Origin of the sequence: Bacillus pacificus (assembly GCF_020861345.1) — a bacterium.
In the GTDB taxonomy this organism is placed as follows: Bacteria; Bacillota; Bacilli; order Bacillales; family Bacillaceae_G; genus Bacillus_A; species Bacillus_A pacificus.
Genome location: NZ_CP086328.1, coordinates 5,202,844 through 5,252,926 on the forward strand (window position 1 = coordinate 5,202,844; position 50,083 = coordinate 5,252,926).

The 50,083-nt window shown below is 36.7% G+C and carries 51 protein-coding genes, 1 pseudogene and 1 riboswitch; of the genes and pseudogenes, 35 read left to right on the top strand and 17 right to left on the bottom strand.

Translation table 11 applies throughout. The features are described 5' to 3' along the window. Positions 1 to 181 precede the first annotated feature (181 nt). The 4 genes from LMD38_RS26770 to LMD38_RS26785 all read left to right on the top strand — a co-directional run bounded on the left by LMD38_RS26770 (position 182) and on the right by LMD38_RS26785 (position 4,495). Positions 182 to 898, top strand: coding sequence for a LytR/AlgR family response regulator transcription factor (locus LMD38_RS26770; protein WP_227585499.1), 717 nt, complete (start codon positions 182 to 184; stop codon positions 896 to 898). 121 nt (positions 899 to 1,019) lie between these two features. Beyond that, on the top strand, positions 1,020 to 3,095 hold the full coding sequence (cstA, locus tag LMD38_RS26775) for a carbon starvation protein CstA (protein WP_001261205.1): 2,076 nt from the start codon (positions 1,020 to 1,022) through the stop codon (positions 3,093 to 3,095). Then, complete coding sequence (locus LMD38_RS26780; protein WP_000919824.1) at positions 3,088 to 3,291, top strand: YbdD/YjiX family protein; 204 nt, start codon at positions 3,088 to 3,090, stop codon at positions 3,289 to 3,291. Before cstA ends, LMD38_RS26780 begins: the two co-directional genes overlap by 8 nt. A 145-nt stretch (positions 3,292 to 3,436) precedes the next feature. Continuing rightward, positions 3,437 to 4,495, top strand: a complete 1,059-nt coding sequence (locus tag LMD38_RS26785) for a GGDEF domain-containing protein (protein WP_016719040.1) — start codon at positions 3,437 to 3,439, stop codon at positions 4,493 to 4,495. An 83-nt stretch (positions 4,496 to 4,578) separates the two neighbouring features. On the opposite strand, the gene pdxK is transcribed toward LMD38_RS26785, so the two are convergent. Beyond that, complete coding sequence (gene pdxK, locus LMD38_RS26790; protein WP_000174249.1) at positions 4,579 to 5,403, bottom strand: pyridoxine/pyridoxal/pyridoxamine kinase; 825 nt, start codon at positions 5,401 to 5,403, stop codon at positions 4,579 to 4,581. A 135-nt stretch (positions 5,404 to 5,538) separates the two neighbouring features. Here pdxK and LMD38_RS26795 point away from each other — a divergent pair, with 135 nt between their 5' ends. The 3 genes from LMD38_RS26795 to LMD38_RS26805 all read left to right on the top strand — a co-directional run bounded on the left by LMD38_RS26795 (position 5,539) and on the right by LMD38_RS26805 (position 8,594). Continuing rightward, positions 5,539 to 7,110: a GAF domain-containing sensor histidine kinase gene (locus tag LMD38_RS26795; RefSeq protein ID WP_000485089.1), complete on the top strand. Its 1,572-nt coding sequence runs from the start codon at positions 5,539 to 5,541 to the stop codon at positions 7,108 to 7,110. 20 nt (positions 7,111 to 7,130) lie between these two features. Next, positions 7,131 to 7,778 carry a response regulator gene (locus tag LMD38_RS26800; protein WP_000695782.1) on the top strand — a complete coding sequence of 216 codons (648 nt, stop codon included), beginning with the start codon at positions 7,131 to 7,133 and terminating at the stop codon, positions 7,776 to 7,778. Positions 7,779 to 7,967: 189 nt separating this feature from the next. Beyond that, the gene (locus LMD38_RS26805; RefSeq protein WP_000246724.1) at positions 7,968 to 8,594 is read left to right on the top strand and encodes an FMN-dependent NADH-azoreductase; all 627 of its coding nucleotides are present in this window, start codon (positions 7,968 to 7,970) and stop codon (positions 8,592 to 8,594) included. Between the two features lie 61 nt (positions 8,595 to 8,655). Here the strand turns inward: LMD38_RS26805 and LMD38_RS26810 are convergent, their stop codons facing one another. Then, positions 8,656 to 9,327, bottom strand: a complete 672-nt coding sequence (locus tag LMD38_RS26810; RefSeq protein WP_000868835.1) for a transcriptional regulator YeiL — start codon at positions 9,325 to 9,327, stop codon at positions 8,656 to 8,658. Positions 9,328 to 9,433: 106 nt separating this feature from the next. Here LMD38_RS26810 and LMD38_RS26815 point away from each other — a divergent pair, with 106 nt between their 5' ends. From LMD38_RS26815 to LMD38_RS26830, 4 genes are all read left to right on the top strand, one after another. Then, on the top strand, positions 9,434 to 10,129 hold the full coding sequence (locus tag LMD38_RS26815; RefSeq protein WP_000760168.1) for a YjjG family noncanonical pyrimidine nucleotidase: 696 nt from the start codon (positions 9,434 to 9,436) through the stop codon (positions 10,127 to 10,129). Positions 10,130 to 10,400: 271 nt separating this feature from the next. Then, positions 10,401 to 10,506, top strand: a riboswitch (SAM riboswitch). Between the two features lie 92 nt (positions 10,507 to 10,598). After that, positions 10,599 to 11,897 carry a bifunctional O-acetylhomoserine aminocarboxypropyltransferase/cysteine synthase gene (locus LMD38_RS26820; RefSeq protein ID WP_016719039.1) on the top strand — a complete coding sequence of 433 codons (1,299 nt, stop codon included), beginning with the start codon at positions 10,599 to 10,601 and terminating at the stop codon, positions 11,895 to 11,897. Next, positions 11,881 to 12,786, top strand: coding sequence for a homoserine O-acetyltransferase MetA (metA, locus tag LMD38_RS26825; RefSeq protein WP_001121522.1), 906 nt, complete (start codon positions 11,881 to 11,883; stop codon positions 12,784 to 12,786). Before LMD38_RS26820 ends, metA begins: the two co-directional genes overlap by 17 nt. Before the next feature lie 141 nt (positions 12,787 to 12,927). Beyond that, complete coding sequence (locus LMD38_RS26830; RefSeq protein ID WP_016719037.1) at positions 12,928 to 14,223, top strand: homoserine dehydrogenase; 1,296 nt, start codon at positions 12,928 to 12,930, stop codon at positions 14,221 to 14,223. A gap of 23 nt (positions 14,224 to 14,246) precedes the next feature. Here LMD38_RS26830 and LMD38_RS26835 read toward each other — a convergent pair whose 3' ends face one another. After that, positions 14,247 to 14,873 carry a YczE/YyaS/YitT family protein gene (locus LMD38_RS26835; RefSeq protein WP_000946665.1) on the bottom strand — a complete coding sequence of 209 codons (627 nt, stop codon included), beginning with the start codon at positions 14,871 to 14,873 and terminating at the stop codon, positions 14,247 to 14,249. A gap of 98 nt (positions 14,874 to 14,971) precedes the next feature. Between LMD38_RS26835 and LMD38_RS26840 the strand changes: the two genes are divergently transcribed. The 5 genes from LMD38_RS26840 to LMD38_RS26860 are packed head-to-tail and all read left to right on the top strand — an operon-like array spanning position 14,972 to position 19,437. Then, positions 14,972 to 15,949: a LacI family DNA-binding transcriptional regulator gene (locus tag LMD38_RS26840; protein WP_000181973.1), complete on the top strand. Its 978-nt coding sequence runs from the start codon at positions 14,972 to 14,974 to the stop codon at positions 15,947 to 15,949. Positions 15,950 to 15,959: 10 nt separating this feature from the next. After that, positions 15,960 to 16,841, top strand: coding sequence for an SGNH/GDSL hydrolase family protein (locus LMD38_RS26845; RefSeq protein ID WP_141114906.1), 882 nt, complete (start codon positions 15,960 to 15,962; stop codon positions 16,839 to 16,841). Continuing rightward, positions 16,838 to 17,755, top strand: coding sequence for an ABC transporter ATP-binding protein (locus tag LMD38_RS26850; protein WP_016719035.1), 918 nt, complete (start codon positions 16,838 to 16,840; stop codon positions 17,753 to 17,755). Before LMD38_RS26845 ends, LMD38_RS26850 begins: the two co-directional genes overlap by 4 nt. Beyond that, positions 17,748 to 18,740, top strand: a complete 993-nt coding sequence (locus LMD38_RS26855) for a DUF2705 family protein (protein WP_001206473.1) — start codon at positions 17,748 to 17,750, stop codon at positions 18,738 to 18,740. The genes LMD38_RS26850 and LMD38_RS26855 overlap by 8 nt, the downstream gene beginning before the upstream one ends. Before the next feature lie 19 nt (positions 18,741 to 18,759). Beyond that, positions 18,760 to 19,437 carry a uracil-DNA glycosylase gene (locus LMD38_RS26860; RefSeq protein WP_000432538.1) on the top strand — a complete coding sequence of 226 codons (678 nt, stop codon included), beginning with the start codon at positions 18,760 to 18,762 and terminating at the stop codon, positions 19,435 to 19,437. Between the two features lie 38 nt (positions 19,438 to 19,475). Here LMD38_RS26860 and LMD38_RS26865 read toward each other — a convergent pair whose 3' ends face one another. From LMD38_RS26865 to LMD38_RS26875, 3 genes are all read right to left on the bottom strand, one after another. Beyond that, the gene (locus LMD38_RS26865) at positions 19,476 to 19,769 is read right to left on the bottom strand and encodes a DUF3817 domain-containing protein (protein WP_000953390.1); all 294 of its coding nucleotides are present in this window, start codon (positions 19,767 to 19,769) and stop codon (positions 19,476 to 19,478) included. Between the two features lie 211 nt (positions 19,770 to 19,980). Further along, positions 19,981 to 20,802, bottom strand: a complete 822-nt coding sequence (locus tag LMD38_RS26870) for a Cof-type HAD-IIB family hydrolase (RefSeq protein ID WP_016719034.1) — start codon at positions 20,800 to 20,802, stop codon at positions 19,981 to 19,983. Positions 20,803 to 21,027: 225 nt separating this feature from the next. After that, positions 21,028 to 22,311, bottom strand: a complete 1,284-nt coding sequence (locus tag LMD38_RS26875; protein WP_000847022.1) for a purine/pyrimidine permease — start codon at positions 22,309 to 22,311, stop codon at positions 21,028 to 21,030. 139 nt (positions 22,312 to 22,450) lie between these two features. Here LMD38_RS26875 and LMD38_RS26880 point away from each other — a divergent pair. The 3 genes and pseudogenes from LMD38_RS26880 to LMD38_RS26890 all read left to right on the top strand — a co-directional run. Next, positions 22,451 to 22,750 (top strand): annotated as a pseudogene (locus LMD38_RS26880) (cation:proton antiporter regulatory subunit); the annotation flags it as partial. Between the two features lie 6 nt (positions 22,751 to 22,756). Beyond that, positions 22,757 to 23,041 (top strand): YwdI family protein, encoded by a 285-nt coding sequence (locus LMD38_RS26885; protein ID WP_001167353.1) that lies wholly within the window; start codon positions 22,757 to 22,759, stop codon positions 23,039 to 23,041. Between the two features lie 64 nt (positions 23,042 to 23,105). Further along, on the top strand, positions 23,106 to 23,474 hold the full coding sequence (locus tag LMD38_RS26890; protein WP_000688323.1) for a DUF423 domain-containing protein: 369 nt from the start codon (positions 23,106 to 23,108) through the stop codon (positions 23,472 to 23,474). 30 nt (positions 23,475 to 23,504) lie between these two features. Here LMD38_RS26890 and gerQ read toward each other — a convergent pair whose 3' ends face one another. The 4 genes from gerQ to hemQ form a co-directional block, all read right to left on the bottom strand. After that, positions 23,505 to 23,933: a spore coat protein GerQ gene (gene gerQ / locus LMD38_RS26895; RefSeq protein WP_000068646.1), complete on the bottom strand. Its 429-nt coding sequence runs from the start codon at positions 23,931 to 23,933 to the stop codon at positions 23,505 to 23,507. A gap of 28 nt (positions 23,934 to 23,961) precedes the next feature. Continuing rightward, the gene (cwlJ, locus tag LMD38_RS26900) at positions 23,962 to 24,384 is read right to left on the bottom strand and encodes a cell wall hydrolase CwlJ (protein WP_000538151.1); all 423 of its coding nucleotides are present in this window, start codon (positions 24,382 to 24,384) and stop codon (positions 23,962 to 23,964) included. Between the two features lie 173 nt (positions 24,385 to 24,557). Next, a complete protein-coding gene (locus tag LMD38_RS26905) occupies positions 24,558 to 25,835 on the bottom strand; it encodes a serine hydrolase (protein WP_178378406.1) in 1,278 nt (425 codons plus the stop codon). Positions 25,836 to 26,031: 196 nt separating this feature from the next. Then, a complete protein-coding gene (gene hemQ, locus LMD38_RS26910) occupies positions 26,032 to 26,775 on the bottom strand; it encodes a hydrogen peroxide-dependent heme synthase (RefSeq protein WP_001287588.1) in 744 nt (247 codons plus the stop codon). Between the two features lie 255 nt (positions 26,776 to 27,030). On the opposite strand from hemQ, the gene pta reads away from it, so the two are divergent. Further along, a complete protein-coding gene (gene pta / locus LMD38_RS26915; protein WP_000067214.1) occupies positions 27,031 to 28,002 on the top strand; it encodes a phosphate acetyltransferase in 972 nt (323 codons plus the stop codon). A gap of 48 nt (positions 28,003 to 28,050) precedes the next feature. Here the strand turns inward: pta and LMD38_RS26920 are convergent, their stop codons facing one another. Together LMD38_RS26920 and LMD38_RS26925 are read right to left on the bottom strand one after the other, a co-directional pair. Continuing rightward, positions 28,051 to 28,896 carry an octanoyl-[GcvH]:protein N-octanoyltransferase gene (locus tag LMD38_RS26920; protein WP_073530949.1) on the bottom strand — a complete coding sequence of 282 codons (846 nt, stop codon included), beginning with the start codon at positions 28,894 to 28,896 and terminating at the stop codon, positions 28,051 to 28,053. Positions 28,897 to 29,024: 128 nt separating this feature from the next. Continuing rightward, positions 29,025 to 29,717, bottom strand: coding sequence for an RsfA family transcriptional regulator (locus LMD38_RS26925; protein ID WP_000868373.1), 693 nt, complete (start codon positions 29,715 to 29,717; stop codon positions 29,025 to 29,027). Positions 29,718 to 30,104: 387 nt separating this feature from the next. Here LMD38_RS26925 and LMD38_RS26930 point away from each other — a divergent pair, with 387 nt between their 5' ends. The 6 genes from LMD38_RS26930 (at position 30,105) to LMD38_RS26955 (ending at position 36,129) form a co-directional block, all read left to right on the top strand. Then, entirely contained in the window at positions 30,105 to 30,329 is a 225-nt protein-coding gene (locus LMD38_RS26930) for a YuzB family protein (RefSeq protein ID WP_000526077.1), read from the top strand. Positions 30,330 to 30,647: 318 nt separating this feature from the next. After that, positions 30,648 to 31,703, top strand: coding sequence for a FecCD family ABC transporter permease (locus tag LMD38_RS26935; protein ID WP_000388276.1), 1,056 nt, complete (start codon positions 30,648 to 30,650; stop codon positions 31,701 to 31,703). Then, positions 31,700 to 32,716 carry a FecCD family ABC transporter permease gene (locus LMD38_RS26940; protein ID WP_001260778.1) on the top strand — a complete coding sequence of 339 codons (1,017 nt, stop codon included), beginning with the start codon at positions 31,700 to 31,702 and terminating at the stop codon, positions 32,714 to 32,716. Before LMD38_RS26935 ends, LMD38_RS26940 begins: the two co-directional genes overlap by 4 nt. Positions 32,717 to 32,731: 15 nt before the next feature. Then, entirely contained in the window at positions 32,732 to 33,544 is an 813-nt protein-coding gene (locus LMD38_RS26945; RefSeq protein WP_000212064.1) for an ABC transporter ATP-binding protein, read from the top strand. 190 nt (positions 33,545 to 33,734) lie between these two features. Continuing rightward, positions 33,735 to 34,679, top strand: a complete 945-nt coding sequence (locus LMD38_RS26950) for an ABC transporter substrate-binding protein (protein ID WP_016719029.1) — start codon at positions 33,735 to 33,737, stop codon at positions 34,677 to 34,679. Positions 34,680 to 34,824: 145 nt separating this feature from the next. Further along, the gene (locus LMD38_RS26955) at positions 34,825 to 36,129 is read left to right on the top strand and encodes an HD domain-containing protein (RefSeq protein ID WP_016719028.1); all 1,305 of its coding nucleotides are present in this window, start codon (positions 34,825 to 34,827) and stop codon (positions 36,127 to 36,129) included. A 39-nt stretch (positions 36,130 to 36,168) separates the two neighbouring features. Here the strand turns inward: LMD38_RS26955 and LMD38_RS26960 are convergent, their stop codons facing one another. After that, entirely contained in the window at positions 36,169 to 36,354 is a 186-nt protein-coding gene (locus tag LMD38_RS26960; RefSeq protein ID WP_001147171.1) for a 2-hydroxymuconate tautomerase, read from the bottom strand. 112 nt (positions 36,355 to 36,466) lie between these two features. Here LMD38_RS26960 and LMD38_RS26965 point away from each other — a divergent pair, with 112 nt between their 5' ends. Together LMD38_RS26965 and LMD38_RS26970 are read left to right on the top strand one after the other, a co-directional pair. Beyond that, positions 36,467 to 37,141, top strand: a complete 675-nt coding sequence (locus tag LMD38_RS26965; RefSeq protein WP_061184162.1) for a site-2 protease family protein — start codon at positions 36,467 to 36,469, stop codon at positions 37,139 to 37,141. Positions 37,142 to 37,166: 25 nt separating this feature from the next. Beyond that, positions 37,167 to 37,676, top strand: coding sequence for a YwhD family protein (locus LMD38_RS26970; protein ID WP_000136687.1), 510 nt, complete (start codon positions 37,167 to 37,169; stop codon positions 37,674 to 37,676). 129 nt (positions 37,677 to 37,805) lie between these two features. Here LMD38_RS26970 and LMD38_RS26975 read toward each other — a convergent pair whose 3' ends face one another. Both LMD38_RS26975 and LMD38_RS26980 read right to left on the bottom strand, forming a co-directional pair. Next, positions 37,806 to 39,857, bottom strand: coding sequence for a transglycosylase domain-containing protein (locus LMD38_RS26975; protein WP_000372977.1), 2,052 nt, complete (start codon positions 39,855 to 39,857; stop codon positions 37,806 to 37,808). A gap of 99 nt (positions 39,858 to 39,956) precedes the next feature. Next, complete coding sequence (locus LMD38_RS26980) at positions 39,957 to 40,682, bottom strand: glycerophosphodiester phosphodiesterase (RefSeq protein WP_227585493.1); 726 nt, start codon at positions 40,680 to 40,682, stop codon at positions 39,957 to 39,959. Between the two features lie 152 nt (positions 40,683 to 40,834). Between LMD38_RS26980 and LMD38_RS26985 the strand changes: the two genes are divergently transcribed. The 4 genes from LMD38_RS26985 to speB all read left to right on the top strand — a co-directional run bounded on the left by LMD38_RS26985 (position 40,835) and on the right by speB (position 44,493). Then, on the top strand, positions 40,835 to 41,242 hold the full coding sequence (locus LMD38_RS26985; RefSeq protein ID WP_000276568.1) for a MerR family transcriptional regulator: 408 nt from the start codon (positions 40,835 to 40,837) through the stop codon (positions 41,240 to 41,242). Positions 41,243 to 41,247: 5 nt separating this feature from the next. Beyond that, entirely contained in the window at positions 41,248 to 42,411 is a 1,164-nt protein-coding gene (locus tag LMD38_RS26990; RefSeq protein WP_227585492.1) for an MFS transporter, read from the top strand. A gap of 164 nt (positions 42,412 to 42,575) precedes the next feature. Beyond that, positions 42,576 to 43,403 (top strand): polyamine aminopropyltransferase, encoded by an 828-nt coding sequence (gene speE, locus LMD38_RS26995; protein ID WP_000424696.1) that lies wholly within the window; start codon positions 42,576 to 42,578, stop codon positions 43,401 to 43,403. Between the two features lie 217 nt (positions 43,404 to 43,620). Further along, complete coding sequence (speB, locus tag LMD38_RS27000) at positions 43,621 to 44,493, top strand: agmatinase (protein ID WP_001209831.1); 873 nt, start codon at positions 43,621 to 43,623, stop codon at positions 44,491 to 44,493. Positions 44,494 to 44,730: 237 nt separating this feature from the next. Here the strand turns inward: speB and LMD38_RS27005 are convergent, their stop codons facing one another. After that, positions 44,731 to 45,768, bottom strand: a complete 1,038-nt coding sequence (locus LMD38_RS27005) for a PTS sugar transporter subunit IIC (RefSeq protein ID WP_016719025.1) — start codon at positions 45,766 to 45,768, stop codon at positions 44,731 to 44,733. 234 nt (positions 45,769 to 46,002) lie between these two features. Here LMD38_RS27005 and LMD38_RS27010 point away from each other — a divergent pair, with 234 nt between their 5' ends. Next, entirely contained in the window at positions 46,003 to 46,365 is a 363-nt protein-coding gene (locus LMD38_RS27010; protein WP_000779929.1) for a YxeA family protein, read from the top strand. A gap of 25 nt (positions 46,366 to 46,390) precedes the next feature. Here LMD38_RS27010 and LMD38_RS27015 read toward each other — a convergent pair whose 3' ends face one another. Then, positions 46,391 to 47,377 carry a S66 family peptidase gene (locus LMD38_RS27015; RefSeq protein WP_227585491.1) on the bottom strand — a complete coding sequence of 329 codons (987 nt, stop codon included), beginning with the start codon at positions 47,375 to 47,377 and terminating at the stop codon, positions 46,391 to 46,393. A 202-nt stretch (positions 47,378 to 47,579) separates the two neighbouring features. Here LMD38_RS27015 and LMD38_RS27020 point away from each other — a divergent pair, with 202 nt between their 5' ends. Beyond that, the gene (locus LMD38_RS27020; RefSeq protein WP_000414867.1) at positions 47,580 to 48,017 is read left to right on the top strand and encodes a YwiB family protein; all 438 of its coding nucleotides are present in this window, start codon (positions 47,580 to 47,582) and stop codon (positions 48,015 to 48,017) included. Then, entirely contained in the window at positions 48,017 to 49,687 is a 1,671-nt protein-coding gene (gene argS / locus LMD38_RS27025; RefSeq protein ID WP_227585490.1) for an arginine--tRNA ligase, read from the top strand. Before LMD38_RS27020 ends, argS begins: the two co-directional genes overlap by 1 nt. Positions 49,688 to 50,083: the final 396 nt, after the last annotated feature.

A 50,083-nucleotide genomic window follows, 5' to 3' on the forward strand; every position in this document is an offset into this window, starting at 1 on the left:
TCTCATTCAGTGGGTTTTACTGCCTACAAATAACGGAAAAAAGGGCAGGGGGAACCATGATGGTTCCCTTTTTTCTGTTTTTTTAGATAAATAATGGTATAGTAAGAAAAAGGGAATGTTCCTTATAAAAGCGAATGTATACAACAGGACATACGGACAAAAGAATTAGGTGGTTGAAGAAATGAAAATTTTACTGATCATGGAAGATGCAGAAGAGCGAAGAAGTTTAGCTGAAACATTTACTGAAAATATAAGGAATGTAGAATGTTTTGAAGCAAATACAGGAACAGAATCATTATTTATGATGAAGAAGCATACACCAGATTTTGTTTTTTTAAATTCAAAATTACTAGATGGAACGGGTTTTGAATATGCGAGTTTATTACGGGAAGTAAATTGTTATACGAAATTTATTTTTATGGGTGAAGATATAGAAGAGTCCATTACAGCATTTCGTTTTCAAGCAGTTTATTATTTACTACGCCCATTCCGCGAGGAAGATTTGCAATTCCTTTTATATAGAATGGCTAAAGAGCAAGGTGAGAAAGCAAAGAGCTATTTGCGTAAACTACCGATAGAAGGTCAAGAGGGGATTCGGTATATTTTCCCTGAAGATATTGTATATGTAAGCAAAAATAAGGAAAACAAAACAGTTTCAATTTATACAACAAATAATCAGTATATTTCAACATATACACTCCAGGAGCTAGAAAATAAGCTAAATGCATATGATTTTTTACGGGTGCATAAAAGTTATTTAATTAATATGTCATATGTACAAGAGTTAAAGCCTTACTATAATGGCACATATAATCTGTATTTAGATAAATATGATGAGCAACCGATTCCAGTAAGTCGTAATTATGTGAAACGACTTCGAAATAAAATTGAATTATAGCAGATAATGCGAATTTTTTAACATGATAAACTAAAAATCCTTCATGATAGGGAGGATTCAAATTAAATATTCAGAAAATTTAGTACAATCCCACTAAGAAATAGTATTGGGGGGATTGTATGTGAGAACAGTGAAGTCAATTTTACTTTGGGGAGTTATTGCAGCAGTAGGAGCCGGTGCTTTTGGTGTAATAGCTTTATCACAAGGTGAAACTATTAATGCTGTATGGCTCTTAGTAGCTGCGGTATGTGTGTATGCAGTTGCTTATCGCTTTTATAGTAGATTTATAGCGAGAAAGGTATTCGGTTTAGATAATAATCGGCAAACGCCAGCTCATACATTAAATGATGGAAAAGATTATGTTCCGACAAATAAATGGGTATTATTTGGGCATCATTTTGCAGCAATCGCTGGGGCTGGGCCTTTAGTAGGACCGATTTTGGCGGCACAAATGGGATATTTGCCAGGGACAATATGGATTATTGTAGGGGTAGTTGTCGCTGGAGCTGTGCAAGATTTTGTCATTTTATTTGCTTCGATGAGACGTAATGGTAAATCTCTCGGTGAAATGATTAAAGATGAGATTGGTCCTGTTACAGGACTTATTGCAATGATTGGTATTTTAGGCATTATGATTATTTTATTAGCAGTATTAGCATTAGTAGTAGTAAAGGCGCTTGTCGGAAGCCCTTGGGGAATGTTTACGATAGCAGCGACGATTCCTATTGCTATTTTAATGGGAGTATATATGCGCTACATTAGGCCTGGACGGGTTGGTGAAGGGTCAGTAATTGGAATTATCCTACTTATACTGTCTCTTATTGGAGGGCAGTATGTAGCGGAAAATCCAGCGCTTGCAAGCATGTTCACGTTTAGCGGAGAAACAATTGCTATAATGCTTATTGTATATGGGTTTATCGCATCGGCATTACCAGTTTGGATGCTTTTAGCACCACGTGATTATTTAAGTACATTTTTAAAAGTCGGAACAATTGTAGGATTAGCAATCGGTATTTTAATTGTAGCACCAGATTTACAAATGCCAGCAGTTTCGAAATTTATTGATGGAACTGGTCCTGTGTTCTCTGGAAACTTATTCCCGTTCTTATTTATTACTATTGCTTGTGGTGCAGTGTCTGGATTCCATGCTCTTGTTTCATCAGGTACGACGCCGAAGATGATTGAGCAAGAGGGACACGCACAGCCAATCGGTTATGGAGCAATGTTAATGGAGTCGTTTGTAGCGGCGATGGCGATGATTGCAGCTTGTGTATTAACACCGGGAACGTATTTTGCAATTAATAGTCCTGCAGCACTTATCGGTACAGATGTCTCGCAGGCAGCTCAAGTTATTTCCTCATGGGGATTTGCTATTACACCAAATGAACTAAAAGATCTCGCTGTAAACGTTGGAGAGCAAACGATTTTATCACGTACAGGTGGTGCGCCAACGTTAGCGATAGGTATGGCATATATTTTCTCACAAGTAATAGGTGGAACGGCCATGATGGCATTTTGGTATCATTTTGCGATTCTCTTTGAAGCGCTATTCATTTTAACAACAATTGATGCTGGAACGCGTGTCGGTCGATTTATGATTCAAGATATTTTAGGGCATGTATATAAGCCATTTGGGAAAACGGATTCTACATTCGCGAATGTAATAGCTACAACGTTATGTGTATTAGGATGGGGTTATTTCTTATATCAAGGGGTAGTTGATCCGCTTGGTGGAATTAATACATTATGGCCACTTTTCGGTATTGCAAATCAAATGTTAGCAGGTATTGCATTATTACTTGGAACGACAATTTTATTCAAAATGGGAAAAAAGGCATATGTTTGGGTGACGCTTATTCCAACTGTCGGATTGCTTATTGTAACGATGACAGCGGGTTATCAAAAGCTATTTCATGAAAACCCTAAAATAGGATTTCTATCCCACGCAAAGGTGTTTCAAGGAGCATTAGATGAAGGGAAAGTGTTAGCGCCAGCTAAAAATGTTGCCCAAATGAAGCAAATTATTTTCAATGATTATATTGATGCGGCACTTTGTGGGATTTTTATGATCGTTGTAATCGCTGTATTAATTTCTGCAATTCGAATTTGGATTCAAGTATTAAGAAATAAGCCGATGCCGCTAAAAGAGGCACCATATATCCCTAGAGATGAAAGTGAGTCGAGGAACTATGCTTAAAAGACTACGGCAAGTATGGGGACAAAGGAAACACTTTATTAGCTTACTTGTTGGGGTACCAAGCTATGAAACATATGTAGAGCATATGAAAAAGCATCATCCAGAAGAAGAAGTTGTATGTCAAAAACAATTTTTTGCAGAAGCGCAAGAAGCAAGATTTAATGCAAAGGGCGGAAAAATCTCGCGCTGTTGTTAGTGAAAAGGACGAATTTTCGTCCTTTTTATTTTTTGCTGTTTCACGTGGAACAGCAAAAAATAAATAAAAAGCTTTGGGAATTATAGGTATTTCGTATACAATAAAATAAGGAAAGGGATAGATAGAAAAGTAGGGAGATTATTTTATGTTAAGGGACTTATTTGTAAACACAACCATTATTCTTTCCTTTATTTTTATTGGAGGTCAGCTTTTAAGAGATAAACCGTTAGAAGAAGGGTTCTCTTTTTGGCAGAAATGTGTAGTAGGTATTCTTACTGGAATATTAGGTATATTACTAATGTATTTCGGTGTTCATGTTGGTACCATCCTATTGGATTTACGCTACTTAGCTGTTATTCTAGCCGTTATAATTGGTGGCCCAATAGCGAGTACTATAGCTGTTAGTATGATTTTAGTAACTAGGTTAGTATTTATGGATTATTCATTAGCTTCTCAAGTAGCTTTTTATACAATTATTGCGATAGGGATAGGTAGTATCTTTATTTCGCGTCTAAAACTTTCTCTAGGAGAAAAATGGGTATGGTTACATACATATATTTTATCTATTCTAATTCCCTCACTATATATATGGTTAATCAAAGATATTCACATAGTGGGATTATATTTGGTTTCTAGTGTTATTACAGGCTATATAACATTTATAAGCGCAAATTATGTATTACAATCCAATGAGTTATTTCAAAAGATGAAGCAATATGCAACGATAGATGCATTGACAGGTTTAGGAAATGTAAGGCAGTTTGATTTAGAAATGAATCATCATATTGGTAATAAGCGTATGAAAAATGATTCACTTTGTTTACTACTTATAGATATTGATCACTTTAAGTGTGTAAATGATACGTATGGGCATCCTGCAGGAGATGAAGTGTTAAAGCAAATAGGTAGTATTTTAAGGGAAGTTTCACCGTTCCCAAATTTGTCCTTTCGAAAAGGTGGAGAAGAGTTCGCGCTTTTGATACCAAAGAAGGGATTAGCTTACGGAATGCATACGGGGGAAAAAGTTCGCACAGCTGTTGAAAACCATTCATTCGAATTGTTAAATGGAACAAAAATAAAAATTACAGTTTCAGTAGGCGTTTCAGTATATGAAGAATCACCAGAGCAATTTATTCAAGCTGCCGATGATGCATTATATTACTCCAAAAGAAATGGTAGAAATCAGGTTAGTTCCGCATCTTAAAGATAGGATGACCAGAAGAGCTTATAAATAAAAACACCCACAGAGAGGGAAATACACACTCTGTGGGTGTTTTTATTTATAAGTTAGACAAGCTCTTTTGATACAACGAATTTACGATATGCACCGTGATGTGTTGGGCCTACGTATTCGTTGATCTTGAATGAATAACGGATAGCAGCTGTGATAAATTCTTTAGCAGTTTTTACTGCTTCTTTTACAGGTTTTCCTTTTGCAAGTTCTGCTGTAATTGCAGCAGAATATGTGCAACCTGCGCCGTGTGTATTTGTCGTATCAATTTTTTCTGATTCTAGAATGTCGAATGTCTCTCCATCATATAGAACGTCGATTGCAGTTTCGGTACCAAGCTTGCTACCGCCTTTAATTAGGACATACTTCGCACCTAAAGCATGGATTTTTTTCGCTGCTTCTTTCATGTCTTCGAGAGAATTAATCTTTACGCCACTTAATTGGTAAGCTTCAAATAAGTTTGGTGTGACAACTAATGCCTTTGGAACAAGAACGTCACGTAAGCAATCATTCGTTTCAGGATGTAATGCTTCATCAGCCCCTTTACATACCATAACAGGGTCAACTACTACATTTTTGAAATTATGTTTTTCGATTGTTTCTGCAACCATTTCAATAATTTCTACTGATCCAAGCATACCTGTTTTTAAAGCATCTACGCCAACTCCCTCAATTGTCGTTTCTAATTGTGGTTTTAATGTAGAAGCTGGGATTGGGAATACGTTATGTGCCCAACCGTTATGTGGATCCATCGTTACGATTGTCGTAAGAGATGTCATTCCGTACACACCAAGTTCTTGGAATGTTTTTAAATCTGCTTGTATACCAGCACCGCCACTTGTGTCAGAACCAGCGATAGTAAGTGCTTTATTTAATGTCATTATGAAAAGCCCCCTCAGGTGATATAATGAAAACTATGTTTTCACCATTATATCAATGTTACGAATAAGTACAAAGTGAAAAGTAGATGATTTATGTTAGGAACTATGTAAAATCTTGTATGTAGGAGACGAATTATGTTTCAAGAGAATCGTACAAATGAATTAGTTATATTAAAAGAGATTGCAGAAACATTAAATACATCAAATGATACATATCATGTATTGCAAGCAGTACTAGAAAAATTGCTGAGTGTAACAGGTTTAACGACAGGATGGATATTTCTTGCGGATGAAGATGGTAGGTATACAAAATTAATTGATTATCAATTACCAGAGGCACTTACATATGAAAACAAACGTCCGATGTGTGAAGGGGAATGTTGGTGTTTACGTGGCTTTGTTGATGGAAAATTAGAACGAGCTGTTAATATTATTGAATGTAAAAGAATTAATAATGCAATTGAATATAATTGGGGAGATACAGAAGGAATTCTTCATCATGCTACGGTTCCTTTAAAGGCTGGAGGAGAAAAATTTGGTTTGTTAAATGTGGCAAGCCCAGGTAAAACACATTTTTCAGAAGAAGAATTAGTATTGCTTCAATCAGTTGCCTTCCAAATTGGAACGGCTTTAAAACGAGCAAAGTTATATGAAAATGAAAAGCGAAGAGCACATTATTATGTGAAATTAGAACGGTTCATTCAAGTTTTAAGAACGATTCATCAATTTAATATATTGCCTGAAAAAGTTGTAGATCAATTAGGTGAAGTGTTTCAGTGGAATCAAGTCGCATTCTTTATTAGGGAAGAGAAAGAATTATCCTTGCGGGCATCTTATTGCCAGGAAGAATTGCAAGAGGATATAAAAAAAGCAGCGAAAGAAGCATTAGAAAAAGGTGAACCTATTTTATTAAATCATCAAGTCAGTCATAAGGTAGCCTCTAATAGGACGGTTATTGCTACACCAATACAGATTCAAACGCACATATTTGGTGTTTTATGTGTTAGTTCAAATAATGGTGAATTTGATGTGAATACGATAGATGTACTTCAAGCAATTACAAATCATATTTCCTTCGTGATAGAAAATTTAAGGTTAAATGAGCAACGGCGTGAACTTGTACGAATGGAAGAAAGAAATCGGTTAGCAAGGGATTTACATGATTCCGTCTCACAAAAGCTATTTTCGTTAACCTTTATGACAAAAGGCGCTGAGGCAGTTTTAAAAGGTCAAAATGAAAAAGTGGATCGATCTTTGCATGATATGCGTGAACTAGCGCAAGGAGCTTTAAAAGAAATGAGGACGTTAATTTGGCAACTACGTCCAGCGGGTTTAGAGAAAGGGTTATTACCAGCTTTAAAGCAATATGGTGAAAGTTTGGGATTGAAAATTCGGGAACAAGTTACAGGTGTCCGTGATTTACCACGTGTAGTAGAGGAAGCGCTATGGAGAATTGGACAAGAAGCTTTAAATAATGTAAGTAAGCATGCGAATGTTAGAGAAGCGACGATTTATTTCAAAGTGACGGAGAAGAATGTATCATTAGAAATAGTAGATCAAGGAAACGGCTTTGTAGAAAAGGATATAAAAGAGAAGAAATCACTTGGCATGACTACGATGCGCGAAAGAGTAGAATTAATCGGTGGAACAATTAAAGTTGTAAGTGATAAAAAAAGAACAAGTGTAAAAGTAAACGTACCATTATGATGTGAAAATGAGGGAAGTTTGTGAAAATAAAAGTATTGTTAGTGGATGATCATACAGTCGTTTTAAAAGGATTAGCATTTTTCTTAAGTACACAGGAAGATATAGAGTTAGTTGGAGAAGCAAGCAATGGGAAAGAGGCACTAATAAAAGTAGGGGAGACGAATCCTGATGTTGTGCTAATGGATTTATATATGCCCGAAATGGATGGTGTTGAGGCGACAGCGTGTATTAAAAAAGAATATCCAGATGTGAAAGTAATTGTATTAACTAGCTTTTCTGATCAGGCGCATGTGTTACCAGCATTAAGGGCTGGAGCAAGCGGGTATATTTTAAAAGATGTAGAACCGGATCAGCTTGTTGAGGCTATTCGAAGTGCATATAAAGGTAATATTCAATTACATCCTGATATAGCAAATGCTCTTCTCTCTCAAACATTACCTGTAGAAGAAAAAGAAGAAGAGCCTTCTATTCAAGTGGATGTGCTAACAGCGAGAGAAAATGAAGTATTGCAGCTATTAGCGAAAGGGATGAGTAATAAAGAAATCGCTTCTGTTTTAGTTATTACAGAAAAAACGGTAAAAGCTCATGTAAGTAGTATTTTGAGTAAGTTGAATTTATCTGATCGTACGCAAGCGGCATTATATGCAGTGAAAAATGGAGTTGTATAAGACGAAAGTCGTAAGACCTAGTTCGCCTTTAGAAGGTGGACTTTTTTTATGGAAAAATACGTCTATGTGAGGACGAAATTGTCTTGATATAAAGATAAAATATGTTTGTAAGCAACAAAACAACAATTACAAGGGATACCTTTTTAAAAGCATATAACAACATAAGAGTGAGTAGTAGGAGGAAAAACAATGGCAACAGTTTTATTTGTAAAAGCAAACAACCGCCCAGCGGAACAAGCAGTTAGTGTGAAATTATACGAGGCATTTTTAGCGAACTATAAAGAAGCACATCCAAATGATACAGTAGTAGAACTTGATTTATATAAAGAAGAATTACCATATGTAGGCGTAGATATGATTAATGGTACATTCAAAGCAGGTAAAGGATTTGATTTAACTGAAGAGGAAGCAAAAGCAGTAGCAGTTGCTGATAAGTATTTAAATCAATTCCTAGAAGCTGATAAAGTCGTTTTCGGTTTCCCATTATGGAACTTAACGATTCCAGCAGTATTACACACATATATTGACTATTTAAACCGAGCTGGTAAAACATTTAAATATACGCCAGAAGGCCCAGTTGGTTTAATTGGTGATAAGAAGATTGCATTATTAAACGCGCGCGGCGGTGTATATTCTGAAGGTCCAGCAGCTGAAGTAGAAATGGCTGTTAAATATGTAGCAAGCATGATGGGCTTCTTCGGTGCAACAAACATGGAAACAGTAGTTATTGAAGGACATAATCAATTCCCAGATAAAGCAGAAGAAATCATTGCAGCTGGTCTTGAAGAAGCAGCTAAAGTAGCAAGTAAATTTTAATTGAAAATAAAATCGTCACTCAAAAAAGTAGCATTAACAGATAAACGTTAATGCTACTTTTTTATATTTTAAGTTCGTCAGCTAGTTTTTCTAACTGAATTCGATCTTGTATGTAATAGGTTCTTCCATCTTTCCGTAAGTAATTTTGTTGGCAAAATTGGTTTAATACATATAAAAGGTGACGGTAGCTAACATTTAAGTATTCCGAAACCTCGGTATGTTTTTCTATATAACTGTTATTTTGTTCTGTTAATAGAATAAACGCCGCTAATCGATTTTCGAACGGATAACTATTATTTTTAGCATAACTTTCTGTTCGGGTAATGGTTTTCTCACCGATAAATTTGCATAGTTTCTGTAGAAAGGTAGCATCTTGTAACAAAAGATGCTGACAATCCTTAAGAGGAAGCGCTAAGCATATACAATCTTCAATTACTTCCACCGTTTTCGTAATAGATTCTACGCCAATTAATCCTAATTCCCCAATGAACGAAGGTGCCTGAATAAAGTTAATCAAAGAGACCTTTCCGTTTTTGTGACTCATATATATTTTTGCTTTCCCAGCAATTAAGTAATAAAGATAAGGAACATCGACCCCTTCATTACATATCTTTTCTCTTTTCTGAAAGGAATGTAGTTCAGCATACGGTAAGATATCAAAAGAAAAAAGAGTATGGAAATTGTAAGTTTGTATGTAATGAGAGATTTCTTCGCTATTTCTGCTGACTTTCATGTTTTCACCTCATGTTTAGTATGAGATATCTCCTATTATTTTTACAAGAAAGAATGATACGATTTACGTAAATTTGTTTTTGTAGAAAAGAGAGTGTGAAGGGCTTATGAAAAAATATAAAACATTATTATTCGATGTAGATGATACATTGTTAGACTTTCAAAAGGCAGAAAAATCGGCATTACGTATGCTTTTTGAAGAGAAAGGGATGTTTCTAACTAGCGAAATTGAAGCGCAATATAAAAAAATTAATAAAAGTCTTTGGACTGCTTTTGAAGAAGGTGAAATAAGTCGTGATGAAGTTGTAAATACACGATTTTCAATTTTGTTTAAAGAATACGGGGAAGAAGTAGATGGGATATTATTCGAAAATAATTATCGCAGTTACTTAGAAGAAGGAAATCAGCTCATGGAAGGTGCTTTACAATTTATAAATCAAATTCAAAGTGAGTACGATTTATATATAGTGACAAACGGTATTTCTAAGACGCAAGATAAACGATTACGTAATGCAGGGTTACATGCCTTGTTTCAAGATATTTTCGTTTCTGAAGATACAGGTTATCAAAAGCCGATGAAAGAGTATTTTGATTATGTTTTTGAAAGGATCCCTAACTTTGTTCCTGAAGAAGGGCTCATTATTGGGGATTCGTTAAGCGCTGATATGAAAGGTGGATATGTAGCGGGAATTGATACTTGTTGGTTTAATCCAGAAAAGAAATGTAATAATAGCGAGATTGTGCCAACATATGAAGTGCAAAATTTTGAAGAGTTATACGCGTTATTGAAGCAACATGTGTAATGAGAATAGGCAGTGGAACTTTCGTCTCTACTGCCTATTTTTTATTGGTAGTTTCATTATGTTTTGGAAGTAGAAATGCATTTCCGATAGCACCTGCTCGAATCGTTTGTAATAGTAAATTAAGTGAAGGTTTTAAAAGGTCTTTTTCAAATGAATATAGAATATATTTCTTTTGTTATGTACATTAAATTCCTTGTAGTTAATTTAGAACATTCAGAAAAACTGATTGACATTAGGAAATTATTGCTATAAAATCAACGGTAATTGCATAGTCTTATCAAGAAAAGGTGGAGGGACAGGCCCGATGAAACCTTGGCAACAGCCGTATAACGGAATTGTGCCAAATCCTGCAGGTAATAAACCCTGAGAGATAAGAAAGAGCCTTTAGAGCGTGTTTTCAAACTGCTCCTTTCTTGTTTTCAGGAAAGGGGCAGTTTTTTATTTTGTATAAAAGAAAGGAGAATAAGAGATGGGAGAATCATGGGGGAAAGGAACAATTTGCGTGCAAGGTGGCTATACGCCAAAGAATGGTGAACCGCGTGTTTTACCGCTTTATCAAAGTACAACGTATAAATACGATACTTCGGATGATTTAGCAGCCTTATTTAATTTAGAGGCAGAAGGATATATATATACGCGTATTGGAAATCCTACTTTAGCTGCATTTGAGCAAAAGCTAGCAGATTTAGAGGGTGGCGTAGGAGCTGTTGCAACGGCTTCTGGGCAGGCTGCTATTATGCTTGCTGTTTTAAACATTTGTAGTAGCGGAGACCACTTGCTTTGTTCTTCCACAGTTTATGGCGGGACGTTTAATTTATTTGGAGTGAGTTTGCGTAAGCTTGGTATCGATGTTACATTCTTTAATCCGAATTTAACTGCTGATGAAATTGTGGCCCTTGCTAATGATAAGACGAAACTCGTTTATGCAGAATCGCTAGGAAATCCGGCGATGAACGTTTTAAATTTCAAAGAACTTTCAGATGCAGCGAAAGAGTTGGAAGTACCTTTTATCGTGGATAATACATTAGCAACTCCTTATTTATGCCAAGCATTTGAACATGGAGCAAATATTATCGTTCATTCTACGACGAAATATATTGATGGTCATGCAAGTTCGTTAGGTGGCATTGTTATTGACGGAGGGAACTTCGATTGGACAAACGGGAAATATCCTGAACTAGTTGAACCGGATCCAAGTTATCACGGCGTAAGTTACGTTCAAAATTTTGGTGCAGCAGCTTATATTGTGAAGGCACGTGTTCAATTATTAAGAGACTACGGAAACTGTATGAGCCCATTTAATGCGTATGTTAGCAATATCGGCTTAGAAACATTGCATTTACGAATGGAGCGTCATAGTGAAAATGCTCTTGCAGTTGCTAAGTGGCTTGCTGATCATGAACGTATTGAATGGGTGAATTATCCGGGATTAAATAGTAATGAAAATTACTCGTTAGCACAAAAGTATTTGAAAAAAGGTGCTAGTGGTGTTTTAACATTCGGCATTAAGGGAGGATTAGAAGCAGCAAAAGAATTTATCGCAAATGTAAAACTAGCAACTCTCGTAACGCACGTGGCTGATGCGCGAACTTGCGTTATACATCCCGCAAGTACAACACATAGACAATTAAGTGCTGAAGATCAGCGCTTAGCTGGCGTCACATCAGATTTAATTCGTCTATCAGTTGGTATAGAAGATGTTTCGGATATTATTGCAGATTTAGAAGCAGCGCTAGTCGGAGGCAAACAACATGCCGATCATAATTGATAAAGATTTGCCAGCTCGCAAAGTGTTGCAGGAGGAAAATATTTTTGTAATGACAAAAGAGCGAGCAGAAACACAAGATATCCGGGCATTGAAAATTGCTATATTAAACTTAATGCCTACAAAGCAAGAAACAGAAGCGCAATTACTTCGTTTAATTGGCAATACACCGTTGCAATTAGATGTACATTTACTTCATATGGAATCACACCTGTCCCGTAATGTCGCACAGGAACATTTAACGAGTTTCTATAAAACATTCCGTGATATTGAGAATGAGAAATTTGATGGACTCATTATTACAGGAGCACCAGTTGAAACCCTTTCTTTTGAAGAGGTAGATTATTGGGAAGAGCTTAAACGTATTATGGAGTATTCAAAAACGAATGTAACATCTACGCTTCATATTTGCTGGGGGGCACAGGCTGGTTTGTATCATCATTATGGTGTTCAAAAGTATCCTCTTAAGGAAAAAATGTTTGGTGTATTTGAACATGAGGTTCGTGAGCAACATGTGAAATTGTTACAAGGGTTTGATGAGTTATTTTTTGCCCCGCATTCTCGTCATACGGAAGTACGAGAGAGTGACATTAGAGAAGTGAAGGAGTTAACGTTATTAGCCAACTCTGAGGAAGCGGGCGTTCATCTTGTTATTGGGCAAGAAGGAAGACAAGTGTTTGCGCTCGGTCATAGTGAATATAGTTGTGATACGTTAAAGCAAGAATACGAGCGAGATCGTGACAAAGGGTTAAATATTGATGTGCCGAAAAATTATTTTAAGCATGATAATCCAAATGAGAAGCCGCTTGTAAGGTGGAGAAGCCATGGAAATCTATTATTCTCTAATTGGCTAAATTATTACGTGTATCAAGAAACCCCTTATGTATTATAAAAAAAGATTGTGTAACACGTGGCAACGTTTTCTCTGCAGTGGTTAACTTATATTTTTCCGAATGTTCTAAAAACATTGTTTTTCAGATTTTTTACTCATATAATTTCATCTAAACACAATTTTTGAGGGGTGGACAGTATTATGAAAGAAATTCAAGTTGGCTTATTAGGTCTTGGGACAGTTGGTAGCGGTGTAGTTCGTATCATTACAGATCACCAAGAGCGACTGATACACCAAGTAGGTTGTCCTGTAAAAGTAACGAAAGTGCTAGTACAAAATATTGAAAAAGAGAGAGAAGTAGAGGTACCTTCTACTCTATTAACGCAAAATGCAAATGAAATTTTAGATAATCCAAATATTGATGTTGTCATCGAAGTGATGGGTGGCATTGATGACGCAAAATCGTATATTTTACAAGCTTTACAAAGCGGGAAGCATGTTGTGACTGCCAATAAAGATTTAATGGCGTTACATGGAGCGGAACTCTTAGCGGTAGCAAAAGATAATAAAGCAGATTTGTTTTATGAAGCAAGTGTAGCCGGAGGGATTCCGATTTTACGAAGTATCGTAGAGGGACTTTCTTCAGATCTTATTACGAAAGTAATGGGAATTGTAAATGGAACGACAAATTTTATTTTGACGAAAATGTCAGATGAAGGGAGAGCATATAACGACGTGTTAAAAGAAGCTCAGCAACTTGGATTTGCAGAAGCAGATCCAACATCAGATGTAGAAGGTTTAGATGCAGCAAGAAAAATGACAATTTTGGCTACCCTTGGTTTCTCTACAAATGTAGAGCTTGGAGATGTGAAGGTAAAAGGCATTACTTCTATTACAGAAGAAGATATTGAATACAGTAAGAGTTTAGGATACACGATTAAATTAATCGGTCTTGCGAAGCGAGATGGTGAGAAATTAGAGGTTACAGTTGAACCGACATTACTCCCAAATACACATCCTCTTGCGGCCGTGCAAAACGAATATAACGCTGTATATGTGTATGGTGAAGCAGTTGGAGAAACGATGTTTTATGGACCAGGTGCAGGAAGTTTACCGACAGCAACAGCTGTTGTTTCTGATTTAGTAGCTGTAATGCAAAATATTAGATTAGGGGTAACAGGAAATAGTGCTGTAGTCCCGCAATATCAAAAAGTATTAAAAGAGCCAGACGAAATTGTTGTGAAGAAATTTTTAAGACTTCATGTGAAAGATGAAATTGGTGTATTTGCAAAAATTACTTCGTTATTCTCTGAGCGTGGTGTTAGCTTTGAAAAGATTATTCAGATGCCACTTGAAGAGAAAGGAAAGGCTGAAATTGTCATTGTAACGCATCGTGCATCTCTTGCTGATTATGATTATATTCTACATACGTTGCAAGGGTATGAAGAAATAGATTGTTTGAAAGCAAACTACCGAATTGAAGGAGATGCTAAGTAGTATCTCTACTAATAAAAAACCTATTAAGCAGCTTGCTTAATAGGTTTTTTTCTATTTAAAATTTGTGTACCAACTTGAATAAATGCTTGTATAATCCAGCCTGTTGTAAAGGATAAAATAATTGTTCCAAAATAGATAGGTCCATCTAATAAGAAGCTTAATGTTAAAAATAAGAATGCTAACGAAATTTCTGTCCTTCTAAATGTCCATTTCTTTTTCTCAGCAACTGTTAAAACGAAAGCTTCTTGAGGTGCTGCGCAAAGATTTGTAGAGACGTAAAGACCAATACCGGCTCCAACGAATAGATTTCCGCAAATAAGTGTTATATATTTTGGAAGAGAACGGATAGCGTCCATAATAGTCGTAATGGAACCAATCCAATCAACAAAAAGAGAAATAAGAACCATTGTTACAATTGTACCGATCGTAATTTGTTTTTTATTCCAAAAGAGTACGATAAGGGTAAAAGCAAAGTTAATCATGAAAATCCAAAAACCGATACTTATCCCAAAATTTTGATATAGTGCAATAAAGAAGGAATCATAAGGGCTCAGTCCAAAGGAAGTAATTGTCGTCATCATATTAATGCCGATGGCGAGAATGAGTAGACCGCCAATGAAAAATATATGTTCTAATTTGACTCGAAGCATAGTTGTATATCCTTTCAAAAAGTATTTGCTAGGAAAGGATATATTGTGGAAAGCTTACCAGGTCAAGGGAGAATTTTTGCAGGGAAGGGGAAAATGAGATGACGAATATAAGAAAGATTGCTGAACTTGCTGGGGTATCTGTTTCAACTGTTTCACGTGTACTAAATAATCATCCATATGTGAATGAACAGAAGCGAAAAGAAATTTTAGCAATTATAGAAGAATTAAACTATACGCAAAATGTGAATGCAATTCATTTAGTGAAAGGGAAAACGAATGTCATTGGCGTTTTATTACCGCATGTAAATGACCAATATTATAGTGCTATTATTGAGGGAATATCAAAGGAAACAGCAAAGAATAATTATAATATGATGCTTTGTCAGACGAATTATAGCGAGGAGAGAGAATTAGAAATTTTGAATATGTTAAAAATGAAAAAGCTTGATGGGGTTATTATATGTTCGCGGGCAAATAGTAAGGAAAAGCTCGAAGAATATACGAAATTTGGTCCTATTGTTATGTGTGAAGAAATAGACTCGAACTACATTTCGAGTGTGCATATTGATTATTATAAAGTGTTTTCGCGCGGGATGAAGAGCTTAATAGATGCGGGCCATACAAGTATTGGGTATTGCATTGGAAGAAGTAACAGTATTAATAGTCAAAGAAGAAAACAAGCATATGAAGATTCGCTTCAACAGATTGCTGTAACACCGATAGAGGCTTGGAAGTTTAAAGGCTGTTTTACGGTGGAAGATGGGCGTAATGTAATTAGGGAATTGGCCTCTATGTCAGTAAAACCAACAGCGTTTCTTGTATCTTGCAACCATATTGCAGCGGGAATGGTAACAGAAGCGAAAAAACAAGGAATTCGTATTCCAGAGGATATTACGATTATCGGTTGTGATGATCAAGATGTAGCAGACATTTTAGGTATTACGACGATTTCATATTGTAGTAAAAATGTTGGCGTGAAGGCATTTGAATTATTATATGAAAAGATTAATGATAAGCAAATCGATATAAAGCACGTAGAGTTATTGCCACAATTAGTACATAGGGAAACAACATAATAGATAAGGTTTGAAAATCGCTTTTCAAAATTGCGTTTGGTATAATTATGGACAATCTATGAGGGCTAAAAGGGGTTTTGATATGAGATCAAAAGTAGTTAAAGTAATTCTACTCATTACAATTGCATCTTTCTGTTTATTTGCATATGGCTTTGTTTCAGGTGTAAATGATGTATTAAATCCGAAAGCTTCAAATTTAATTAAAAAGACCGATGTAGTAGCAAAAGAGAAAAAGAAAACAGGAACGTTACAAATCGTTAGTTTAGGTGATTCATTAACACGCGGTGTTGGTGATAAAGAAGGAATTGGCTATATTGGACGGATGAAAGAAGATTTACAAAAAGATTATAAGCAAAAGGTTGCCTTAACGAACTTAGCTGTTAGTGGTGCGAAAATGCCTGATTTATTAAAACAAATTGAGAGTAGTGGCGCTCAATATTCAATTAAACAAGCAGACGTAATCGTTTTAACGATTGGAGGAAATGATTTATTTCCAGGCTGGGAATCGCTTGGAAAGATAGATTTAGAAACGTATCGTCCTGATACGGAAACATTCCAAAATGAAGCGAAGAAAATTATAGAAGAAATTCGTAAGTTAAATACAGATAGCCCAATTTTTTGGCTAGGTTTATATAATCCTTTTGAAGATGTAGAAGATTTAAAGGGGTCTTCAAACATTGTTGTAGACTGGAATGCATCTTTAGAAAAATTGGCGGTAAATAATAAAAATGTGTATATTACACCGACATTTGATTTGTTCCAAAACCGTGGGAAAGATTTATTATACTCCGATCATTTTCATCCGAATGAAATAGGGTATACATATATGGCGGACCGATTAGTTCAAAATGTAGCAAGTAAATTAAAACTAGAACAAGGAGGGGTAAAATGACGACGATACTTTCCGTACGAGACGTGAAGAAGGTAATTGGAAAGAAGACTCTTGTAGAGAATATTTCTTTTGATGTAACGCAAGGAGAAGTGTTCGGCTTCCTAGGACCAAATGGTGCTGGAAAGACGACTACCATTCGAATGTTAGTCGGATTAATTAAGGCGACAGAAGGTACAATTTCTATCGGTGGTTATTCGATTAAGGAAAATTTCAGAGAAGCGATGCGTCAAATTGGGAGTATCGTTGAAAACCCAGAGTTGTATACATATTTAACGGGATGGGAAAATTTAAAGCAATTTGCCCGTATGTTAGGTGATATATCAGATGAACGTATTATGGAAATTGCTCAAATGGTTCATTTGGATGAAAGAATTCACGATAAGGTAAAAACATACTCACTCGGTATGAAACAGCGCCTTGGCATTGCACAAGCGCTTCTTGGAAATCCTAAATTGCTCATATTAGATGAGCCGACAAACGGTTTAGATCCAGCTGGAATTAGAGAGCTTAGGGAATTTATACATAAGCTTGTAAAAGAAGAAAATATGAGCGTATTTATTTCCAGTCATTTGCTAAGTGAAGTGCAAATGATATGTGATCGCGTTGCTATTATTCATAAAGGAAAGATGATAACAGTTGCCAAGGTTGAAGAGTTAATTAAAACAGCAAGTGACCGTGTAGAATGGATTGTTACGCCGATTGGGAAAGCAAAAGATATGCTAGAAGATGCTGAGGAAGTAAGAGAAGTGAGTATAGAAGGTGATCGATTACTATGCCGTATGAATATCGCATCTATAAGTAATTGGAATAAACATTTTGTAGAAAACGAGATAGATGTACATAGCGTTAAAGAACTTGTATTTACGCTAGAAGATTTATTTATTGAACTCACAAGGGGGGAGCAGCATGCGTGAATTTGCGAATCTAGTTTTAAATGAATCAGAAAAGATTTACCGCAAGAAACGTATTTTTGTTGTCATGCTTATTTTAGCAATCTTAATCCCACTTTTTGTGTACGCGCAGTATCGTGAAATAGAAACGACACAGAAAAGGCTCGGTACAACTGATTGGAAGGTTTCATTACAACAGCAAATTGTTGATTCTCAGAACCGGTTGAACAATTCTAGGTTGCCAGAAGAATGGCGTGATTGGTTAAAGGTAAGAGTTGAGCAGCAACAATATTATTTAGATCATGATATTAACCCGATGGCACCGGGCGCACCGACTTTTGTCAGAGCGTTTATTGAACAAGGGATTACGTTATTTATTCCGCTTCTCGTAATGATTGTCGCCATTGATATCGTTTCAGGAGAACGAAGTGATGGGACGATGAAGATGTTACTTACGCGGCCGATTCGGCGCTGGAAAATACTCCTTAGTAAATACGTAACGATGTTATTTTTCATTTCGCTCATACTGTTTCTTGTAGGTTTGTTTGCTTACATACTATCAGGGCTTGTATTTGGATACTCGGGATGGAATTTACCTGTTTTAACAGGATTCGTCATTGATAAGGAAACGTTAAATACGAATTTTGTACATCTTATTCCGCAGTGGCAATATATCTTGATGGCATATGGATTAGCTTGGTTTGTTGCTATCGTTGTCGGAACTATATCATTTATGGTCTCTGTTTTAATTCGTAATACACCAGCTGGTATGGGCGTTATGCTAGCTGCATTAATTGCAGGCGGTATTTTAAGCTCGTTCGCAACATCTTGGGAAGGCGCGAAATATATTTTTAGTGTGAATTTATCATTAACGGATTATTTATCAGGAAAACTACCTGCATTACAAGGTTTATCGATGGAGTTTTCTTTAATGAATTTAACGGTTTGGGCAGTTGTTTCCCTTATTATTTCGTTTGTAGTATTTACAAAACAGGATATGGTGAATTAATTGGACAGGAAGTGAAAGCATGGAAAATGTTTTAAAAAATGATTGGGGGCCACTATTGGCACCAGAATTTGAGAAAGAATATTATCGTAAGCTAGCTGGTTTTTTGAAAGAAGAGTACAGTACACATGTTGTTTACCCAAAGAAAGAAGATATTTTTAACGCTCTAGAGTATACAAGTTATGAAAATACAAAGGTCGTTATTTTAGGACAAGATCCATATCATGGACCAAATCAAGCGCATGGTTTAAGCTTTTCTGTGCAACCCGGTATTAAAACGCCACCGTCGTTGTTAAATATGTATAAAGAACTTCGAGATGAATATGGGTATGATATTCCAAATAACGGTTATTTAGTAAAGTGGGCAGAGCAAGGCGTTTTATTATTAAATACTGTATTAACAGTTCGACAAGGTGAAGCAAATTCTCATAAGGGAAAAGGATGGGAGCATTTCACAGATCGCGTAATTGAGCTATTAAATGAACGTGAAAAGCCAGTTATTTTCATATTGTGGGGACGCCATGCACAGGCGAAGAAAAAATTAATTACAAATACGAAGCACCACATTATCGAATCTGTACATCCAAGCCCACTATCAGCAAGACGTGGTTTCTTCGGAAGTAAGCCATACTCTAAAGTAAATACGATTTTAGCTAATATGGGCGAGAGGGAAATTGATTGGGAAATTCCAAATTTGTAAATAAAAAAGGTAGTTAACAGTCGTTAACTACCTTTTCATTATTGTTGCTCGTTCTTTAATTTTGCATCTAGTACAAACGTGCCAAATGGGATAACCGATGAAACGAATGCCCCAAGTGCCCATAAAATTGATTTACGATGTACGATTGTTACTTGAATTACTGCGAAGATAAATAAAATAAATAAAACACCGTGAGCCATGCCTGTAATTTTAACAGCTGTTGCAAATCCTGCGAAATATTTTAATGGCATTGCTACAAATAATAGTAGTAGGAAAGAAATCCCTTCAATAAGTCCAATTGCTCTTAATCGTCCGATTGGTGTAGATAACATGTAAAGTGGCCTCCCTTAACGTATGCTTGTTTATAGTAAATTTGTATTCTTTTTCAAAATAAAATAGTCTATTTTGTTTCATTATATACAAAAAGAAAGTTTACACTACGAGAATAGTGCAAAGTTCAAAATATAGTCACAAAAGCATGGTAATTTAAATAAAAACCTATTTGAAGTGTTTGACTTCAAATAGGTTTTATGAATGAAAATATTAAACAAGTGCTTCTCTTTTTAGTACGAACTTCTCTACAACCTTTGCTACACCATCGTTCATATTTGTATCTGTTACATAGTTTGCAATTTCTTTAATATCATCAGGTGCATTGCCCATTGCAACACCAAGACCAGCGAATTCGATCATTGCTTGGTCATTATAGCTATCGCCCATTGCGATAACTTCTTCACGCTTAATGCCAAGTTTTTGAATCAGTTGGTTTAAGCTCGTTCCTTTTGTAACACCAGCTTCAGTAAATTCTAAGAAGAATGGTTTAGAACGCATAACGCTTAATTGTCCTTCTAGTTGTTTTTGTAGTTTTGATTCTACTTCAACAAGGCGTTCAGCTTCTTTATTCATTAATACTTTTACTACTGGCTCTTTAACAGCAGCTTTAAAGTCATCTACAACAACAATTGGCATACCAGTAATATCTCCCTCAATTTCAGTATAAGGATTATTTTCTTCTGTTACGATATCATCGCCAATATAAGTATGAATCCATACATCTTCAGTTTTACTAATTTCAAATAGGTTGTGAACGATTTCAGGAGATAGCGTACTACTAAAGATTTCTTCGTTTGTTTTACAGTTAATAATTTTTGCGCCATTAAAAGATAGAATGAAACTGCCGTATTCTTCTAAACGAAGTTCTTTCGCTACATTGCGCATACCAAACGTTGGACGTCCGGAAGCAAGTACCACTTTTACACCTTGTTCTTGTGCAGTCATTAGAGCTTCTTTCGTACGAGGTGAAATAGTATGGTCGTCACGTAATAAAGTATCATCTAAATCTAAAACAATCATTTTATAAGTCATATTGAAAAGTCCTTTCTTTATTTAAATCAAATATATGTTCATGGAGATGTAAGGAATAATAGTAAGACATCGAACCTCTTTAAAAAGAAGTAGATTCATTTTTATGAGTGTTTTTCTCATCATATTAATTAATAATCATTGGGGATGGCCAAAACCCCAATGATTAAATGTTTATTTTATCGTAACAACTCTAAAGGTAGAGTGCAATAATGGAAGTTTTCCAATTTACGATACTTGTTTTGCTGTAGAACGAGAAAATAGTATTTCTAGCAAGATTGCCATTACAGCCCCAAGAACGAGACCATTACTTAGGAACGAAGCTAGAAATGGTGGAAGCGTGGAATATGCTCCTGCTGGAACGAACATAACCCCAATTCCTGTGAAGATTGACAGACCCGCTACTTTAAATAATCGTTCTTTATCCTGTACCGTTTCGTATTCCCGAAAGGCGAGACCGATCATGCTTGCAAATACAGGATAAATGGCAGCATAACCAACTGCAACTGGGATTGCTGCAAAGAATGAAGTGATCTTTGGGAATATACTAACGACAATAATAAAGCTTGACCCTAATATAAATGGGAGGCGTTTATAAATATTAGTCGTTGCAATAAAACCTGCTGATCCAGAAATAGCGACAGGTCCGATAGCCGAAAACAGGCCGCCTAGTAATTGATTGATTCCTGTTATAATACCGGCCTGTTTAAAACGATCTGATGCAGCATTTTCTTCATATTTAGAGACAACCTTTTGTACAACGCGAATACTCGCTAACATATTTGTTAGAAGTAAGAGTGTAACGAAAATGACCGTAATTACCATGTTCCATTCAACACGAGGCATTCCGAAAACAAATAAGGATGGAAAACGGATTATGTCGGTCACTGGTGTTATTGGATTAGATAATCCGAAGCATGCGAATAATATCCAGCCGCAAACGATACTGAAAAGAACAGAATATTGTCCGATAATAGGTAGCTTCATGATGAAAAAGGATAGTAAAATAACAATGAGTGAAAGAATAAATACGTTAGGTTGTACTTCTGTATGCTTTCCATCAAGACCGAACATTCCTTTTAAGAAGGAACCACTAAGTTGTGCAACAAGAAGAAATAAGTACGTTCCAATGACTGTCGGTGTAAAATAGCGAACGAGTTTATCAATAAGTCCAAAAACGCTAAGAATAATACAAATGATACCGCTTAATAAGAAAGCATATTGAAGAACTTTAAGTGTCTCATTGTTTGATCCAAATAATACGACACCTAAACTTGCGTAAAGGGAGAAAATTCCCCACCAAAGGCCAGCAGGACCTTCTTGAATAGGAAGTTTATGTCCAAATATAGCTTGCAGTAGACCGGCAAAGCCAAGAACAAATAATGTTCTTTGTACGAATGCAATAGCTTCAGCGCCATCAAGACCATAACTAGTTGCGACGCTAATTGGTACAATAAGACTCCCAGCTAAAATAAATAGTGCCCATTGTAAGGCGGAAAGAAATGTTTTCATTATATCAACCTCTTTCATAGATTCCGTATCTAGTATATATGTATTTCATTTCCACTGGCAAAGATTGTAGATAGAGAAAAGAGTTGAAACATGATATGAATGCACGTAAGCAATTATGGATAGCAGTTATATGTATGACCAAGGTATTGCGAATCCGTTAACAGTTCATTATATTGATACAGTACTGTATGGCATGGAGCAGTCATTTGTAATTGAAGAAATTGCAGTCGGCGAGGGCTCTATTTTAGCTAATAAATCGTTACTAGAGAGTGATGTGAGAAATCAATTTGATGTAACAATTTTAGCGATTTTGAGAAAGGGGAATGTTATACATAATCCAACGGGGCAGGAAAAACTGCAAGAACATGATATGATAATAGTATTTGGTTCAGTAGAGAAGCTGGGACAATTTGAGAAAGAACTACAAAGTAAGAGGTGACGAGGAATGCAAATATCGAGTGATAAAATTTTAAATAAAATGGCGAATGAAATTGCAAAGGCAAAAAGTAGTGAAGGACAAAAATCAAAAGAACATGTATTAGTTGTGCGTGCTTTATGTGATTTATTATTAGATGAGCAAGTTGAATCTTCTACGTATAGAGAGCCACAAATTCAATCACAAATAATTGGATCACAACCAATCACGATGCAACCAATTGCACCGGTTTCTGATGAGCCAGTGTATATAAAAGAAAGTGATGCAAACGGTAATTCTTTGTTTGATTTTTAGAGGATAAATCGTTTGGCTTATATGAAAAAATTGCTTATGATAAAAGTAAAAAAGGGGAATTAAGATGAAAATTTTCTTTTTACTAGGTTGTATTGCAGCGGGGCTATCTGTTGCGTTAGGGGCTTTTGGAGCACACGGTTTAGAAAATAAAGTTTCTGCAAAAATGTTAGAGGTTTGGAAAACAGGTGTTACATATCAAATGTTTCATGCAGGTGGACTATTTGTAGTTGCTTTATTGATGGATAAAATTCAATCATCACTTTTAACTACTGCTGGCTGGCTTATGGTAGCCGGGATTGTTATGTTTTCAGGTAGTTTGTATGCATTAAGTACGACGGGTATTAAGTTCTTTGGTCCAATTACACCTCTTGGTGGTGTAGCGTTTATTGTGGCATGGATCTTAGTCGGAACTGCAGTTGTAAAAGGATTATAAAAAACAAAAGCTGGCATATGCCAGCTTTTTTTATGGTCTTGGAGCATAAGTTGCTTGTTGACCAGGCAAATACGTAATTCTTTCTGGGAATTCTACATAATCTAAGTAAATCATTAGTAGTAAATAACGTTTCCCTGACTCTGGCTCACTAATTACAATATGATCACGACCAGCTGCTTCGATAATACCTGTATAGGATTGTGTACCGAGTGAACTGCCACGCTCATAAGTCATTACAACTGTGGCTTGCTTGCCCTTGTTCAAGCGAAGAATATTTTCAATATATGACTGTTCTAGAGGTAACATACCTTGAGAAACAGCATATTGAGCTTGCGCAGCTTGTTGTTGCATTGCTTGCTGTTGTTGCTGTTGCTGTGGAGTCATTTGTTGCGGTTGTACGTAAGTTCCAGATGGTTGATAGAAACCTGTTCCGTAATACGGGTTTTGTTGCTGTGCCATTCAAAAATCCCTCCTCATTTTTCATTCCTTAATATATGCTAGGGCAATCCCCAGCATTTGGCTGGAAGAAGCAGTGCTTTTTGAAGCGACCAGAGTTTTGCTGGTTATACCAAGTTGGTGGACATGCACCCTCAGGTCTAAAAAACCATAAGGCAAAGTTGGCAGGCCAAAAGCGCTGCCCTTGAATGGTCCGTCTTGCCAGAGCAATATCTTGTTCACGCGCACGCTGATAAAAATATCCTTTTTGCGTTGCTTCGAAACCACCAGGGTTTTGATAAACCATTTGACGTAAATTACGAATATTTTTAAAGTCTAAACAATTCCCGCGGACACGATTTACTCCAACATTTCCAACCATTAACATTCCTTGTTGCCCTTCTCCTTCAGCTTCAGCACGCATCAATCTAGCTAATAATTTAACATCTTCTTCGTTATGCGCGATAACGCCCATTATGTGTCACCTCTCTTTTTGGAATACCTTTTGGAAAGAGGTTTATCTCTAGATGAAGTGTGTAACAATTACTAGTTCATACGTATGAGGAAAAAGAGTCAGATATGACAACCAAACGAAGTTTTACATTGGGAGTAGAAAATAAAAAAAGCTAGCGTGAGCCAGCTTTTTTATTAAAAAACTTTAGACCATAAGTTTGAGAAGAAATCACCGATAGAGCGCATTGTTAACACAAACCAATTTGCTTTTTCAACTTCTTCTGTCGTTTTTGCAGTAACTTTCATACTTTTACTACCGTCTAAGAAACCATATTTATCAGTTGATTCTAACGTAATGGAGCCTACTTTGGCATCCTTCTTAATAGGAGCAACTAAATGACCATCTTCAGCAAGTGATTTATCTGCTTCAGTTCCAATTTTATAAGGGGCTTTGCTACCTTTTTTTGCAATTACGGTTATTTCTTTTTCCGGTGCAACAGTTACTTGATCTTCTTTCCCTTGTACTACAGAGAGTGTGTTGTTTTTATCGACCTTTAGTTTTTGTTTTTCGAAGTTATTAAACCCGTATTCGATTAACTCACGAGATTCTGTGAAGCGCTCGTCCATTGATTTTGTTTTAATAATAACTGAAATAAGACGTACATCACCACGTTTAGCAGTAATAGTAAATCCGTATCCAGCTGTATCAGAACTTCCAGTTTTTAAACCATCAGTACCTTCATAAGCGAAAGCAGCTCCTGGTAACATCCAGTTCCAGTTTTCCATACGAATTGGTTTCGGATGATTATCTGGGAAGTTTCTAAATCTTTGTTTTGTATCCTCTAGCATTTCTGGATACTTTGTAATCATTGCTTTTGAAAGTATACCCATATCGCGAGCTGACATAGAGTTTTCTGCATTTTGATCAGTACCCTCAGGATGTTTTCCTTTTAAGTCAGCGTTATTTAAACCAGTAGCGTTTACAAATTTATATTTCTTTAACCCTAGTTTTTTTGCATGTTCATTTGCAAGATTTAAGAAGTTTTTCTCACTTCCTGCAAGAAGTTCTGCTAAGGCAATACTAGATCCGTTTGCAGAGAAGATAACGATAGAATGATATAGTTCTCTTACAGTATATTGACGTCCTTTTTCGAACGGCACGTTAGAGAATTCATTATTACGTGAAACTTCATAAGCGTAATCGGAAATGTTTACCTTTGTATCCCAAGTGATTTTTCCTTCTTTAATTGCTTCTAACACGGCATAAACAACAATTAATTTTGACATACTAGCGATAGCTAGTAATTCATCTGGATTTTGTTCATGCAGTATTTTTCCTGTATCTGCATCAAATAGAAGTGCAGCAGCTGCCTCAATGTGTATTTTTTCTTCTGCATGGGATGTTGTTACTCCTAAGGAAGAAATTGACAATAGAAACACTAGTAAAATAGACAAGATTTTCTTCATATACATTATCACCTTCGCATCGTTATTAGCATATAGCTCGTACCATTTTAGCATAAATTTGGATATAGAAAGGTTACAATTTTGTAAGGTATTTAAAAGGAATTTGTCGATTTTTGTTCAAATTTGCGGAAAAAAGAACTTTTTTGAGGAGAAATATAGAGAGGAATAAAAAAAGGAACGAATTCCGTTCCTTTTTCACGATTTATATGTGTAAAAATTTCTCTACTTTTTCGTCTGGTAAAATGTTTCCAACGAAAAATGTTCCGAATTCACCATAACGAGCACTTACTTCATCGAAGCGCATTTCATATATAAGCTTTTTAAATTGAAGAACATCGTCAGCGAATAATGTTACGCCCCACTCAAAATCGTCGAATCCAACAGATCCTGAAATAACTTGGCGTACTTTACCTGCGTACTGGCGACCAATTTTACTATGACTGTACATCATTTTCTTACGTTCCTCCATCGGAAGCATGTACCAGTTGTCATCACCTTGGCGACGCTTGTCCATTGGATAGAAGCAAATATGATTTGCTTTCGGTAACTCAGGATATAAGCGAGCTAAGATTTGTGGATTTTGGTATGGATCTTCATCAGCTGGAAGGTAGTTGCTTAGTTCAACAACAGATACGTAAGAGTATGCAGGAACCATATATTCAGCTAAAGTTGTTTTATTCAATTCTGTCTCAATTTCATTTAACTCTTCCATTGTTGGACGTAAAATCATAAGCATAATATCAGCTTTTTGGCCAACAACTGTATACATTGCGTGACTGCCCTTTTTTGTAGCAGCTACGTCGTTCCATTTTTCAACGACATTTAAAAATTCAGACACAGCTTGTCCGCGTTCGTCGCTAGATAATGTTTTCCATGCAGCCCAATCAATAGAACGTAAATCATGTAAACAATACCAGCCATCTAACGTTGTTGTTGCTTCACTCATTCTATTCACCTCAGTTAATGATAGTTTTACACGTTAACTATAGCATATATAGTTTTAAAATCATCTATATAAAACCTTGGCGCATAAAATTGTCACATTTAAGTGTTTAAGCAAGGTGAATTTAACGGCTGAATTTTATGAAAATATAATCATTTTTATTTTATCTATTTTTTGGGAGCTATAAGTTTAAAATATAGAGGAAAAGAAGTATTCTTAAAGATAGAGTTTTTTTAACATATGTAGGAGGGTTTATTCGTGAGCAACTTATTTACAACAGTAAAAGAAAAAGTTCAAGGAAAAGGCATTTCTATCGTACTTCCTGAAGGAACTGATGAAAGAATTTTAGGCGCTGCAGAGCGTTTAGCAAAAGAAGAGTTAGTAAAACCAATCTTAGTTGGTAATAAAGAAGAAATTAGCGCAAAAGCTGCTAGCATGAATTTAACATTAGCAGGCGTTGATATTTACGATCCAGCTACATACGAAGAAATGGATGCAATGGTAGCATCTTTCGTTGAACGCCGTAAAGGTAAAGCAACTGAAGAAGACGCTCGCAAAATCCTTAAAGACGAAAACTACTTCGGTACAATGCTTGTATACATGGGCAAAGCACACGGTTTAGTAAGTGGTGCAGCTCACTCTACAGCTGATACAGTTCGTCCAGCACTTCAAATCATTAAAACAAAACCAGGCGTTACAAAAACTTCTGGCGTATTCATCATGGTACGTGAAGAAGAGAAATATGTATTCGCTGATTGCGCAATTAACATTGCACCAAATAGCCAAGATTTAGCTGAAATTGGTATCGAAAGTGCGAAAACTGCTGAACTATTCGGCATTGATCCACGCGTTGCTATGTTAAGCTTCTCTACAAAAGGTTCTGCGAAATCTCCAGAAACAGAAAAAGTTGTAGAAGCAACTCGCATTGCAAAAGAAATGGCTCCAGAATTAGCTCTAGATGGAGAATTCCAATTCGATGCTGCATTCGTACCATCTGTAGCTGAGAAAAAAGCTCCAGGTTCTACAATTAAAGGTGATGCTAACGTATTCGTATTCCCAAGCTTAGAAGCTGGTAATATCGGCTACAAAATCGCTCAACGTTTAGGTAACTTCGAAGCAGTAGGACCAATCTTACAAGGTTTAAACATGCCTGTAAACGACCTATCTCGTGGATGTAACGAAGAAGAAGTGTACAAGTTAGCTTTAATTACAGCAGCTCAAGCACTTTAATTCTATAACGAATTGAAATAAAGACCGTCGCTAAAATAGCGACGGTCTTTATTTTTCTAAGCCAAGTGCTTTATTGTTACGATCAATAATACGTTGTAAATTCGTCTCATATAAAGGTATTTCATCTATTGTTAATTGAGATGGTGTTAACTTTGGAGCGAATTGTTGCAGTGTTTTTAAAAGGCGCATCATTAAATCTTGTACTGTAATGGTTTCGCCAAGTAATTCTGAAAGTGAAGCCATCGTACTCGGTACAATTTCAGGGTACGTAAAGCGTGTTTCTTCTCCTTGAATGGCTAGGTTGTAGAAATCACGAACGAGTGTGGCACGTTCAGAGCCACTTCCTGTAGCACAGAGATAAATTTGGACAGCGACACCACCGCGAATACGGCGCTGTGAAATACCAGCAAATTTTTGATCGCGAATACTTAAATCGTAGCTACCAGGACAGTAAGAACCAACGATTTCTTTTGCCTCAATTGTAACATCGTAATCTTTTAACATTTCCTGAATTAAATGCCACATTGTATCGTATCCAAGATCAATATCGATACCTTTTTCGGTCTCTTGGAATAAAAGTGATACGTTTAACACACCTTCATCAAGTACGACTGCAAGCCCGCCAGAATTACGAACGATAACATTGAAGTTGTTTTCTTTTAAAAAGGTAATACCTTGTTCCAAGTGTGGTAGGCGTGAATCTTGAATGCCAAGAACAATTGTATTGTGATGAACCCAAGAGCGCATTGTTGCAGCTGATTGGCTATTTCCTATACTTGTGCATAATGTGTCGTCCATTGCGAATGACTGCAATGCATGGAATGTTGGTCCCAAACTAGACTGATCTACAATACGCCACTCTGGCTGAGATAAAATGGAACGGGAATTGCTCATATAACTAACCCCTTATCTTTAAAATGACAATCTCTATTATAGCAAAAAATGAAGAATGGAGTTTCCTCACATATAAAGGGAAAGTTTAAAGGTGAAATAATAAAAAGGATGCATTATATGCACCCTTTTTATTCTGCAATTTTTTCTAAATTACCGTTTCGGTCCATTCGGAAAGATGTTTGAGAACGTTCTTCTTCATCCATGACTGCCAACTTACGAGCACGGTTCATAATATTCATGAGTGTTTCGTAATCTTCTTGTACAGTATGAGATTGTTTTTCTAATTTTTCCAATTTCTTTTCTAGTTCTTCATTTCGAAGGATTTGTGATTTAATTTCTTGTTTCAATCTCGTATTCTCGTTTTCAAGAGCTGTCACTTTTATATTTGAAGATCCGACTGTTTGTAAAAAATAAATAACATCTTGCATTGTCATAGAGCCCTTTGTAGCAGGAACGGTAGTTTCTTGATATGGAGTAGCTTCTTTATATTGTACAATTGATTCCTCTTGTACGAACTCTTCATAATTAGTTATCGAATCTGAAGCTGGTGGTGTATAAAGTAAACGTTTTTTCGCTTGTTCACCACTTGCAGCACGCATTTTATCTTTACGATGTTTTTTTGCTAGTTGAAGAGCTTGTTCATAGCTATAGCGAACAACAGCATTCCAACGGAAACCACAGGCAGCCGATGTACGATTTAATCTGTCTCCTACTTCTTCAAATGCATTTAATTGGGTACTTCCTTCTCGAACGTGACGAAGTACAGTTTCAGCAAGTAATAAATCATCCTCATCTGTCCAAGCATCTTGTCTTACTTTCATAGATTCAACTCCCTTTCTTTTTATGAACTTCCTATTTTTATAATGGGCAAAAAAATGAGCTTTTATACAAAGCTTTTAAAAATATGGTAGATTTCGATGAGAGGTATAAAGTGAAACTTTAATCAGTGGGGAGGTTCTTCATCCCCCACCTAACTTCTTTGCTTTCACTGAATTTTGAGGTGGGGATCTTACTGCCCATTAAAGCGGGATAAATTTTGCCAAGAATGATGGAAGCTGCTGTAGGAAAACATATAAATATGTAGCATTATATGAGGAAAGAGCGTCGAAAGGAAACTTGCAACGAGCTTCAAAGAGCGGTAAAATACCATTTAGTGTTTATTTTTAAATGTACTTGAGAAAAGTTTAAAATAGAGGAAGTGTTATATAATGGGAAACGAATTTCGTGTGTGTGATGATTGTCAGGCAACGAACGTTAAAACGTTGATTCCAAAGCTAAAAAAAGTAGATTCATGTGCAACGATTGAAGTTGGATGTCAGTCTTACTGTGGCCCTGGCCGTAAAAAATCATTCGCATTTGTAAATAATCGTCCAGTTGCAGCGCCAACAGAAGATGAGTTAATTGTAAAAATTGAAGCGAAGTTAAATAAGTAAGGAAAAGAAGAGTGAACAGATTACTCTTCTTTTTTTATGCCCATAAGAGGAAGAATCTATTCTGAGAAAGCTTAACTGGTGATGATAATAGTTCATGACAGATAGGCATTATCTATTTATTAAGGTCTCGACCTATATGAATTTGTATTTCAAAATAATGGTTGACAGTCTTTTGAAGCGATAGGTAGAATATAAGGTGTCTGATTCTGAGAATCATTATCAGAAAAGGGCCGATTCATTTAATTTTTTTATTGCTATTTGAGAATAAATTTCATTTCATTAAATTAAACATATGTTGTTGGTTAGGATGGTTGAGGGATGGAAGCGAGCGCAAGGAGTATAGAACAGCAAGATGTGAATGTTAAAGAGATTAAGAGCAGGCCGCTCATTGCTTCTATTATTTTAGTAGCAGGTACAATTTTGTTAGCTTTAAGCATGGCATTGTCTATTTCGTTTGGTGCTGCAGATATTAGTTTAAAGACTGTATGGCAAGCTGTATTTCAGTTTGACGGTTCTATTACGCATCATAACGTAATTCAAGAACTTCGCATGCCTAGAGCAATAGGGGGCGTAGTTGCAGGTGCCTTTTTAGCGGTATCAGGAGCAATTATGCAAGGTATGACGCGAAATCCACTTGCATCACCATCGTTAATGGGGATTACAGATGGAGCTGTATTTGGAATTGCAATTATGTATGCATTCTTCCCTAATTCACCTTATTTAATGTTCGTTATCGCATCTTTTATTGGTGCTGCGTTTGGAGCGAGCATTGTATATGGAATTGGATCTTCTTCGCCAGGTGGATTAACGCCTGTGAAATTAGCTTTAGCGGGTGCCGCAATTAGTGCTTTATTAGGGGCCATTTCATCTGGAATTGCGCTATATTTCAATCTTGCCCAAGAGGTGAGTATGTGGAATGCGGGCGGAGTTGCTGGAGTGAAATGGGAAAGTATTAATATGTTAGTACCGATTGGCCTAGTTTGTCTCTTCATTGCAATTATGATGTCGAGGTATATTACAATTTTAAGCTTCGGTGAAGAAATTGCGATTGGACTTGGTCAAAATACGACATTAATTAAATTTATCGGGACAGTACTTGTTCTTGTGTTAACAGGTTCGGCAGTTTCTATGGCAGGATCGGTTGGATTTGTTGGTCTTGTCATCCCACATATGACTCGTTTCCTTGTAGGCTCAGACTATAGATGGGTTATTCCATGTTCTGCGGTCTTAGGCGGGCTTTTAATTGAATGTGCAGATATGTTATCTCGCGTTATTAATCCGCCGTTTGAAACGCCAATTGGAGCAATTACAGCACTAATTGGGGTTCCATTCTTCCTCTACTTAGCACGTAACGAAGGGAGAGGAAAAATGTGAGGACAAGTGTCTTAACAAAAAAGAACGTTTCGGTTTTAACAATTTTAGTAGGATTAATCGTTACTGTATTTTTAGTGAGTTTAAATACAGGGACATTTAAAATACCCCCAATGGACGTATTAAAGTCATTGGTTGGACTGGGGGCTGAAGATCAGTCTGTTATTTTATTTGAATTCCGTATGCCACGTATGGTCATTGCTATACTAGTTGGATCTGCTTTAGCGATGTCAGGTGCGATTTTGCAAGGGTTATCACGAAATCCACTTGCTGATCCAGGTATTATCGGTATTAACGCTGGAGCGGGATTAACAGTTGTTATCTTTGTCTACTTTTTCTTCGGGAAAGTAGGAACTGGTACATTTTTATCTGTATTCATTCTTCCGTTCTTCGCACTAGTTGGAGCGATATTAGCAGCTGTTATTATTTATTTATTAGCATGGAAAGACGGCGTTTCATCAACGAGATTAATACTTGTCGGTATCGCTGTTGCAGCCGGGTTTGGTGCTGTTAGTTTAATTTTTTCTATGAAGATGACATCTAATGATTTCCGTTTTGCTACGATTTGGTTAGCAGGAAGTCTATGGGGCACAGATTGGAAGTTTGTACTAAGTGTACTTCCATGGATGGTTATTTTCATGCCACTTGCTATTAGTAAAGCTCACATATTAAACGTAATGAACCTAGGCGATTCCACAGCAGTTGGCCTTGGTGTAAATGTAGAAAAAGAAAGACGTAAATTATTATTTATTGCAGTTTGTTTAGCTGGTGCATCTGTTGCTGTTGCCGGAGGAATTGGTTTTATCGGTTTAATGGCTCCGCATTTAGCGAGGCGCCTTGTTGGTGGTAAACATCAAATTATGCTGCCTACGGCTGCACTAATAGGGACGTTTTTACTTTTATTCGCAGACGTAATTTCAAGAAGTGTGTTAACAACTTCAGAAATACCGGTCGGTCTTGTTATTTCTGTAATTGGTGCACCGTATTTTATATACTTACTTATGAGGACAAAATAAAGGGAGGCTTTTTGTATGGCAACTTTAGCAGTTGATGCGGTATCTGTTGGCTATAATGAAGGGTTAATTATTGATGGATTAACAGTTGAAATTCCGGAAGGGAAAATTACAACAATTATTGGACCAAATGGTTGTGGGAAGTCCACATTATTAAAAACGGCTTCTCGTATTTTGAAGGCGAAAAAAGGTACTGTTTATCTTGACGGAAAAGCAATCGAGAAACAACCAACGAAAGAAATCGCAAAGAAAATGGCAATTTTACCACAGACTGCAGAAGTGCCAACTGGCCTTACTGTATTTGAACTCGTTTCATATGGACGCTTTCCTCATCAAAAAGGATTTGGAACGTTGAAAGAAGAGGATTATCGCTACATTCATTGGGCACTTGAAGTGACGGGAATGACAGAATTCGCAAATCGTCCAGCAGAGGCATTATCAGGTGGACAACGTCAACGCGTATGGATTGCAATGGCTCTTGCACAAGGGACAGAATTACTTGTATTAGATGAACCGACAACGTACTTAGATATGGCTCATCAATTAGAAGTATTAAACTTATTGAAAAAGTTAAACGAAGAAGAAGGTAGAACGATTGTTATGGTTATCCATGACTTAAACCATGCTTCTCGTTTCTCAGATCATATGATTGCATTAAAAGCTGGTAAGTTAATGAAACAAGGAACGCCAGACGAAGTGATGACAAGTGAAACGCTTCGCAGTGTATTTGAGATTGAAGCTCAAATTGTTCCATGTCCAGTAAACTGTAAGCCAATTTGTTTAACGTATGATTTAGCGATGATTAGTAATCAATTGCGTAAAAAAGCATAAGTAGAATCCCCCTCGTAAAGAGGGGGGCTTCTAATGGACGTTGAGCTTCTTATTAGTGAATAGGAAGTTGAACACCCGTTAGAACGGGGCATAAGCAACAATTAATAAATATATATTGATTAATTGTTAATCTTGTTTCTTATAGTTCACTGTAACTTATAAGAGAAATACAGCTAGAAGGAGTGGGAACATGAAGAATTTTAAAATGGCGTTATTAGCAATGGTACTAGTCGTTACTTCTGTACTATTTGCAGCTTGTTCTAACAAAGAAGAGAAAAAAGCAGATGCGAAAGATGCGAAGACCGAAGAGCGCACTGTACAACATGCAAAAGGGGAAATTAAAATTCCTGCAAATCCAAAGAAAATTGCTGACCTTAGTGGTTCAACAGAAGAATTGTTAATCTTTGGTATGAAACCAATTATTACTGCTAATACATCTCAAGAAAAAATTGATGCACATATTGCAAATAAATTAAAAGACGTTAAACCGGTTGGCTCTGCTTGGGGCGATAAAATTAATATCGAAGCAGTAGCTGCTGCAAAACCAGACTTAATTCTTGTAAACGATCGTCAAGAAAAGATTTATGATCAATTATCTAAAATTGCACCAACAGTTATGTTAAAAACTCCATTAGACCAATGGCGTCCAAAATTCGAAGAAGTAGGCCAAATCTTCGGTAAAGAGAAAGAAACAAAAGAATGGTTCAAACAGTATGATGAAAAAGCAAGCAAATTACATGATAAAATCGTTGCGAAAACTGGCGATGCTAAATTCATGAAAATGGCTGCATATCCAAACGCTTTCCGCGTATACGGTGACTACGGTTACGGTAGCGTAATCTTTAAAGATTTAAAATTACCAGCGGTTGAAGGTACACCGACTGATAAACCATTAGTTCCATTGCAAAAAGAAGGACTAATCAATTACAACCCAGATTACTTATTCGTATTTACGACTGGTGACGGTTCTCAGCGTCTAAAAGAATTCCAAGAAGAATCAATTTGGAAAAATATGAACGCTGTTAAAAATAACCACGTATTTACAATTAAAAACGAAGACTTAAACAAAGGTTACTTCCCGCTAGGTAAAGAAATGATTTTAGATGAAGTTGCTGAGTTCGTTTTAGGGAAATAATGTGTAAAAAAAACCACTTTTACTCCGGTAAAAGTGGTTTTTTCTTTATATAAGGGCAATTAATATAGTCTTTCATTTCTTTCTGTTTCCTATTTCGTTTATAATATATAGTAAGAATGCAGTAAAGAAAGGGGGATGTCGGAAAGTGGTATATTTAAACGACAAACTCAGCGAAACAAAAGTGTTTAAAGACCCGGTACATAAATATGTGCACGTGCGCGATCGTGTTATTTGGGATTTAATCGGAACGAAAGAATTTCAACGCTTGCGCCGTATTAAGCAGCTTGGAACGACATTTTTTACATTTCACGGTGCAGAGCATAGTCGCTTTACTCATTCGTTAGGTGTATATGAAATTATTCGTCGTATGATTGATGATGTGTTTGATGGCAGACCGAATTGGAATGCTGAAGATAGATTGTTATGTTTATGTGCGGCATTGCTTCATGATGTCGGTCACGGTCCATTTTCTCATTCGTTTGAAAAAGTATTTTCATTAGACCATGAGAAATTTACGCAAAAGATTATCGTTGGAGATACGGAAATTAATCGTGTATTAAGTCGTGTGGATAAAGATTTCCCACAAAAGGTAGCCGATGTAATTGCGAAAACATCTACTAATAAATTAGCGATTAGCATGATTTCTAGTCAAATTGATGCAGATCGCATGGACTATTTATTAAGGGATGCGTACTTTACTGGCGTAAAATATGGAAACTTTGATATGGAACGTATACTGCGTGTTATGCGTCCGTACGGGAATCAAGTAGTTATTAAAAATAGTGGTATGCATGCTGTTGAGCATTATATTATGAGTCGTTATCAAATGTATTGGCAAGTATATTTCCATCCGGTAACGCGCAGTGCTGAAGTTATTTTAACGAAGATTTTACACCGTGCAAAATCATTGCATGAGAAGTATTATACATTTAAAAATCACCCTGTTCATTTCTATTCTTTATTTGAAGAAGAAGTGACAGTAGAGGATTATTTAAAGTTAGACGAGAACGTTATGTATTATTACTTCCAAGTATGGCAGGACGAAGAAGATCCAATTTTAAGCGATCTATGCCGTCGTTTTATGAATCGAAACCTATTTAAATATGTAGAGTTTACAGATAAGCACGGTTTAGATAATTGGATGGAATTAAGTAGCTTATTTAAAAAGATTGGACTCGATCCAGAATACTATTTAGTAGTTGATTCAACCTCAGACTTACCGTACGACTTTTACCGTGCTGGTGAAGAAGAAGAACGTCTGCCAATCTTACTTCTTATGCCAAATGGAGAGCTTAGAGAGCTCTCACGTGAATCGGATATTGTTGAGGCGATTACTGGTAAGAAGAGAAGGGATCAAAAGCTATTCTACCCGCATGATTTAATCTATGAAGATGGAAGAAAAGGAAAATATAAAGAGAGAATCATCGAGTTACTAGAAGGAAGAAAATAAGAAGCAGCTAATGGCTGCTTCTTATGAAAAAACTTGAAATTATTTGTCGCTTAAGCGTTTTCCGCCAACTGCATAATGGTTTTTAGACATTTCTTCGATGAAAACAACGATGTTTTCTTCAGGAGCACCAGTTGTTTCGCTTACTGCTGCTGTTACTTTCTCAGCAAGAGCTTTCTTTTGTTCCTCTGTGCGTCCTTCTAACATTTTCACTGTTACGTATGGCATATATAATCGCTCCTTTTATGTAAGTTACAATCTTATTATAGCGGATTATGTGGAAGAACAATCGAAAAAACAAATAATTTCTTTTTTTGACATATGGAAGAGGAGATGAAGCATGGATCAGTTATTTAGATACCCGTTGCACCAAATTCCTTTGGTAGCAATGGCCATTATTATTGCGTTATCAGTGCATGAATTTGCGCATGCATATGTAGCATATAAATTTGGAGACGATACAGCAAAGAGACAAGGGCGCTTAACTTTATCACCAATGGCACATTTAGATCCTATCGGGATGATTGCTGTATTAATTCTTGGTTTCGGTTGGGCGAGACCAGTTCCTGTTAACCCATATAACTTTAAAAGACCTCGTCTTGCAGGGATATTAGTTTCAATTGCAGGACCGATTAGTAACTTAATTTTAAGCGCAATCGGTTTAATTATTTGGTATAGCTTATTAACATTTGGTGTATTAGACTCAATTCCATTTGCAGTAGCAGATACGCTAGCTCAATTTTTCCAGATTTTTATTATGCTGAATATCGTTTTACTTGTATTTAACTTATTACCAATCCCGCCACTTGATGGATATCGCGTAGTGGAGGATTTAGCACCAACAAATATTCGTGCGAAAATGACACAGTATGAAAAATACGGGGCAATTGCTTTATTAATTCTAGTTATTACACCGCTTAGTAATTACACAATCCAACCTATTTTTAGTGTTGTCATTCCATATGTATTTGCATTTTTAAACAGTATTATTGCGCCTATCTTTGGCCTTTTATAATCATTAAGTGAGGAGGACTTTACATATGACAGAGAAAAAGAAAAAAATCGGTTTTAATATCGTGAAAAATGATTCAACGGATGGACATGGTGGTTTTGGCGTTGGGGCATTAAGCCTAGAAAACATTTCACCCGTATTTGTCGATGTACTAGAGAAAACAGCATTTGTTGATATTGGTGCGATGCATGCACGTAGTACAGTAGAAAAAGGTATTAAGTTTTTAACAAATAAAGATGAAGTTCCAAACGGAAAACCATACTGGCTTGTGTGGGTAACGATTGAAAGAACAGCAACAGGTGCGTATTATGCAGGTGTAACAGCTTGTGAAATGACAGTTGACCGTGAAATTCGCCGCGGATATAAGTCACTTCCAGAGCACGTAAACAAAATGGATAAATCATTGAAGCGTCACATTATGGTTGACCATATGGACGAATCATCTAAAAAAGTACTTGGTACATTCTTAAAAGAACATAATGAAGCGATTTGGAACGAATCTAGCGAAGAATTGCGCCGTGCTTTATTAAGTGAATAAAAGAAAAGGATGTCTCACTAGTCAACAATCGACTAGTGAGACATCCTTTTTATTTTGGCTTGTTGTATGAAAGTATATCAACGATTCGACTAGGAGGCTATTCCACGTTCAGTGAAATAGCCGGATATTCTACCAAGGAAGGTATTTTTTCCACCAACTTGTTTTTTTCTTTTCTTCAGTTGTCTTTTCAAATTCCTCTTTATCATCAACGTGATCCATACAATATTCAGTTGGTTCTGTACCTTTTGCAAAATACATCTTCACTGAAATTGGGCAATTTTTTGTAGCAATTTTCCCGTTTTCAGGGTTAATATCGACTGCAACGACGTCACTTGGTTGTTTAAACTCTTTTTTAGGTTGTCCATCTAAGCCTTTCTCCATCGTATCGGTCCATATTCTTTTCGCATAGCCTTGTTCTGCTACGTTTGAAATTGATTTAGGTTGATCATATCCAACCCATACGCCAGTTACGAGTTGCGGGGTAAACCCAATCATCCAACTATCTGTTTCAGTAGAGCCAGATTTTCCAGCATATGTTCTTGATAGTTTAGATAACATTGATTGACCAGTTACAGCAGCATAACTGCTTAGTTTTTTATTAAACATGCCTGTCATCATTTCTTCCATCACAAATGCTTTGCTCTTATCAAGAACTTGTTTACTCTCCAAATGAGCATCGTATAAAATATTTCCTTCATGATCCATAATGCGGCGAATGAAAATAGGTTTTACTTCTTTTCCCCCGTTTGCGAACATGCTATAAGCGTTAACCATTTCAATTGGTTTTACAGGAGATGTACCGAGCGCGAGGGAAGGGACATCTTTTAATGCACTTTTAATGCCGAATTGCTTCGCCGTTTTTGTAAGAATGTCTTCGCCTAAAAATAAATTGGTCTTCACGGCATATACGTTATCAGAGACAGCAAGAGCTTGCGCCATTGTTACAAAATCGTCTGCATAATAGTCTTTATAGTTTTTCGGTTTATACTTTGAAACACCGTCACCTAAAGTGAACACGGTGTATTCGCTTTTTAAGCGCGTAGCAGGGGTGAATCCTCGTTCTAATGCCGCATAATATAGAAATGGCTTAAATGTAGATCCAGGCTGGCGAGCGGCCTGTGTAGCCCTGTTAAATTGACTTGTATTATAATCAGTTCCACCAACAAGGGCAGCTACTTCCCCTGTTTTTGGATTCATAGAGACGAGCGCAGTTTGTATGTTTGTCGTGTCAGGTATGTGGTCTTTTACAGCTTGCTCTGCAACCGATTGTAATTTCGGGTCTAGCGTTGTATAAATACGCAAGCCGCCTTTTTGTAAGGCTTGCTCATCTAATCCGATATCACGAAGAAGAGAAGCTTGTACAGCATCTTGGAAATAAGGCGCGACCTCTGCGACTTTTTTCGTATCTAATGAAGCGAAAGTTAGTGATTCTTTCTTTGCTGAAGCTGCTTGTTTCTTTGTAATATAGCCTTGTTCTACCATTTCATCTAATATAAGAGATTGTCGTTCTTTCGCACGATCTTTTTTTAAAAAGGGAGAGTAAACACTAGGTCCTTTTGGTATACCCGCGAGCATACTAGCTTCCGCTAATGTTAATTCTTTTGCTGTTTTATCGAAATATAGACGGGACGCAGCTTCGATTCCATAAGCACCATGCCCGTAATAAATTGTATTTAAATATCCTTCTAAAATATGATTTTTATTATAATTCACTTCAAGACGGATTGTGTACATTGCTTCTAATAGTTTACGTTTCCACGTTTTATCATGATCTAAGTATAGGTTACGGGCATACTGTTGTGTAATCGTACTAGCGCCTTGGACTTTTGCCATCGCTTTTAAATCAGCAACAATGGCACCAGCGATACGCTTCATATCAAAGCCATGATGTTTGTAGAATCTTTGATCTTCGATAGAAAGTGTTGCCTCTTTTACATAAGGAGAAATTTCATTGAGAGATACATTGTATCGTTTTTGCATCTCATTACTTTGTCCTATAACAGTGTCATCATTAGCATAAAAGACACTTGTTTGCGGGACAGCGACAGGAGGAGGTCCCATAATTTTTGCAACTATAATAATAACAAAAAAGGAAAAAACGAAAAAAAGAACAGAAGAAAACATTACGGTGAAGAAAAGACGTTTATATTTTTTAAGTTTCGGATTCATAGTTTGATCCATCTTTTTCAGCCCCTCATTCATACAAACATTATTGTATTAGTATTGAGGGTTTTCGATTATTTTAAACAATGAAATTTCGAAAATAAAGAGCTCCTTCAATTAAGAAAGGAGCTCAAATGCACGTGCTGGCCAATCGGTAATAATGACATCCACGCCATAATCAATCATAGTTTGTAAATCTTTGTATTCGTTAATTGTATAAGGGCGGAAAACATACCCTTGTTTTTGCGCGAGTTGAACAAATTCCTTTGTTAGTAGCTCAAAGTTTGGATGTAAACCAGTTGCTTCTCTAGTTCGTGCTTCAGCGATAGGATCAGCAAGTGGTGTGTCATATAAAATTGCTCTTGGGATTTCAGGAGCTATTTCTGCTAATAATGAAACAGAGTCGTGATTAAATGAAGAGAATACAATTTGATTAGAAAGATGATATTCTCGAACGAGAGCGACAGCCTTTTCTTCAATATTTGGATAGTGAATCACGTCTGTTTTTAATTCAATATTGAGTTGTAAGCTTGTTGTAGATAACCAAATAAATACTTCTCGTAACGTCGGAACTTTTGCTTCATGGAAAGAAGGATCTTTATAGCTGCCGGCATCTAAAGCTTGTAACTCTTCTACCGTTTTTTCAGAAACAAGACCCATGCCATTTGTTGTACGATCGACCGTTTCATCGTGAATCACGACAAGTTCACCATCTTTTGATAGGTGGACATCAAGTTCAATTCCGTGGGCGCCAATGCGTTCAGCTTCTTGGAAGGCAATCATCGTATTTTCTGGATGTGTTCCTTTTACGCCGCGATGAGCGAAAATAAGTGGTTTACTCATGTGAAATTCTCCTTATCGTTTCTTTTCTTTCATTATGAAACTGCTTTTGAAAAAATACAATTTAATATGACAAACATTTACAAAAGTCTAACAGTTGCACAAAAGTTAACGTTAACGTAAAATGTAATAATCGAGTGAAGGGAGGAATAAACATGTATAAGATTGATGAAGTTACAAAGCAAGTTGGTTTAACAAAACGTACACTTCGTTATTATGAGGAAATTGGTTTAATTCATCCCCCAGAACGTAGTGAGGGGAACATTCGCCTGTATACAGACGAAGATATCGCTAGAATTAAAAGAATTGTGGAAGCGAAAGAAGTGTTAGGGATTACGCTTCAAGAAATGCAGCATTTCTTATCGTTAAAAGAAAGAATGGAGCAAAGAAGAAATAGTGAGAATCCCCGTGATCGTGAAGTGATTCAAGAAATTAAAGAGATGCTTGAAAAACAAGTGCAAACGCTAGACGAGAAAATGGAGCAAATGCAGCGTGTAAAGGGAGAACTTGAAGACAGCTTACATCGTGCAGTGACATTTTTAGAGAATACAAAAGGAGAGTAATCAAAATGGAGAGCAAACAAAAACTAGGGAGATTGATTACAGTGGTGGCTACTTTCCTCGCCTTTTCAGGTATAGGGGTAGTCGACCCAATTTTGCCGATTATTGCTGAAAAGATTGGTGCATCGCATTGGCAAGTAGAGATGTTATTTACAGCATATATTTTGACGATGGCAATTATGATGTTACCAGCTGGAATATTTGCATCGAGATTTGGTGATAAACGAATGATGACAATCGGTCTTGCGATTGTGACTGTATTTGCGTTTATATGCGGTATATCGCAAACGATTGCTCAGTTATCTCTTTTCCGCGCTGGATGGGGATTAGGGAATGCGATGTTCTTCGCAACGGCGATGACTTTATTGATTGCATTAAGTAAAGAAGTTCATGAAGCAGTAGGATTGTATGAAGCAGCTATCGGTTTAGGAATGGCAGGTGGACCATTATTAGGCGGGATATTAGGTGGACATTCTTGGCGTTACCCATTTTTTGCGACGAGTATTTTAATTTTCTTAGCATTTATTTTAGTTTTCTTCTTTGTGAAAGAACCAGAGCGAAAAGTGAAGCGTAAAGCGGCAGGCGTAGGGGAATTACTTAACCTGGTGAAGTATAAACCGTTTATGCAAGGCGCCATTTCAGGAATGTTATACTACTACGGATTTTTCGTTGTGTTAGCATATTCACCACTTATTATGCATTTATCTGCTATTCAATTAGGATTTGTATTTTGTGGATGGGGACTCGCGTTAGCTTACGGTTCTGCAATTTTAGCACATAAGCTAGAAGGGAAATATGAGCCGAAAACATTGTTGAAAGGCAGTTTACTCGTATTTGCGCTGTTCTTAATTGCACTATTCTTCGTGAAAATTATGTGGTTACAAATTGTATTAATTGTTCTATCAGGATTAGCATCAGGATTAAATAATGCATTATTTACAAGTTATGTAATGGATATTTCACCTTATGAAAGATCTGTTACATCTGGTGTTTATAACTTCGTTCGTTGGTTAGGTGGCGCAATTGCCCCCATTTTATCAGGGATTATCGGCCACACTGTTTCACCGCAAAGTCCATTTTTAGTAGGTGGGATTGTTGTATTAGTTGGTTGTGTAATGATTTTAATTCCGATTCGAAAACCGGTAGAAGTAGAGACAAAAGCCCTTTCTTAAGAAAGGGTTTTCTTTATATGTATATGTTAGAACCCTCTGACTAAAATATATTTTCGGTATTTTTGTACTTTTAACTATACTTTTTGGATGTTTTGTTTTATTTTTGTTAGGGGACATTAATGATGTCCCTATTATAAATTTGCATTGAAAGGCGTGATTGTACGATGGAACTATGGTTCACTGAAAAACAAACAAAACATTTTGGGATTACGGCGCGTATTAACCGCACATTACATACGGAGCAAACAGAATTCCAAAAACTTGATATGGTTGAAACGGAAGAGTTCGGAAACATGCTTATTTTAGATGGCATGGTTATGACAACAGAAAAAGATGAGTTCGTTTATCATGAAATGGTAGCGCACGTACCTTTATTTACACATCCAAACCCTGAAAACGTATTAGTTGTAGGTGGCGGCGATGGCGGTGTTATTCGTGAAGTGTTAAAACACCCAAGCGTAAAGAAAGCAACTCTTGTTGAAATCGATGGAAAAGTAATTGAGTACTCTAAACAGTACTTACCATCAATTGCAGGCGCGTTAGATAATGAGCGTGTAGAAGTAAAAGTAGGAGACGGTTTCCTACATATCGCAGAAAGCGAAAATGAATATGACGTAATTATGGTAGATTCTACTGAGCCAGTAGGACCAGCAGTAAACTTATTTACAAAAGGCTTCTACGCTGGAATTTCAAAAGCGTTAAAAGAAGATGGTATTTTCGTTGCACAAACGGACAACCCTTGGTTCACACCAGAACTAATTACAACTGTGTTTAAAGACGTAAAAGAGATTTTCCCAATTACTCGTTTATACACAGCGAACATTCCAACTTACCCAAGTGGTCTTTGGACGTTCACAATCGGATCTAAAAAACATGATCCATTAGAAGTAAGTGAAGAGCGTTTCCACGAAATCGAAACGAAATACTACACAAAAGAATTACACAATGCAGCATTCGCATTACCGAAATTTGTTGGCGATTTAATTAAGTAAGAGAATCGCACGGAACAAATAAAGTGTAAGTAGCTCATTTAAGGTGTTTGTCCAGAAGACTTGAACATGCTAGCTATTTACACTTCTGTAAAGAAAATTGTCTTCTTTTTATGAAACAGAAGACCCGGTAAATCGAGAAAGAGGAGCAACTCGCTCCAAATTTGAGAAATAATGAAAGGTTGGGATACCTTAAGTTCCACATAAGGAGGAAAAGAATATGCGTTTTGATGAAGCTTATTCAGGTAAAGTATTTATTAAAAGTCATCCAAGTTTTGAAGAGTCGAAGGTAGTTATTTATGGGATGCCTATGGATTGGACAGTAAGTTACCGTCCGGGATCTCGTTTTGGCCCTGCACGTATTCGTGAAGTATCAATCGGTCTTGAAGAATATAGTCCGTATTTAGATCGTGAACTAGAAGAGGTAAAATATTTTGATGCGGGTGATATCCCATTACCATTCGGAAATGCACAACGCAGCTTAGACATGATTGAAGAATATGTATCAAAACTTTTAGATGCCGATAAGTTTCCACTAGGTCTCGGCGGTGAGCACTTAGTGTCTTGGCCAATTTTTAAGGCAATGGCAAAAAAATATCCGGATTTAGCAATCATCCATATGGATGCTCATACTGATTTACGTGAATCGTATGAAGGGGAGCCTTTATCCCACTCTACACCAATTCGTAAAGTGTGTGATTTAATTGGTCCGGAAAACGTATATTCTTTCGGAATTCGTTCTGGAATGAAGGAAGAATTTGAATGGGCAAAAGAAGTAGGTATGAACTTATATAAATTTGACGTATTAGAACCGTTAAAAGAAGTATTACCGAAACTTGCAGGACGCCCAGTCTATGTCACAATCGACATTGATGTATTAGACCCAGCTCACGCTCCAGGAACAGGAACGTTAGAAGCTGGTGGTATCACATCTAAAGAATTATTAGATTCCATCGTAGCAATTGCAAATTCAAATATAAATGTAGTTGGAGCAGACTTAGTAGAAGTAGCTCCTGTCTACGACCATAGTGATCAAACACCAGTCGCAGCAAGCAAATTCGTGCGGGAAATGCTGCTCGGTTGGGTGAAATAAAAGCGGAATCCGCTGTAGCTGGATAAAGTAAGAGCCCTCTATATGATTAGGGGCTCTTATTTTGTCGTTATGTGTCGGTAAGTCGATATGTCTTGTCGAATCGTCGATATAATGAAAAAATCGTTGATATATTTTGAGTTGTGATCGATATATTTGAAAAATCGTCGATATAATTTCATTTACCATTACGTAACATGAAAAAGAGCTATTCCCAAACAACGGGAATAGCTCTTTTTCTTATGCAACCTTCTCTTCCGAAGTAATGCCGCGAATGTCATCAGCAGAGCGAATTGGATATTTACGGAACACGATTGATCCGATGTATCCAACAATCGTGGTAACGATTCCACATAATATAGCAGCAATTGTTACTTTTACAACGTCATTAAATCCGAATAAAACAAGAAGTCCTGGGATTGGTGATGCTGTTCCTGGTGCATTATTAACGAGCTGGAACAGAGATGTAATAATACCAGCAAGTGCACCGCCAACGAAGTTTGTCGCATAAATTGGAATCGGATTTGCTGAAACAACATCGGCTTGTGTTAAAGGTTCGATTGCTACAGCAATTGTATCTTTCTTTGAACAAATCTTTAGTCGTTTAAAGAAAATAAAGTTCATTGGGGCTGAGGCTGCTACGGCAAGACTACCAATTGCCATTGGTAAACCTGTTAATACAAGCATTGCAGTGAGTGCCATAGAACTCAGTGGAGAGGTAGAAATAACTGTTATTAATCCACCAAGCATAATACCCATGATAATAGGGTTTTCTGTAGTTGCAACTGAAATCATAGAACCGATTTTACCAAGTGTTGCGTTAACGAGCGGATCCATAAGCATTGCCATTCCGCGTGAGATTGGTGCAGCGATAAATAAAATTGCTAAAAACTCTACACCAGCCGGTAATTTCTTTTCGAGAAATTTCACGACAAAAGCACAAACGTATCCAGCGAAAAATCCTGGTAAAATACCGAATCCACTAGTAGCGATACCGATTAAAACAGCATATACGGGGGAAACACCGATTGCTAATGCGACTAAAATCGCTGCTGCGACACCGCTCATACTACCGGAAGCTTCTCCTACTGATTGTAAAAAGTCATTATGAAACATTTCTCCACCTATATAACGATGAAATGCTTCAATAAGAAAACTTGCGATTGCTGCATTAGCTAAAGCACCCATCGCCTTCATTCCGTAAGGCGCACGGTAACTGAAAAGTGTAAATAGACAAAGTACAACAAGTAATAGTGCTAAACCTTGCAAGATAGCCATTTGAAAACTGTCTCCTTTGATTTTTGTAATAAAAATTCGTATCATTCAATAATAATATAAAAGTTCATGAAACGGAAAAATTTTTTATTGGGAAATGGCTATAAGGTGAAAATGCCTTACAATAATGTAAGGAAAGTGTAAGACTTTTAGATAGAGTATAGTATGCCATTTTTCGTATAATACAAGTATAGATATATGACTAGGGAAAAAGAAGTGCAAACAGGAGGTTCATGTATGAAATTGGTAATTAAAGTTTTAGCTGTATTCGCCATTATTCTAGGTGGAACAGCGTATTATTTGAACACAAAAACAGAAGGTGTACATGCTTTTGTAGACAACTTCTTTTCAAATAAAGAAATACAAGATTATTATGCGGTAGTAGATAAAGGTGAGAAAAAAGACGGAGAATACTTGTATACTTTTAAAGGGTATACAGAAGACGGAAAGTTACAGGTTATTAAAAGAATGATGAACCGTGAATTGCATACGGGTGCTTTTATAAAAATTTATGCAAAAGGTATGCAAGGAAAAGGATGGGCTGAAATCCCGAAAGAATCAATTCCGCAAAAAGCGTTGGAAAAAATAGAAAAACGATAAAAGGAGCGACTCATTCGCTCCTTTTTTAGTGCGTTAAAATAGTAATAGATGTTTTTTCTTTGTTAGAAATGATTTTTACACGTCCGCCAATTGGGAAAGTGAAAATCGGGGTTGTATGACCGAAACTTGCGTTTGCAATGATAGGGATATGTGCAAGCTCAGGCTTTGAAGCAATCATTTCTTGCATGTCTTCTATCGTACATTCTGCACCTTTTTGCATCTTTCCTATAACGATGCCTTTTACATGTTCAAAATCTTGCTGCTGCATAAGAGAATGTAAATATCGATCAAAAGTTTTAAGGGTAGCTCTCCCAGTTAAACTATCCTCTTCAAGAAATAAAATTTTATCCTTTAAGTTTGGCATATATGGTGTACCTTGCAATAAGTTCAATGTGCTCATATTACCACCAATAATCTCTCCAGTTGCTTCGCCCTCGTGAATTGAAACATATCCTTCATTCTTAATAAACTCTCGATTTTCCTGATCAATGTACCAAGAATCATCACTCCATGTTTCAGATGGTAGGACTTCAATCGGCTCATTAGAAGTTACGCATTTTACAAAGTAATCTGTTGTATACTCGAGCCCTTTCTCCATTCCAAATGAAGAGAAATGGGGTCCTGAATATGTAACGAGTCCTGTTTTAGTGTAAATTGCATTATTTAGTGCAGTAATATCCGAATAGCCACAGAAAAATTTCGGATTTTCTCGAATTAAATTATAATTGAGGTGTTTCAATAAACCGTTAGAGTTGTATCCGCCAATTGTCGTTAAAATGGCTTTTACATTCGGGTCTCTAAATGCTTCGTGAAGGTCTTGAACGCGTGAAGAAATAGAAGAGGAAGCAAATTTGTCTATTTCATCAGCATATGTTGAGAATGTAACGTGAAAGCCCATGTCGGTTAACCTTTTTACAGCAAGCTTCCTGTTTTCAGTTGAGACAATACTTAAACTACAAGATGGTGATATTACTCTAATTTCATCACCTTTTTTCAATTTTGATGGTAGCACTTCATTCACCTCTTTAAATGAAAGAATATTTAGATTTAAAAAATATTTTATCATATGAAATAAAGTGAAAGTGAATTATGTTTTGAAATGGAGTTTTCCTGATTTTTCAGCAGACAGACAGAGGTTTTTTTTGATATGATAGGAAAAGTGATTTATTATAAGTAGTATTTAATATCTATAACAGTTGAAAGGTGTGCAAGACGTGGAGAAACAACTTGCAGGCTTGCCGGTACACGTTCATTTCGTAACAGAAATCCGTGAAGGGGCGAGGAAGGAAACCGTTGCTTTTGAAGCAAATGGTCAATACTATGTAAAAGGTCAAGGTACATACGTAACATTCCAAGAGCCGAACGAACAAGGCGAAGTGAAAACAATTATTAAAATTCAAGATGAACAAGTTCTCATTATGCGTTCAGGTGCTGTTTCTATGCGTCAAACGCATGTGAAAGGTGAATGGACAACTGGTACGTACACGAGTGAACTTGGTACGTTTGCATTGCAAACAAAGACTGATAACGTTCTTTTTAAATGGTCGGATGAAAAGAAAAAAGGACAACTCTTCTTAACGTACGCATTGCTTCTAAGTGAACAAGAAGCTGGCAGATATACAATTACGATTAATTTGAAGGAGGCAAAATAATGAATTCTTTAGAACAAGTAAAAGGATTAATTAAAGAAGAAATTCAAGCTGCTGTATTAAAGGCAGAATTAGCGACAGAAGAACAGATTCCAAATGTGGTATTAGAATCTCCAAAAGATAAGACAAATGGTGATTTCTCTACAAATATGGCAATGCAACTTGCACGCGTTGCGAAAAAAGCACCTCGTATGATCGCAGAAGAATTAGTTGCAAACTTCGATAAAGCAAAAGCTTCTATTGAAAAGATTGAAATCGCAGGTCCTGGTTTCATTAACTTCTACATGGATAATAGCTACTTAACAGACTTAATCCCAACGATCGTTAATGCTGGTGAAGCTTACGGTGAAACGAATACTGGTAAAGGTGAAAAAGTACAAGTTGAGTTCGTATCTGCGAATCCAACAGGTGACCTTCACTTAGGACATGCACGTGGTGCAGCAGTAGGTGACACGTTATGTAACTTATTAGCAAAAGCAGGATATGATGTATCTCGTGAGTACTACATTAATGATGCTGGTAACCAAATCCATAACTTAGCTCTTTCTGTTGAAGCTCGTTACATGCAAGCTTTAGGCTTAGAGAAAGAAATGCCAGAAGACGGATACCATGGTGCGGACATCATTGCAATCGGTAAGCGTTTAGCTGAAGAGTTTGGCGATCGTTATGCGAAAGCTGATGAAAAAGAAAGTTATGAATTCTACCGTGAGTACGGTTTAAAATATGAGTTAGCAAAACTTCAAAAAGACTTAGAAAGTTTCCGTGTTAAATTTGATGTATGGTTCTCAGAAACATCATTATACAAAAACGGAAAAATCGATCAAGCTCTTGCTGTATTAAAAGAGCGCGATGAGATTTTTGAAGAAGATGGTGCAACTTGGTTCCGCTCAATGACTTACGGTGATGATAAAAACCGTGTATTAATTAAAAATGACGGTTCTTACACGTACTTAACACCAGATATCGCGTATCACCGTGATAAATTAGAGCGTGGTTTCGATAAGTTAATCAACGTTTGGGGTGCTGACCACCACGGTTACATTCCACGTATGAAAGCTGCTATTCAAGCGCTAGGTTACGATAAAGAAACACTAGAAGTAGAAATCATCCAAATGGTACAACTGTATCAAAATGGTGAGAAAATGAAGATGAGTAAACGTACAGGTAAAGCAGTTACACTTCGTGAGCTTATGGAAGAAGTAGGCGTGGACGCAATGCGTTACTTCTTCGCAATGCGTAGCGGTGATTCTCATTTAGACTTCGATATGGACTTAGCTGTATCAAAATCTAATGAAAACCCAGTATACTACGCACAATACGCTCACGCTCGCGTATGCAGTATCCTTCGTCAAGGTGAAGAATTAGGATTAGCTACAGGCGGAGACGTGAACTACAAACTTGTTACTTCTGAGAAAGAAGTAGAGTTACTGAAAAAACTTGGTGAATTCCCAGCAGTAGTTGCGGATGCAGCACAAAAACGTCTACCACACCGTATTACAAACTATGCATTTGAATTAGCAGCAGCATTACACAGCTTCTACAATGCAGAAAAAGTATTAAACCAAGATAACTTAGAATTAAGTAAAGCTCGCTACGAGTTAATGAAAGCTGTACGCACTACACTTCAAAACGCATTAGCAATCGTAGGAGTATCTGCACCGGAAAAAATGTAATGAAGAAAAGCGGAAGCGGCTCGTTCAGAATAGGAGGGGGATGGAGTTCCTGACAGAGAGGCGTACTTTGCCTCGGAAGAAGGCGCGAAGCCACCGAGTATTCTAGCCGCTGAAGCTGGACAATGAAGAAAAGCGGAGCCGACTGTTTAGTCCCGAAGGCTAAGGTTCTTTCCCACAGAAGATGCATTTTATCTTCTCGTGGGGAAGGTTCTTAGATGGAAGGGGCTAGGAGGCAGAGCTAGACATAGAGAAAAGCGGAGCCGATTTTTCGCTTTCAGTAAAAGGCAATCACACGATGTTGTGATTGCCTTTTTGTATGGAGATAATAAAAAAATAAAATTTTATCAAACAAAAGGAAAATTTGCGTCGTCTTATATAAATGACAGGAGGTTTATG

Bases quoted from the DNA above. Each gene is read 5' to 3' on its own strand.
- LMD38_RS27005 (WP_016719025.1), bottom strand. From the start codon at position 45,768: ATGGCTATCTTGCAAGGTTTAGCACTATTACTTGTTGTACTTTGTCTA.
- LMD38_RS26930 (WP_000526077.1), top strand. From the start codon at position 30,105: ATGGGAAACGAATTTCGTGTGTGTGATGATTGTCAGGCAACGAACGTT.
- LMD38_RS26945 (WP_000212064.1), top strand. From the start codon at position 32,732: ATGGCAACTTTAGCAGTTGATGCGGTATCTGTTGGCTATAATGAAGGG.
- LMD38_RS26935 (WP_000388276.1), top strand. From the start codon at position 30,648: ATGGAAGCGAGCGCAAGGAGTATAGAACAGCAAGATGTGAATGTTAAA.
- argS (WP_227585490.1), top strand. From the start codon at position 48,017: ATGAATTCTTTAGAACAAGTAAAAGGATTAATTAAAGAAGAAATTCAA.
- hemQ (WP_001287588.1), bottom strand. From the start codon at position 26,775: ATGAGTGAAGCAACAACAACGTTAGATGGCTGGTATTGTTTACATGAT.
- LMD38_RS26875 (WP_000847022.1), bottom strand. From the start codon at position 22,311: ATGAAAACATTTCTTTCCGCCTTACAATGGGCACTATTTATTTTAGCT.
- LMD38_RS26850 (WP_016719035.1), top strand. From the start codon at position 16,838: ATGACGACGATACTTTCCGTACGAGACGTGAAGAAGGTAATTGGAAAG.
- LMD38_RS26980 (WP_227585493.1), bottom strand. From the start codon at position 40,682: ATGAGTAAACCACTTATTTTCGCTCATCGCGGCGTAAAAGGAACACAT.
- LMD38_RS26965 (WP_061184162.1), top strand. From the start codon at position 36,467: ATGGATCAGTTATTTAGATACCCGTTGCACCAAATTCCTTTGGTAGCA.
- LMD38_RS27010 (WP_000779929.1), top strand. From the start codon at position 46,003: ATGAAATTGGTAATTAAAGTTTTAGCTGTATTCGCCATTATTCTAGGT.
- LMD38_RS26865 (WP_000953390.1), bottom strand. From the start codon at position 19,769: ATGTTATCTACACCAATCGGACGATTAAGAGCAATTGGACTTATTGAA.
- LMD38_RS26870 (WP_016719034.1), bottom strand. From the start codon at position 20,802: ATGACTTATAAAATGATTGTTTTAGATTTAGATGATACTTTATTACGT.
- LMD38_RS26840 (WP_000181973.1), top strand. From the start codon at position 14,972: ATGACGAATATAAGAAAGATTGCTGAACTTGCTGGGGTATCTGTTTCA.
- cwlJ (WP_000538151.1), bottom strand. From the start codon at position 24,384: ATGGGCGTTATCGCGCATAACGAAGAAGATGTTAAATTATTAGCTAGA.
- speB (WP_001209831.1), top strand. From the start codon at position 43,621: ATGCGTTTTGATGAAGCTTATTCAGGTAAAGTATTTATTAAAAGTCAT.
- LMD38_RS26855 (WP_001206473.1), top strand. From the start codon at position 17,748: ATGCGTGAATTTGCGAATCTAGTTTTAAATGAATCAGAAAAGATTTAC.
- speE (WP_000424696.1), top strand. From the start codon at position 42,576: ATGGAACTATGGTTCACTGAAAAACAAACAAAACATTTTGGGATTACG.
- LMD38_RS26810 (WP_000868835.1), bottom strand. From the start codon at position 9,327: ATGAAAGTCAGCAGAAATAGCGAAGAAATCTCTCATTACATACAAACT.
- LMD38_RS26960 (WP_001147171.1), bottom strand. From the start codon at position 36,354: ATGCCATACGTAACAGTGAAAATGTTAGAAGGACGCACAGAGGAACAA.
- LMD38_RS26795 (WP_000485089.1), top strand. From the start codon at position 5,539: ATGTTTCAAGAGAATCGTACAAATGAATTAGTTATATTAAAAGAGATT.
- LMD38_RS26815 (WP_000760168.1), top strand. From the start codon at position 9,434: ATGAAAAAATATAAAACATTATTATTCGATGTAGATGATACATTGTTA.
- LMD38_RS26970 (WP_000136687.1), top strand. From the start codon at position 37,167: ATGACAGAGAAAAAGAAAAAAATCGGTTTTAATATCGTGAAAAATGAT.
- LMD38_RS26830 (WP_016719037.1), top strand. From the start codon at position 12,928: ATGAAAGAAATTCAAGTTGGCTTATTAGGTCTTGGGACAGTTGGTAGC.
- LMD38_RS26905 (WP_178378406.1), bottom strand. From the start codon at position 25,835: ATGTATATGAAGAAAATCTTGTCTATTTTACTAGTGTTTCTATTGTCA.
- LMD38_RS26925 (WP_000868373.1), bottom strand. From the start codon at position 29,717: ATGAAAGTAAGACAAGATGCTTGGACAGATGAGGATGATTTATTACTT.
- LMD38_RS26805 (WP_000246724.1), top strand. From the start codon at position 7,968: ATGGCAACAGTTTTATTTGTAAAAGCAAACAACCGCCCAGCGGAACAA.
- LMD38_RS26770 (WP_227585499.1), top strand. From the start codon at position 182: ATGAAAATTTTACTGATCATGGAAGATGCAGAAGAGCGAAGAAGTTTA.
- LMD38_RS26885 (WP_001167353.1), top strand. From the start codon at position 22,757: ATGCAAATATCGAGTGATAAAATTTTAAATAAAATGGCGAATGAAATT.
- LMD38_RS26950 (WP_016719029.1), top strand. From the start codon at position 33,735: ATGAAGAATTTTAAAATGGCGTTATTAGCAATGGTACTAGTCGTTACT.
- LMD38_RS26820 (WP_016719039.1), top strand. From the start codon at position 10,599: ATGGGAGAATCATGGGGGAAAGGAACAATTTGCGTGCAAGGTGGCTAT.
- LMD38_RS26860 (WP_000432538.1), top strand. From the start codon at position 18,760: ATGGAAAATGTTTTAAAAAATGATTGGGGGCCACTATTGGCACCAGAA.
- LMD38_RS26985 (WP_000276568.1), top strand. From the start codon at position 40,835: ATGTATAAGATTGATGAAGTTACAAAGCAAGTTGGTTTAACAAAACGT.
- LMD38_RS26780 (WP_000919824.1), top strand. From the start codon at position 3,088: ATGCTTAAAAGACTACGGCAAGTATGGGGACAAAGGAAACACTTTATT.
- pdxK (WP_000174249.1), bottom strand. From the start codon at position 5,403: ATGACATTAAATAAAGCACTTACTATCGCTGGTTCTGACACAAGTGGC.
- LMD38_RS26990 (WP_227585492.1), top strand. From the start codon at position 41,248: ATGGAGAGCAAACAAAAACTAGGGAGATTGATTACAGTGGTGGCTACT.
- LMD38_RS26835 (WP_000946665.1), bottom strand. From the start codon at position 14,873: ATGCTTCGAGTCAAATTAGAACATATATTTTTCATTGGCGGTCTACTC.
- gerQ (WP_000068646.1), bottom strand. From the start codon at position 23,933: ATGGCACAGCAACAAAACCCGTATTACGGAACAGGTTTCTATCAACCA.
- LMD38_RS26975 (WP_000372977.1), bottom strand. From the start codon at position 39,857: ATGGATCAAACTATGAATCCGAAACTTAAAAAATATAAACGTCTTTTC.
- LMD38_RS26890 (WP_000688323.1), top strand. From the start codon at position 23,106: ATGAAAATTTTCTTTTTACTAGGTTGTATTGCAGCGGGGCTATCTGTT.
- LMD38_RS26920 (WP_073530949.1), bottom strand. From the start codon at position 28,896: ATGAGCAATTCCCGTTCCATTTTATCTCAGCCAGAGTGGCGTATTGTA.
- LMD38_RS26785 (WP_016719040.1), top strand. From the start codon at position 3,437: ATGTTAAGGGACTTATTTGTAAACACAACCATTATTCTTTCCTTTATT.
- metA (WP_001121522.1), top strand. From the start codon at position 11,881: ATGCCGATCATAATTGATAAAGATTTGCCAGCTCGCAAAGTGTTGCAG.